Genomic DNA, 56,829 nt, shown 5'->3' on the forward strand with positions numbered 1-56,829 from the left:
CTCCATGGACGCCCTGTTCGCTCGTATCACGCCCGGCCATATCGTCCGATCCGCCCGGATCGGCGCGCTGCTGATCGCCTTTGTGCTGACTGCAGGCTACGTTACCGACCGCCTCTCGATCGAGCTTGCGGGGGTCGGTTCGTTCTCTCTTGCCGTGCTGACACTGCTCGCGCTGCCGAACCAGCGCAGCTCCGAACTGCTCGGTGCGCTGGCGATCTGGCTGACTTATGCGGAGTTCATGGCCGCAATCCAAAGTGGACATTTCAACCTCTGGCGCTGGGCCATCGTGCTGGCGACGCTCAGCCTCGTGATCGTGCCGATCAAGGTGCAGCATTTGCGCCAACTGGCCCGCGGCAATCCCTACCGGCCGCTTGGCGAGCTTGATCGCCGTGTCTGGTATGCGGCCACTCCTGCGACAACGCCCGCGCCCTATGCACCGGCGACGTTCGCCGCGATCAGCTTCGATCCGAACGCAGATCTGGCGTTTGAGGGCGCCTGAAGCGCTTCCAGCCGCGCACCATAGTGCGCAAGCAGGCGGTCGATCCATTCGTCCGGGGACAGCGCGAGGTGGCGCGTGGCGGTGAAGGCCGCGCGGCTCATGGCTTCAACCCGCGCATCGTTTGCCGCGAGCGCGCCAAGCGCAGCCGCGAAGGCCGCCGTATCGCGCGGATCGACCGAGACACCCGCCCCCGCCGTTACCAGATCCGGCGCGAGCAGGGCGCTGGGCGGCAGGATCACGGGCAGGCCCGCCAGCGCGGCTTCCATCGCGACGAGGCCATAGGGCTCCGGATAGCGGCTCGGCATCACCAGCACGCGTGCGGACGCGGCCAACGCACCGATGGCCTCTGGCGGCAGGCGCCCGGCAAAGCGCGCCTCCGGATACTCGGCGGCGAGCCGCGCGCGGTCTGCCCCGTCGCCGATCAGGCGGATCGGCGTGCCCGCCCGTCGCGCCGCTGCCAGCGCAAGGTCTGCGCCCTTGGTCGCCTCGATCCGGCCGACGAACAGCACGTCCCGGTTGCGCTCGGCAGCAATCCGGGTGGCGCTGAAGGGGACGACCGGATTGGGCAGCGGATGGATCGCTGCGGGCGGGATCCCCGCGCGCGCCAGCATCGGGCGCATGGCGGCGTGAATCGCCAGCACCGGCGGTGAGCTCTCCGGCCGGTAGACGAAGCGCTGCACCGCATGGCGCGCCACGCGCCACAGCTTGTGCGCCTGGCCCCGCCGGTCGCAGGGCTCCGCAAGGCAGGCGCGAGACAGCGCCGCGTGCGGGCAGGGTGCCCCGGTCGCGAAGTTCGTGAAGGCGCCGTTGGGGCAGGCGAGGAAGAAATCGTGCGCCGAGATCACCAGCCGGCTGCGCACCGGGGCCAGCGCGGCAAACACCGCAGGCGAAAGGATCTGCGACCAGCCGTGAAGGTGATAGACCGTGCGCGGCGTATCATGTTCGGCGATCCAGCGCCGCACCATCCGCGCCGCCGCGCGGTTCCACAGGCCATCGAGCAGCCCGCCCGCGCGCCCCAGCAGCCGGGCCTGCCCCAGCCCCGTCACCGCGATCCCAGCCTCGACCAGCGCCGGATCGGGCATGTCGCCCGCAAGCATAGCCACGCGGAAGCCCCGCTCGGCAAAGCGGTGCGCGGAGCCCACAGCCAGCGCGCTCGCCCCGCCCATGGCGTGCGAGAGATCGTTTATCACCACGATGCGGTCGATCCCCGCGCTCATGCCGCAGCCTTTGCCGGCTGCATCGCCCGCGCCAGTGCCGCCGCCATGCGCGCGATATCGCTGCGCGTGCCGGCAATGAGGTCTTCCAGTGCGGCGCGGTCCACGCCATCGGCCACCGCCTGCCGCGCAAGCGCGGTCAGCGCCGGGCCATCGAGCGAGGCCGTATCGGCAATATAGCTCCCGCGACCCGCCAGCGCGAAGAAGCTGTCGAGCTTCACGTCCCAACGCAGCCCGATCGTGGGGATGGCAAAGGAATGTGCGGCGATGCAGGCGTGCATGCGGTGCGCCACGATCAGCTGGCAGCCGGCGATGAAGCGGATCATCTCGGCAGGATCGGCGAAAGGATTGGTCATCGTCACCGGTCCCTTGGCGGCAAGGACCCATGCTGGACCCATCGCGGCGAGAAAGTCGCGGTCCTCCGGGCTGCCATTGGTGAATAGCGCGACGCGAAAGCCCGCATCGACGAGCGCGCGCGCTGCCACCCCGTACCAGGCATCGAGCGCGGCGCGTTCATCGGTGCCATGCGCGGCACCCGGCCCGGTGGCATGGTAACGCAGCGCCATCGGCGCGGTCACGCACAGGCCCGCCAGCGGTGCATCGAACGGCAGCGGAGGGCGCGGGAAGTGGCAACTTGCCAGCAGCCCCGGATCGCCGCTCAGCACCGCCGGGCGCACGCCCTGCGGCACCAGCAGATCGCGCCACGCAGACTGGCTGCGCGCATCGCGCACCGCCGCATGAGCGAGTTTCGCTCCGCCAAGCGCGCGGCCGAACAGGCGGCGCCCCGCTTCTGACCATTGCCGGTTGGCACCCACGCCATAGACCGCCACCGGCAGCGGCAGCCGTGCAGCCTGGCCAAGCGCGCCCGCGATTTTCATCGGAAAATTGAGATCGGCGTCGGTCAGCAGGTTGCCGCCGCCGAGCACGACCGCATCGCACCCCGCGAGCCGCACGCGCACGTGCCGGCGCAGCCGCAGTCGCACCAGCGCGGCAAGCGCGATGCGCGTTGCCAGCCGCCGGAAAGCCGCCGGCAACGCCTCCAGCACCGCGATCAGCACGGCGCGGCGGCTGGGGGCGATAGCGGGATAGGCGCGCCGTCCGGCCAGATCGATCGAGAACACTTGCGTCCCGGGAGCAATTGTCTGGAAGGTGCGCGCCAGCTCTGCCTCAAGGCATTCGGACAGCAGCCCATCGCCCAGATTGGGGCTGTATTTCACATTGAGCAGCGCGATCCGGCGCGGCGGTGCGGGGGCATCGGGAGGGGGCGCAGCGAAGCTCATGCCATGTCGGTGTCACGCCGCTGCCCGCCACCGCAAGCCGGGATAGACCCGGAATCGAGCGGATCAGTCCCGCTCCGCCAGAACTTCGCCCAAGACTGCACGCAGCCCGCTTGCCGCAATCAACGCTTCCTGCCCGCCCGCCACGATCAGCCCGATCCGGCGGCGATAGTCGTAGCCATGCAAGGGAACCGCCACCGTCCCCGGCCCGGCGAGCGAGGCCGGCGCAGTCGTCACACCCGCGCCTGCCGCCACCAGCGCAAGGCAGCGATCATCGTTCCCGCCGCGAAAGGCGAAATGCGGCCGTACCCCGCGCGCGGTGAAGAAGCGGCTGGTTTCGGCCAGAATCTCGCACGAACGACGCGCAATCATCGTTTCGCCTGCCAGTTCCTCAGGCTGCAGGATATCCCGCGCGGCAAAGCGGTGGGCAGTGGGCAGAATCATCGCATAACCTTCCTCCAGCAGCACCTCCGCCCCTGCTTCCGTGCCGTGGAGCGTGGTCAGCACGGCATCGAGCCGGTGCTCCGCCAGGCGCCGCCTGAGGTCAGCGTCCGGTGCTTCGGTCAGCGTCAGCCGTCCCGGCGCAAACCGGCCTGCAATCCCCGCCACCATGCGCGTGGAAAGCGAGGCGATCACCCCCAGCCGCAGCGGTGGGGCAGGTGCGGGCGCGGCCAGCACCCCGCGTTCGGCAAGGCCGAACTCGCGCTCGATCGCGCGGGCGTGGACCAGCAGGCGGTTGCCCGCCTCCGTCAGTCGCAGCGCCCGCCGCTCGCGCACGATCACCGGCGTGCCCAGCGCGCGCTCCAGCTCTGCAATTCCCGCCGAAAGCGTGGGCTGCGCAACATGAAGCTGGTTCGCCGCCGCGGTGAACGAGCCGGTATCGACAAGCGCGAGGAACTGGCGAAGATGGCGGCGGTTCAGCATAGGTTTTTTCTATACTGATCCGGGCGAAAATTCAATTTTTCCGAAGCTGGCAAATCCCATAGAGTGACAGCCGGATTGAGGAGTCAGAACCAAAATGCGCGCCACGCCCGAGCTTGATTTCGCCCTGCCCGAAAGCGCCCTGATGATCCGCGAGGCGGCGGGCCGCTTTGCCGACGAGCAGATCGCCCCGCTCGCTGCGAAAGTGGATGCGGATGATTGGTTCCCGCGCGATCTCTGGCCCGCGATGGGCGCGCTGGGCCTGCATGGCATCACGGTGGAGGAGGAGTGGGGCGGCCTCGGTCTCGGCTATCTCGATCACGTCATCGCGGTCGAGGAAGTGAGCCGGGCCTCGGCCTCGGTCGGCCTCAGCTATGGCGCGCATTCCAACCTCTGTGTCAACCAGATCCGCCGCTGGGGCTCTGACGAACAGAAGGCGAAGTACCTGCCCAAGCTGATTTCGGGCGAGCACGTCGGCAGCCTCGCGATGTCTGAAGCGGGAGCGGGGTCAGACGTCGTCTCGATGAAGCTCAAGGCCGATGCTGTGCCGGGCGGGTTCGTGCTCAACGGCACCAAGTTCTGGATCACCAACGCGACGTATGCCGATACGTTGGTGGTCTACGCCAAGACCGCTCCGGAATCGGGCAGCCGGGGCATCACCGCGTTCCTGATTGAAAAGGACATGCCGGGCTTCTCCATCGGCCAGAAGATCGACAAGATGGGCATGCGCGGCTCGCCCACCGCCGAACTCGTGTTCAACGATTGCTTCGTGCCCGAAGAAAACGTGATGGGTCCGCTGCATGGCGGCGTCGGCGTGCTGATGAGCGGCCTCGATTACGAGCGCGTGGTGCTGGCGGGCATCCAGCTTGGCCTGATGCAGGCCTGCCTCGATACCGTCATCCCCTACGTCCGCGAGCGCAAGCAGTTCGGCAAGCCGATCGGTGCGTTCCAGCTGATGCAGGGCAAAGTCGCGGACATGTACGTCGCGCTGCAATCGGCCCGCGCTTACACCTATGCCGTCGCGCGCGCAGCGGATGCCGGGCAGACTACGCGCTTCGATGCGGCGGGCGTGATCCTGCTCGGCAGCGAGGCGGCGTTCCGCGTGGCGGGCGAGGCGGTGCAAGCGCTGGGCGGTGCGGGTTATACCAAGGACTGGCCGGTGGAGCGCTACCTGCGCGATGCCAAGCTGCTCGATATCGGCGCGGGGACGAACGAGATCCGCCGGATGCTGATCGGGCGTGAACTGATCGGGGCGGCGTGATGAGCGGCCCTGTTCTCTCCACCAACCTGGATCCTACCAGCCCCGAGGCTCAGGCCCGCGCCGCGCACAACCGCGTGCTGGCGGCGGAACTGCGCGCGCGTGTGGCGAAGGCAGCACTGGGCGGGGCCGAGAAATCCCGCGCCCGCCATGTCTCGCGCGGGAAGCTGCTGCCGCGCGACCGGGTGGAGCGGCTGCTCGATCCCGGCTCGCCGTTCCTCGAACTCGGCCAACTCGCCGCCAATGGCATGTACGGCGATGAAGTCCCCGGTGCGGGGATCATCACCGGCATCGGCCGCATCTCCGGCCGCCAGTGCATGATCTTCGCCAACGACGCGACAGTGAAGGGCGGCACCTACTTCCCGATGACGGTGAAGAAGCACATCCGCGCGCAGGAAGTCGCCGCCGCAAACCGCCTGCCGTGCATCTACCTCGTCGACAGCGGCGGCGCGAACCTGCCCAACCAGGCCGAAGTCTTCCCGGACCGCGATCACTTTGGCCGCTTCTTCTACAACCAGGCGCAGATGAGCGCGGCTGGCATCCCCCAGATCGCCAGCGTGATGGGTAGCTGCACTGCGGGCGGCGCCTATGTGCCCGCGATGAGCGACGAAAGCGTGATCGTGCGCGAACAGGGCACGATCTTCCTCGCAGGTCCGCCCTTGGTGAAGGCTGCGACGGGCGAGGAAATCAGCGCCGAGGCGCTCGGCGGCGGCGATCTGCATGCGCGCAAATCCGGCGTGGTCGATCATCTGGCAGACAACGACGAACATGCGCTGACGATCGTGCGCGATATCGTATCTCATCTCGGCGAGAAAATAGGGACAGTCCCCAATTTCCAGCCGCTGCGCCCGCCCAAATACGACGCCGAAGACCTCTACTCTATCATCCCCGATGACGTGCGCGCGCCCTATGATGTGCACGAGGTCATCGCCCGCATCGTGGACGGCAGCGAGTTCCACGAATTCAAGGCGCTCTACGGCACCACGCTGGTCTGCGGCTTCGCGCATATCTGGGGCATGCCGGTGGCGATCCTTGCCAACAACGGCGTCCTCTTCAGTGAAAGCGCGGTCAAGGGCGCGCATTTTATCGAACTCGCCTGCCAGCGCCGCATTCCGCTGTTGTTCCTGCAGAACATCTCGGGCTTCATGGTCGGCGGCAAGTATGAGGCGGAAGGCATTGCAAAGCATGGCGCCAAGCTGGTGACGGCGGTCGCCACCGCGCAAGTGCCCAAGCTGACGGTGCTGATCGGCGGCAGCTTCGGCGCGGGCAACTACGGCATGTGCGGCCGCGCCTACGACCCGCGCTTCCTCTTCACCTGGCCCAACGCGCGCATCAGCGTGATGGGCGGCGAACAGGCGGCGAGCGTGCTGGCAACGGTGCACCGCGATGCGGACAAGTGGACGCCGGAGGAAGCCGAAGCCTTCAAGGCCCCGATCCGGCAGAAGTACGAGGACGAAGGCAATCCGTATTACGCTACCGCGCGGCTGTGGGATGATGGCGTGATCGATCCGGTGCAGACGCGCGATGTGCTGGGGCTGGCGCTTGGTGTTTGTCTTGAAAACCCGGTAACGGAGGCGCCCCGGTTCGGGGTGTTCAGGATGTGAGATCGTAACATGGTCAGTGTTTCCAATGAATCGGTCGTCCAGACTGACAGCCGCCTCCGCCGCGTAATCCAGGAAGCGCGCCTCAAGCTATACGACGGCATTTGGACCTTTGAATCATTCCCGATCTCGGAGTTTGCTGCCCGCGCAAACCACAATTCGCTCGCGTTCGTGCGAGATGATGAGGTGTGGAGTCAGCTCGTCGAGTGGACTGGCGTCGGCGAAAGGTTTGCCTTGTTCAGATTCCATTTTCAAGCTGATGCAGACAACAGCGGATTTGTGGGCTGGTTAGCTTCGCTCCTGAAGGCCGAACTCGGCACCGGGGTATTTGTTACGTGTGGGTCCAATGATCGCGACGGCGGAATTTTCGACTATTGGGGTTGCCCCTATGATTTGCGAGACGCCGCTTTTGCAGTGATCAATCGCCTTGTGGCTGCGTTATGATCCATCTCCTCACCGCCCTCGCGCTAGCCGCGCAACCGCTTCCGCAGGTCGAGCGTCTTCCGCCACCCGATTTCGCTGACAAGGAAGTCATTGCCGTCGTCGATGCGCTGTTCGCCACGCTGGAGAAGGGCGATGGCCCCGCGCTGCTTCAGCTGGTCTATCCGCTGGGCCGTGTTACCGCGCGCGGGACTCTACGCAGCGGGTTCACCGGCCTGCGCAGCCAGAGCTTTGCCGAGTATGCGGCGAACATGAAGCTGGGCTCGGGCTTTCACGAGCAGATCAGCGACATGATCGTGGAGCGTGATGGCGATATCGCGATGGTCTGGGCGCCGTTCACCGTCTCGATTGAAGGCAAGTTGGTCAGTTGCGGGATCGATCACTTCGATTTCGTCCGCGAGAACGGCAATTGGAAAGTGATGAACCTCACGTTCTCCTCGCGTACGGAAGGGTGCGGCGCGTGATCAAGTCTCTCCTTATCGCCAATCGCGGCGAGATTGCCTGCCGCATTATCCGCACGGCGCGCAGCATGGGCATTCGCACCGTTGCGGTCTATTCCGATGCCGATGCCAAGGCGCTGCATGTCCGTTCGGCGGACGAGGCGGTGCATATCGGCCCGAGCCCGGCGCGCGAAAGCTATCTGGTGGGCGAGAAGATCATCGCCGCTGCCAAGGCGACGGGCGCGGAGGCGATCCATCCCGGCTATGGCTTCCTCTCCGAGAATGCCGAGTTTGCGCAGGCCGTGATCGACGCAGGGCTGATCTGGGTCGGCCCGAAACCCGCCTCGATCACCGCGATGGGCCTGAAGGACGCGGCCAAGCAGCTGATGGCGGCGGCGGGCGTGCCCGTCACGCCGGGCTATATGGGCGAGAACCAGGACCCGGCCTTCCTTGCCAACCAAGCTGCTGAAATCGGCTACCCGGTCCTCATCAAGGCCGTCGCAGGCGGGGGCGGCAAGGGGATGCGCAAGGTGGAGGCGGCGGCGGACTTTGCCGATGCGCTCGCCTCGTGCCAGCGCGAGGCTGCGGCTTCGTTCGGCAATGCCCATGTGCTGATCGAGAAGTACATCCAGCGCCCGCGCCATATCGAGGTGCAGGTCTTCGGCGATACCCACGGCAATGTCGTCCACTTGTTCGAGCGCGACTGCTCGCTTCAGCGCCGCCACCAGAAAGTGATCGAGGAAGCCCCCGCGCCGGGCATGGACGATGCGACGCGCGAGGCGCTCTGCGCGGCGGCGGTGAAGGCGGCGAAAGCGGTCGATTATGTTGGCGCGGGGACAATCGAGTTCATCGCCGATGCCAGCGAGGGCCTGCGCGCGGACCGCATCTGGTTCATGGAAATGAACACGCGGCTGCAGGTGGAGCATCCGGTGACGGAGGAAATCACCGGCGTCGATCTGGTCGAATGGCAGTTGCGCGTGGCGGGCGGGGAGCCGCTGCCCAAGCGGCAGGACGAGCTTTCGATCAACGGCTGGGCGATGGAAGCGCGGCTCTATGCGGAGGATCCGGCGAAGGGATTTTTGCCGAGCATTGGCGAAGTCTCCACATTCGAGATCGCCGCGCCCGCTCGCATTGATGCTGCGGTGGAGGACGGCGACAGCATATCGCCGTTCTACGATCCGATGATCGCCAAGATCATTGTGCACGGCGACAAACGGGCCGATGCGCTTAGGAAGCTCTTGAAGGCCTGCAGCATGACGCAGGTCTCCTCGGTCAAGACAAACGCGGCTTTTCTGAAGCGTCTGGTCGGCCATCAGCTGTTTGCTAGCGCGGAAATCGATACCGGCTTCATCACCCAGCACGCGGCCGATTTGGAAAAGCCGGAAGCGTTGATCGAAGCCCTGCTCGATGATGCCACTACATTGTTGCTTGGCAAGACGCTGAGTCGGGGGCGCTGGCCCGGTCCTTCCATCGATCACAGCTATTTTGATCGCTTTGAGAGCGAGCCTTGGCGGCAGAACTTCGGGTTCCGGTTGAACGCCGATTGGAACCATGAGATCGCGTTTGTAGCTGATGGCCAGACGGTCCGCCGGGAACTTCCGGACGATTACTTCGAACGTCGCGTTGAGGCACGGGTGCGCAGCGATGGCGGTGTAGTCTTTCGGGAAGGCGCGGCACTGGTGGTCCAGACGCGCTGGGACGGCTCCGGTCGAGGAGCTCACGCCGGAGACGGCGCAATCCTCGCCCCCATGCCCGGCAAGGTCATCGCGGTCGAAGTCACCGCAGGGGACACCGTCACCAAGGGCCAGAAACTCCTCGTCCTCGAAGCGATGAAGATGGAACACGCGCTCACCGCGCCGTTTGATGGCACGGTGGCGGAGCTGACTGTGGCGTTGGGCTCGCAAGTGCAGGTGGAAGCCTTGCTGGTGCGCGTGGAGAAGGCGGACGACTGAAAAACCCCCCTCCCCGGCGGGGAGGGGATGGGGGAGGGGGAGCGCGAAGCGCATGGGCGCCAGCGCCGTAAACCCCTCCCCAACCCTCCCCTTGAGGGGAGGGGGCACGAACAAGGAATTGGGAATATGGCAGGCCGCTACTTCGATGAATGGCAGGTGGGCGACAAGCTCACCCACGAAATCCGCCGCACCGTGACCGAGACGGACAACCTCCTGTTCTCGGTGATGACGCACAACCCGCAGCCGCTGCACATCGATGCCGAAGCCGCGCGCGCCAGCGAGTTCGGCCAGATCCTCGTCAACGGCACTTTCACCTTCGCGCTGATGGTGGGGCTTTCGGTGGGCGACACTACGGTCGGCACGCTCGTCGCCAATCTCGGTTACGACAAGCTGGTGATGCCCAAGCCCGTGTTCCTAGGGGATACCCTACGCGCGACCAGCGAAGTGGTGGAACTGCGCGCTAGCAAATCACGCCCAGATGCAGGGATCGTGACCTTTGCGCACGAGGCACTCAACCAGCGGGACGAAGTTGTCTGCCGGTGCCTGCGGATGGCGCTATTGCACAAGAAGCCAATCTGAAACGCACCCAATCCCGCTCATGCTGAGCTTGTCGAAGCATCATGCGCAAGGGTGGCGCCAGCACCCTTCGACAAGCTCAGGGTGAGCGGGGCTCGGGAGTTAGACTCGCTTAGCTCGCTGCGAAGAGCAGGCGGCCCGGGCCGAGTGTTTCAAGCACTTGCGTGATCTCGCGCGGGTTCACTGCGAAACAGCCCTGGCTGCGGCCAACGCGACCTTGCGCGGCAACGACGGCGGGGGACACATAACTTGCCGCGTGGATAACGATGCCGCGCTCCATCGCCCGGTCATTATCCGGATCGAGCCCCACCAGCCGGCGCGAACGGCCATGCTTGCCGTAGTAGAGCTCGCCCGTCACATAGCTGCCGCGCGAGGACGCCTCTGAGTCCATCAGATTCGAGAAGTGTTCGGCAATGCCGCGATTCGCCGGGTCCGATCCCCGGCCATGGGCGACCAGCAGCGGGGCCGAAACCGTTCCCCCGACGAGATCGACAATATGGAAACGCGCCTCGCGCGAAGGCTGCGAGAAATCGACGATGCCGATGCGGTCGCGCACCGCGATCACCGCGCCGTGCTGGTCAAGCGCGGCGAGCGCCCGGGGAATGAGCGGCAGAATGCCCGACCGCGCAATCGCCACCGGTTCACCCTGCACGACCGGCGTGCTTGCCTCGGCCACAGGCACGGTGCCCCAGAACGTGCCGCCCGGCAGTTCGGCTTCCTGCGCCTGCAACCCATCGCGCGGCAGCACGAGCGAGGCAGCGGTTCCGGCAAGGGCGCCAATGAGCTGGCGCCGGTTGATTGTCATTGTCCCAGCAAATCCCGAACGCGTTGGCGATCCCTCACCAGACTAAGGCAGGCAAAGGGTGATCATCCAACCCCCATGCCCTTGCTGTTGCGACGAAGCGTGGCCTGTGCGCCACTGGCCGTTGGCTGAAGCCGTTTGAGCGAAAGCTCGGCATCCCTGCGGACAGGACGGATTCGCGCGCGGCAAAAAGGAAGTGTTGAAGGGCAGGGTTTCACCACATGCCGGACCGCGCGGTGCGCAATTTTCTTCATGGAGGGTAGAAGATATGTCGAACGATATAGGGATAAGCAATAAAAAGTTACAAATAGCGACTCAGAGAATTCCAGCATTAAATTTGCTGCGTGGACATCGTGTCACACTTGAGCGGAACCCACGGAAAACCGCCACTTTTGCGTTACAGCTCAGTGTCAGAATGTCAGAAAACCGTCACGCAAGCTGCCTAGAGCGCCGTCATCCGGGGCCTAAGACCTGTCTAATTGAGGTTTACCATGACATTCGAAAACACCCTTCGCACCGGCCTGCTGGCCGGAGCGGCGACGCTCGCACTCGCTTCGTTTCCTGCCTTCGCGGCCGCTGCGGCCGAGCCTGCCGCAGCGGAGGCCGCACCAGCGCCTGCCGCCGGTCTGCCTGACGGCGTGCCGATCGAGGAAATCGTCGTCACCGCGACGAAGCGCGAAACCAGCCTGCAGAAGACCCCGATCTCGATCTCGGTGGTGAATGCGGAAACCATCCGCGAGCGCCGCGTGCAGAGCCTGCTCGATCTCGCCGACGGCGGCGTGCCGAGCCTTCGCGTCGCGACCTTCGAAGCGCGCCAGTCGGCACTGACCATCGGCATCCGCGGCATCGTTCCGCTCGATGCGAACCAGCCCGCGCGCGAACAGGGCGTTGGCATCTACATCGACGGTGTCTACCTGGGCCGCCAGCATGGCCTCAACACCGGCCTGTTCGATATCGAACGCGTCGAAGTGCTCAAGGGTCCGCAGGGCACCCTGTTCGGCCGCAACACCGAAGGCGGCGCGCTCTCGCTCATCTCGAAGGCGCCCACCGGCGAATTCGGCGGCAGCATCGATGGCAGCATCGGCAACATCGGCTCGCGCAGCGCGGCGATCCACCTGAACCTGCCCGAAGTGAAGGGCTTTTCGGTCAAGCTCGATGGTGTCTACCAGCACCAGGATCCCGTCACCAAGAACCCGCTGCAGGGCCAGGAAGGCTGGGGCCTGTTCGATCGCAAGGGTTTCCGCGCTGCCGTGCGCTGGAAGCCGGTCGATGGCATTACCAACGATTTCACCTATGACGTTGCGCGCGACGAGAACACGCCGTTCTACAGCCAGCTGCTCAACTACAACCCCAACAACTGCCTCAGCGGCGGTTCGAACGCCTCGCCGCTGGCGATCCCCGCCGGCAGCGCCTGCACCACCCCCGGCACTGCCTTTGTCGGCACGCAGGGCACCGTTCGCCCACTGCTTCCGGGCGTCGTGGTCAACGGCGAAACCCTGATGCGCACGGCCGACATCGGCGTTCCGCAGCGCCGCAGCTTTGATGAGACGCACGGCTTCACCAACGTCCTCAAGTGGAAGATTTCGCCGGAAGTCGAACTGCGCTCGATCACCGCATGGCGCGGCGTGGACGTGCAGCAGTGGGACAACTCGGGCGGCGCGCACCGCGTGCCGGTCGTCAACTACACGCCGGCGTGTACCGCGAATGGCCCGGCGAGCTGCACCTTCAGCCGCTACAGCCTCGCCGACCTGCGCCAGCGCCAGTTCAGCCAGGAACTGCAGGCTGTCGGCACGATCGGTTCGGTCGACTACGTTGCCGGCCTCTACTACTTCACCGAAGCTGTGAGCGACACCGCCGCCACGCCGAACTCGATGCGCGTGATCTACAACACGCCCACCCAGGCAACCTACGTGCCCAACACGTTCTGCACGGCCGATACGCCGGAATTCGTCGGCCAGGCGGTGAACGGTTGCTCGATCGACCGTGCCTCGCAGGTGCGCTCCAAGAGCTATGCGGCCTTTGGCCAGGCCACCTGGAATGCGTCCGAGAAGCTCCACATCACGGTCGGCGGTCGCTACACCTGGGACGAAAAGCAGGGTCAGCTGACCTTCTCGCGCAACGTCGACTACCGCACCAACCCGGTTATCGCGGCGCAGAACGGCTACCAGCCGCTCGACAAGAAGTGGCGGCGCTTCAACCCGCTGGTCACGGTTGCCTATGATTTCGACAGCGATATCCATGGCTATGTGAAGTACGCGACCGGGTATCGCGCTGGCGGCGCTAGCTCGCGCACGTCCGATTATCGGGCGTTCAATCCGGAAGACGTCAAGAGCTACGAAGTCGGTCTTAAGGCTGACCTGTTCAACCGCCATGCCCGCCTCAACCTCGCAGGCTACGTCATGAATCGGACGAACAGCCAGGTCGATCTTTCGACGGTCCAGCCCACGGCGACCGGCAACTTCAACAACCTCGTGACCTTCAACGCCCCGGGCACCACCAAGATCCGCGGCGTGGAAGCCGACCTCACGGTGAAGCCGGTCGATCGCCTGACGCTGAACCTCTCCTATGCCTATACCTACACCGACATTCCTCTCGTGCCGGTGACGTACACGCAGTTCAGCAGCACGGGCGTCGCGCTCAACAGCACGACCGTGTTGCAGAAGTTCTACATCGTCTACACCCCGCGCAACGCGGCAAGCGCCTCGGTTGATTACGACCTGCCTGAAATTCTTGGCGGCGCCCGCCCCAAGCTGCACGTCGATGCCAACTATGCGCAGGCGACGCAGGCTTTCGACCAGTTTGCCACGAAGGCTGACTCGAGCTTCATCGTCAACGCCCGCCTGTCGCTGCTCGACATCGGGCTTGGCGGCGGTGCTGCCAACAAGCTCAACATCGGCCTGTGGAGCCGCAACGTGTTCAACCACCAGTACGTCTACCGCCGCGATCCTTCGAACAGCCTTCCCGCTGTCCAGACGACCGGTCCGGCGAACACGAACGTTGTCGTGATCGGCAACAACGGCAGCGTCCTGGGTGACTACGGCAACTTCAACATGCCGCGCACTTTCGGTTTCGACGCCTCGATCAAGTTCTGATCGCAGCGTAGACCGCGCACAGCAGAACGGCGGCCGGAGCGATCCGACCGCCGTTTTTCTTTGCGCGGAAGGCGCGAAGGGGCTCAGCGCTTGTCGAGGCCGATCCGGCCCGAGCCGAAGGCCGCGACCTGCAGCAGGCCGCCCGCCATGGCGAGGTTCTTCAGGAAGTGGATGAACTGGTTCTGGTCAGCGAAGTGCGCGTGAAAGGCGAGCGCGGCGATCACGCTGAAGCCGGCCAGAACCAGCGCCACGAACCGCGTGCGAAAGCCCGCGATCAGCGCGAGGCCGCCGCCGACCTCGATCAGCGCCGCAGCGATCAGCGCGGCGGGCGCGAAAGGCAGGCCGGCGCTGGCGATATAGCCGATCGTGGCATCGGGGTTGGCGATCTTGCCGATGCCGCTCAAAATGAAGATCGCAGCGATCAGGACGCGGCCGGCGGCGGCGAGGATGTGGCCGGTGACCGGGACGGAGACTTCGGCGGCGGGGACGGTTGCAGTGGTGGTGGTCATGGCATGATCCTTTGCAAGTCAGGCCGGGCGAGGGGCCGTCCGGTCTTGTTGCAATCGGGATAAGCCTGTTCTGGCATCCGGAAAATCCGGATAAGTTCAATCAAATTGTTCGATCATATTGAAAAGCGGGAACGTGCTTACGCCGCGCGGCGTGGCCCGGGCTTGCTGCGGTTATCGCGCACCAGTCGCTCGTAGCTGGCGAACAGCTCGGCGAAATGGTCGTCCATCACGCGCGGGCTCGGGATTTCGGCGCGGGGGCCGTCGAGCCCGGTTTCGCGCGCGATGCAGTATTCCACGATTGTTTCCGCCGCCGCCGCTGCATTGGCGGATTCATAGATCCACCCGCCAGACGCACGCGCCTGGTCAGCCGCGCCGCCTTCATCAGGGGCGATCAGCGGCAGCCCGCTGGCGCGCGCCTCGGCCGCGACCATGCAGAATGTCTCGGCCTCGCAGCCATGGACCAGCGCATCGGCGCTCGCCATCACGCGCGCCAGCTCGGCCCGGTCGGTGATCGGCTCGAGAATGCGGATATGCGGATTGCCGCCAATGCGCTTCTCGATCGCCTTGAGATCGCGCCCCTGTCCCGCCAGCACCATGCCGACCGGACGGCGCGTACCCGCCGCGGTGACGGCATCGACCAGCATCGGCCAGCGCTTTTCAGGCGCGAACCGGCCCACGCCGATCAGCAGCGTCGCGTCCTCGGGCAGTTCGCACAGATCGAGCAGGCCCTTGCGCAGCCGTGCATCGCGGTGGCCGGGTGCAAACACACCGGGATCGACGCCCATCGGATTGGTCACGACGCCCGCGAGGCCGCCTTTGGTGAGCCGGTCCGACAGGCCCTGGCTCGCGCTCACGATCATGTCGAACTGCGTGTCGAGCTTGCGCAAGTGCCGCCAGTAGCGGTCGAACGCCTTGTCGATTACCGGGCGCGGGGCAACGCCATCGAACCAGCGGTAGGCATAGGCCGAAAGCGGATCGGCATGCATGATCAGCGCGCGCGGCGCCGCGCCCGGCCAATCGCCGACAAGGCTGGCGCTGCGCCAGGGCGAGGAAGCCTCCACCATGTCCGGCGCTTCGCGGTTGAGCGCGGCATAGAGCCCGGGCACGTCGCTGAAATAGCGGTAGTTGAAATCGAGCGGGAACACCGTGTTCTTCAGCCAGACGATGCGCGCGTTCGGTCCGCGTTCCTCGACGCGGTTTTCCTCGCCCGGTGCGATGACGACCACTTCGTGGCCCAGCGCCGCACCGGCCTTCAGCTTGCGATCAACATATGTGCGCACACCGCCACCCTTGGGCGCGTAGAAAGCGCATACATCCACGAGCTTCATGCGAATACCTATGATCGTTTGAGCGGCCCGAACGAGAACAGGCCGGTACGGTAATTCATCACGATGCGCAATGTAGTCAGCCCGCCACCCGCATTGACTGAGACAGTGCTGGCCTTTGGCTTCGACCACCCCAGCTTCGGATTGGCCGAAAAACCGATGCCATCGTGGCTGAGGCTGAACTTGCGATCGGCATTGCGGTCATGCAGCACCGTCACCGCGTACGTGCCGGGTCCGGGCAGGCGGATGCATACGCGCGGCGTCGGCTCGGCCGGAACCCCCACTTCCACGCGGCGGAAGGTCTTGCCGGCCATGACCAGAATGTTGTCGTCTGCCAGAAAGTCGCTGTCGTTCGCCGGATAGACCTCGACCTTCACGCGCCCGGCGCGGTCCTTGAGGCCGATCAGATCGACAAGAAAGGCTGGCCCGCTCTCACCGGGGCGGCATTGCCCTTCGGCCTTGCCCAGATCCGGCGTTGAAGGGATTGGCCCTGCGCCGCAAAGCAACGCAAGTGCTGTCCCCAGGAAGATGGCCCGTTTCAAGCATTCTTCTCCTTCTGCACCAGATCAAGCAGCATCAAGCCAATGAACAACACCACATGCGTTGCCACGATCAGAAGCGATATCATGGCAATCATGTCGCTTGTCTGAACCTGACTGCCGACAAGCAGGGTCGAGATTCCGGCAAACGCGATGTCTTTATTGGGAATGAGCGGCAGGCGGGACAAGAGCAGCCGAACAGTTGCGAACAAAAGCCACGAACCCATGCCCACGCCGGGGAGGATAAGGTGCCAGGCAAGCGCGGAGAGGCCGGTATTGGCCACGATACGCAAGGTGTGGACGACGAAGACGAAACCAAGGTCAGCGCGGGGCAGGCTGAGCAGGCCATTGCGGAAGAACATGATGACGAGGCTGGTGACGAGCACCACGCCGATCGAGGTGGTGAGCACGTGCCCGTCGGTCGTGCCCGCGCCGTCGAGCCCAAGCTGGCTGATGATCGGCCACGTGAAGATCAGCAGCAGCACTGTCATGATATTGCCCGCGAGCGCTGAAAGGATCGCCACGTCCTTCACCGCGCCGAAGGGTGAGCCGGCCATCTTCACATGGCGCCGCGCCCAATCGTAGAAATAGACTTCACCGACATAGCCCAGCAGCAATTCGTTGCCGATCAGCTTCTTGAGCAGTGGGAAGATGCCCGAAACCGGAATGCCCCACAGCTTGCGGAAGATCACCCAGTCCGCCACCGGCCCTGCGAAGTAGCTCGCCGCCAGCACCAGCCAGATCCACGGGGATGTCGGCACGATCGACCAGACCTGACCCCAATCGATCTTGCGCAGCTGCCACAGCACGGCAACCAGAATGGCGAGCGAGATCACCGGGCCGACCCAGCCGCTCCACTTGCGCAGGCTGCGTTCGAGCGGCGCGGTGGAAGGCAGCGCGGTAGGCAGCACTGGCGGCAGGGTTTCGGTCAGGGCTTCGGGTGGAACCATGGGGGAAAAATCCTTCGAGGAGCCCGCCTCGCCATCGGGGTTAAGCACGGGCGAGGCCCTCCATCAGCGCGAGATAGCCATGCGAAGCTATCTCTACGGTGAACCGCCGTGATTGATCGCGCGCAACGGCTTCGTCAAATTTCAACTTGGCAATGTCTTCCATCGCCTGTGCCAGCGCTGATGCATCGCCTACCGGCACGAGGAGGCCGAACCGGCCGCCGCCCAGCATGTCCTCCATGCTCACGCTGCACCGGGTCGAAACCACCGGCAGACCGGCTGCCAGCGCCTCTGCTACCACGGCAGGAACGCCTTCATATTCCGAGGAAAGTACCAGCGCATCCGCCGCTGCCAGCTCGGCATCGAGCGGGCTGACGTGGCCTGGCATGCGCACCTTTCCGCTCAGTCCCAGACGGGCGATCTGCGCCTCCAGCGCCCGGCGTGCAGAACCTTCGCCAATGATGGCCAATCGGTCATCCGGCCCCGCCATGCGCGCAAAGGCATCGATCAGCAGGGCGAAATTTTTCTGTGCGGCAAGCCTGCCGATGGCCAGGAAGCGCCGTCCGGGCGCGCGCGGCGCCGCTTTGGCGGCTTCGCGCGCAGCCGCCAGCCGCTGGATGTCTGCTTCGGCGAGCGAGGGGTCGTCGATCACCGCAATCCGCGCATCCTCCGCGCGCATCAGGGTGCCGATCTCCTCGCGCATCGGCGGCGCCATGCCCACCAGCCGGTTCAGCATCCGGCCCTGTATCCGCAGCCATACCCGGTAGAACGGGCGGGCCGGGGCGGGCAGGTCGCTCCGGGTCAGGTCGTTGCTGATCTTGGCGACGATGGGCGGGCAGGCCTTGCCCAGCAGCAGCCGCATTGCCACCGCCACCACGGTATAGGAATTGCCCGCGCAAAACAGCACGTCGGGCCGGATCCGCCGGATCGCGCGGGGCAGCAGGGCGATCATCCACAGCGTTTCCCAGGCCGCGCTCGGGATCGCCTCGGGACCGAGCACATCGTACTCCAGCCCCGGCCACTCGCGCTTCATCGCGCCCGCCGTGCGCCCCAGAACCAGCCGCGCGTCGTGCCCCTGCGCGCGCCATGCCTCATGCAAGCGCAGCGCCACGCGCTCGACGCCGCCCGGCTCGAAGCTGTGGAGGAACGTCAGAATGCGCAGGGGCTGCGCGCCAGCGGGCGTTCCGCGGGTCAGCGCGGCCGACAGCGCGTTCATGCGCCGCCGCCGAGCGCGGCATAGCGCGAAGGCTCATGCGTGCGCACGAAGCGCGCCAGCGTGCGGTCGATGCTGTCCAGCAGCGCGGGCACCGTCGTATCGCCCGGATGGACGGCCACGCGGATCGTGCGGGTGAAGGGGAGGGCCGCCCGGCCCAGCGCTGCGGCCAGCAGCGAACTGGCGATGCGGGCCTTGCTGCGGCTCGCCCAGGTGATCACCGGGCCTTTCGCCAGCACTTCGCCGCTCGCGGGCCGCCACACCTTCATGTGGTCCTCGGCCAGTGCAAAACCCAGCTCGCGCATCGCCGCATGCGCGCCATCGCCATAAAGCCACGCCGGCGCGATGAAGCCTGCCACCGGGCGGCCGATGACGTCTTCCACCAGCGCGCGCCCATCGCGCATGCGGGCGAGCGCCTCGGCCTGCGGCAGGTTCAGGAACTCGCCTTCGCCCGCGGTCATGTGCTTGCCCTTGATCGCGGCAAGGCCCTCGGTCGCCGGCGTCTCGTCCTTGTGGGACCAGCCGTGAAGGAACATCTCGATGCCCTGATCGGCCCAGCCGCGCAGCCTTGCCGCGAACGCGGCGTTGCCCGCAATCGGCGCGCCGCGCCAATGGTCGGGGATCACCAGCATGGCGAACTTCGCCTCGCCCACGTGCCGCGTCAGCCGCTCCGCCAGCGCATCGACCTGAGCCTCGAACCGCGGCGAGACATCGTGGATCGAAACGACCAGCCGGTTTTCTGGCCGCCGCCGCGCGGAAACAGGGGAGGAGGGCGCGGGGGCGTTCATGCGCGCGCCGGTATCACCACATGCTGCACTGCCGCAAGGCGCAGTCGCATCCCGCCATCGTTTGTCGTCATCGGTGTGGCCCCTGCGCGTGAACTGGTTTGGCCCATTTGCCCGCTTAGTGCACGCCAACTGCGGCGAGGACATGGCAATCGTGTGACCAATCCGCAAGACGGCGCAGGTCCCGCCGCAGATCGGCGAAATCCCCGCGCGCTTCGTCGCGGCGCTATTGTCTATCGAAAAAGTTGAGTTAACGTCAGGCCTGTCGGGACGTGCACCGAGTCGACCGGCCATTTCCTCTCCTGGAGACGTTTTATGGCCAATTTCATCACTGTTCAGAACGAAGCGGTCCAGCCGGTGATCCTTACCGTGCCGGGCCTTGGCAACTCCGGCCCCGGCCACTGGCAGACGACATGGGAGGCCCGCTTGCCGCGCTGCCGCCGGGTCGATCTGGGGCTGTGGGAAGATCCCCATCGCAACACCTGGGTGAACAAGCTCAACCTCGCGGTCCAGCGCGCCGAAGGGCCGGTGGCGCTCGCCGCGCACAGCCTCGGCTGCCTCGCGGTTGCCTGGTGGGCGGAGTACGAGCAGCCCGGTGGACCCGTGGATGGCGGAAAGGTCATCGGCGCGCTGCTGGTGGCCCCGCCCGATGTAGAGGAGCGCCCGCTCGACCGGCGGCTCACCCGCTTCGCCCCTGTGCCCGAGCGCGCGCTGCCGTTTCCTTCGGTGCTCGTTGCCAGCCGCAACGACCCTTACCTGACGATGGCGCAGGCACGCGGGCTTGCCCGCCGCTGGGGCGCCCGCCTCGCCGATGCGGGGGAGGTCGGCCACATCAACGCCGCGTCCGAACTGGGCGATTGGGCATTTGGCCGCCTGCTGCTCAACACGCTCCTGCCGCAGCCGCTGCCGGTTGTGCAGGATACACCGCGTGCGCAGCCGGCGGCGCGGGACGAGTTTGATCCGGCGCTAGTCTGGCAGCGCGCCTGAGCGGATTCCGGGTCCGTCCACCCCGGGTCCGGCATAGGAGGCGGCGCGATCGATCCTCAATCCCGTCGATCGCGCCGCCTCGCTTTTTGATTGCCATGTGAAGCCCGCCGCCTGTGGGTCCTCCCAGCGCGCGGCGTCCATCGCCGCCCCATCAAGCGCGCGCCATTCGCCCCCTTGCGGAAACTGCGCAAGGCTGCGCGCCGCCCGCCACGCCGCCAGCGCCGCGACATGGTCTTCCAGCGCGCGGTCGCGGTTTTCCCAGTCGATCCACGTCACCGCGTTGTCTTGCGCATAGGCGTTGTTGTTGCCTTGCTGGCTGCGACCGAACTCGTCGCCTGCCGTCAGCATGATCGTGCCGGTCGAGACGAACAGCGTGCCCAGCATCGCCCGAGCCAGCTCCGCGCGGCGGGCGCGCACCGCGGGATCATCGCTCGGCCCTTCGACGCCGTTGTTCCAGCTGAAGTTCTCGCCATGTCCGTCGCGATTGTCCTCGCCGTTGGCGTGGTTGTGCCGCTCGGCATAGGCGAGCGTATCGGCCAAGGTGAACCCGTCATGCGCGGCAAGGTAGTTCACCCCGCGGCAGTCCTTGCCGAAAATGTCGGACGAGCCTGCAATCCGCGTCGCCAGCAGGCCAACGCCCGCATCGCCCCGCCAGAACCGCCGCACATCATCACGATAGCGGTCGTTCCATTCGAGCCAGTGCGCGGGAAACCGCCCCACCTGATAGCCGCCCGGCCCGATATCCCACGGCTCGGCAATCAGCACCCGGTCCGCGAGCCACGGATCGGCGGCAATCTCGGCAAAGATCGGCGCATCCGCCGCAAAGCCCGGCCCGCGCGCCATCACGGTTGCGAGATCGAAGCGGAACCCGTCCACCCCGCAATGCTGCACGAAATGGCGCAAACTTTCGATCACCAGCGCGCGCACCGCCGGGTTCGCGAAATCGAGCGTGTTGCCGCAGCCGGTATCGTTGATCAGCGAGCCATCGGCGTTGTGGGCATAGGCCGCATTGTCGAGCCCGCGAAACGACAGCACCGGCCCCAGCACATCGCTTTCACCAGTATGGTTGAACACGAGATCGAGGATCACCCCGATCCTGCGCGCGTGGAGCGCCGCCACCGTCTCGCGCAGTTCCGCCACGCCGCCCGGGCACAGCCGCGGATCGAGCGCCATCGGTACGACCGGATTATACCCCCAGGCATTGCTGAGCCCGAGTGGCGGCAGGTGGCGCTCATCGATCCACGCCGTGATCGGCATGAGCTCCACCGCGCTGACATGCAGCTTTTCGAGATGCGCCAGCACCGCCGGATGCGCGAGCGCCGCCACTGTGCCGCGCTTCGCCTCGGGCACATCCGGATGCAGCATGGTGAGGCCGCGCACGTTGACTTCGTAGATCAGCCCGCCGCGCTTGAAGACCGGTGGCCGCAAGGGCACCTCCGGCAACGGGCCGTGCATCACCGCGCGCGGAACCAGCGCGGCGGTATCCACGCCGTACGCCGAAAGCGCGGGGCTGTAGGTGAAGGCACGGTCCAGCTCGAACGCGCGCGGATCGACCAGAAGCTTGGCAGGATCGAACCACAGTCCGCGCTCGGGCGCCCATTCGCCTTCCGCGCGCAGGCCATAGCACGTGCCGGGAGCAGGGGCCTCGAGCACCCAATCATCCCCCCGCCGCGCCATCGGCAGCCGGGTCTCGGCATCCCCGTCAAACAGGCAGAGCGTGAGAGCCTCGGCGCGCGGCGCGCGCACCGAAAGCTGGGTCATGTGATCACGTCAGGCGCCGACCGGCCGGTGCGCGCGGCGATCCCGGCAATCGCTTCGGCTGCTGCGATCAGATCGCCCAGCATGGCGTCGGTATCGGCATCGAGCGTGCCGCCCGCTGGCTCGTAGCGCTCCAGATAGAGCCGCAACGTCGCGCCCTCGGTGCCCGTGCCTGAAAGCCTGAGCACGATGCGCGATCCGCCCACAAACAGCACGCGCAGGCCTTGGTTGGCGCTGTGCGAGCCATCGACCGGATCGTCATAGGCAAAGCTGTCGGCCTTCTCGACCGTCAGCGGCCCGAAGACCTTGCCGGGCAGCGCGGGGAACGAGGCCTCCAGCGCGGCCATCAGCGCCTCCGCCACATCCTTGGGCAGTGCTTCATAATCGTGCCGCGCGTAGTAATTCCGCCCGAACTTCGCCCAGTGCGCCCGCGCAATCGCCTCCACGCTCTCGCCCCGCACGGCAAGGATGTTGAGCCAGAGCAGCACCGCCCAGAGCCCGTCCTTCTCGCGCACATGGTCCGAACCGGTGCCCGCGCTTTCCTCGCCGCAGATCGTCGCCTTGCCCGCATCGAGCAGGGTGCCGAAGAACTTCCAGCCCGTCGGCGTCTCGAATGCCGGAATGCCGAGCGCCTCCGCCACCCGGTCTGCCGCTGCGCTCGTCGGCATCGAGCGCGCGATCCCGGAGAGGCCTTTGGCATAGCCCGGCGCGAGGTGCGCATTGGCCGCCAGCATCGCGAGGCTGTCTGATGGCGTGATGAAGATGCCCTTGCCCACGATCAGGTTGCGGTCTCCGTCCCCGTCCGATGCTGCCCCGAACGCGGGCGCATCGGGCGAGAACATGAGGTCGAACAGCACTTTGGCATGGACGCGGTTGGGATCGGGATGGTGCCCACCAAAGTCTTCCAGCGGCACGCCATTGTGGACGGTGCCGGGGCGGAACCCCAGCCGCTTTTCCAGCACTTCGATGGCGTAGGGGCCGGTCACGGCATGCATCGCATCGAACGCCATGCTGAGGTCATTCGCGACCGCCGCGCGGATCGCGGGGAAATCGAACAGCGTCTCCATCAGATCGGCCCAGTCGGCCACAGAATCGATCACCACGACGGTCATGCCCGCCACCGTCTGCACGCCCAGCGTATCGAGATCGACGTCCGCCGCTTCCACCGTCAGCCAGCGGTCGATCACCTTGGTCCGCGCGAAGATCGCATCGGTAATCGCCTCGGGCGCGGGGCCGCCATTGGCGATGTTGTACTTGATGCCGAAGTCCTCGTCCGGCCCGCCGGGGTTGTGGCTGGCCGAAAGGATGAGCCCGCCGCTCGCACCGTACTTGCGGATCACATGGCTGGCGGCAGGCGTCGAAAGGATGCCGCCACGGCCCACCAGCACCCGGCCGTAGCCATTCGCCGCCGCGATGCGGATCGCCGCCTGGATCACCGTCCGGTTGTGATACCGTCCGTCCCCGCCGATCACGAGCGTCGAACCCGGCTCGGGCGAGACAGCATCGAACACCGACTGGATGAAGTTCTCGGCGTAGTTGGCTTGCGCGAACACGCGGACCTTCTTGCGCAGGCCCGAAGTACCGGGCTTCTGGTCGGCGAACGGCGTCGAGGGAATCGTCTGGATCATGGCGTTACCGTAAGGCTCTTGTAGAGGTCGGCATAGGCCCCGCCGCTGCCGGTCCATGAGAAATCGGCGCTCATCCCCGCGCGCTGCAGGCTGCGCCAGGCGGCGGGATCGCGGAACAGTTGCACCGTCCGGGTCAGCGCATCGGCGAGGGTCTGATACCGCACCCCGTCAAACTGTACGCCCGTCGCCACGCCGGCCTGCCGGGCGGCGAGATTGGCGTCGATCACCGTATCGGCAAGCCCCCCCGTGCGGCTCACCACCGGCACGCAGCCATAGGCGAGGCCATAGAGCTGCGTCAGCCCGCAAGGCTCGAACCGGCTCGGCACTAGGATCGCATCACCCCCGCCCAGCATGTGGTGCGAAAGCGCCTCATCATAGCCGATGCGCACCCCGATCCGCCCCGGATGCCGCGCCGCTGCCGCATGAAACCCGCTTTCGAGCGCCGCATCGCCCGAACCCAAAAGCGCCAACCGCCCGCCGATGCCGACAAGATGGTCTGCCGCTTCGAGCAGCACGTCCATGCCCTTCTGCCAGGTCAGCCGGCTGATGACGATAAAAAGGGGACTGTCCCCATTTTCGAGCCCAAATTCGGCCTCCAGCGCGCGCTTGTTCGCCGCTCGCTTGCCGAGTGCCTTGGCGGTGTAGGGGGCCTTCAGCGCCGGATCGCTCGCCGGGTTCCACACCGCCGGATCGATCCCGTTGACGATCCCGCTCACGTCGCTTTCCCGCGCGCGGATCAGGCCTTCGAGGCCCATGCCGAAGCCGGGCTCGCGGATTTCGCGCGCGTAAGTCGGGCTCACCGTGGTGATCCGGCTGGCGGAAGCGAGACCGGCTTTCAGGAAGCTGATCCCGCCGTGATATTCGATCCCGTCGATCGCCATGGCCTGCGGCGGAAGGCCCAGCGCCGGAAACAGGTCCGCGCCGTAATGCCCCTGAAACGCCATGTTGTGGATCGTGATCACCGAAGGCAGCTGCGGCCCCGCTGGTGCAAAGCGCTCATAGGCCAGCGTCATCCCCGCCTGCCAGTCATGAGCATGGACGAGATCGAACGACAGCCCTTTGACCACGCCCCCCGCCACATCCGCCGCCGCGCGACCGAAGGCGGCAAAGCGTTTCCAGTTGTCCGCCCAGTCGCGCCCGGTGGCATCGCCATATGGCCCGCCCTCACGCGCATAGAGCCCCGGCGCATCGAGCACCAGCAGTGCATGGCCGCCGATCCTGCCCGCCAGCAGCCGTGCGGGTTCGCCCAGCAGGCTCTCCCACTTGTGCACCACCTTGGGCTTCTTGCCGAGCGTGGCGATCACCGCCGGATAGCCCGGCAGCAGGGTCGTCATGGCCACATCGTGCGCCGCCAGCGCCTCGGGCAGCGCGCCCACCACATCGGCGAGGCCGCCGGTCTTGACCAGCGGCACCGCTTCGGAGGCGACGGAGAGGACATTGAGCGTCATGAGAGCACTCCAGCGCTGCTCCCTTCCCCAGTAGGGAGGGGTTGGGGGAGGGGGTTCGGCCTTTCCCGCAAGCGCCACTCACCCCCACCCGGCCTCCCCCAAACGGGGGAGGGGCAGAAACGGCAGTGAAATGTCGCCGGTGTCACGTCAGCCGCTCGATCATCGCCTTGTTGATCAGGCACACCCCGCTTTCGGTGCGGCGGAAGCGCTTGGCATCGAGGATCGGGTCCTCGCCCACCACAAGGCCCTCGGGAATGCGCACGCCGGAATCGAGGATCACGCGGCTGAGCCGTGCGCCGCGCCCGATGTTGCAATAAGGCAGGATCACGCCCTCATCGACGCTGGAGAACGAGCCCATTTTCACGCCGGTAAACAGCAACGACCGCCGCGCGATCGCGCCCGAGACGATGCAGTCCTGCGAGATCAGCGAGGAAATCGCCATGCCGCGCCGCCCCTCGAGATCGTGGACGAACTTGGCCGGCGCGGCCACGACCTGGTCCGTCCAGATCGGCCAGTCGCGATCATACATGTTGAGCTTGGGCACCACGTCGGTCAGATCGAGGTTCGCCTCGAAATAAGCGTCTACCGTGCCGACATCGCGCCAGTATTCGCCGATTTCCTCGGCCGCGCGGATGCAGCTATCGGTGAAGCGGTGGGCGACAGCCTTCCCGTTCTTGACGATATCGGGGATGATATCCTTGCCGAAATCGCGGGTCGAATTGGGATCGGCCGCATCGCGGCGCAGCGCCTCGAACAGGAACTTCGTCTCGAACACGTAGATGCCCATCGAGGCGAGCGAGTGTTCGGGATCGCCGGGGATCGCGGGCGGATCTTCCGGCTTCTCGACGAAATCGGTGATCACCGAAGCGCCATCGACCGCCATCACGCCAAAGCCCTTGGCTTCCTCGCGCTTCACCACGAGGCAGCCGATCGTCACGTCCGCGCCGGTCGCGACATGCTGCTGCAGCATGATCTCGTAGTCCATCTTGTAGATATGATCGCCCGCAAGGATGACCATGTACTTGGGCGCGTGGCTCGCGATGATGTCGAGGTTCTGGTAAACCGCGTCCGCCGTCCCTTCATACCACGCATGCTCGGAAATGCGCTGTGAAGCGGGCAGGATGTCAAAGCTCTCGTTGCGCTCTGGCCGCATGAAGTTCCATGCGCGCTGCATGTGGCGGATCAGCGAATGCGCCTTGTATTGCGTCGCCACGCCGATGCGCCGAATGCCCGAATTGATCGCGTTCGAAAGCGCGAAGTCGATGATCCGGCTGACCCCGCCGAAATAGACCGCGGGCTTGGCGCGGTTGTCGGTCAGCTCCCACAGGCGGCTGCCGCGCCCGCCTGCCAGCACATAGGCCATGGCGTCACGCGCCAGCGGCTGTCCATAAGTATCGCGCATGGTCCTTCTCCCTCCTTGCCCCAATTCTTGTCTCGTGAAGCGCTTATCCCTCGAACACGAACATCACTGTCGACAGTGGCGGCAGCACGACAAGTGCCGCGCCATCTTGCGCCGTCACGCCGCCCAGATTGCCCTGGCCCGATCCGCCATAGTTGCCCGCATCGCTGTTGAGCGCCTCGCGCCACGTGCCGTTCTCGGGGAACGGCAGGCGGTAGTGCCCGTGCAGCGTCGGTGTCATGTTGCTGACGACAACCACCGTCGGCGCGCCCGGTGCCTTCCGCGCCCAGGCGAAGACCGAAGCGGCGGCATCATCGACCACCAGCCATTCAAAGCCCTCACCCTCGCAATCGCGCTGATGGAGCGCGGGCAAGGTGCGATAGGCGTGGTTGAGGTCCTTCACCCAGCGCTGCACCCCGGCATGTTCAGCGAGATCAAGCTGATACCAATCGAGTTCGCGCGCCTCGCTCCATTCGCGCCCCTGCGCAAACTCCTGCCCCATGAACAGCAGCTTCTTGCCCGGATAGCCCCACATCAGCCCGTAATAGGCGCGCAGGTTGGCGAACTTCTGCCAGGCATCCACGCCGCTCATCTTGCCCAGCAGCGATCCCTTGCCGTGGACCACTTCGTCATGGCTCAGCGGCAGCACGAAGTTCTCGCTGAAGGCATACATCAGCCCGAAGGTGATCTCGTCGTGGTGATAGCGCCGGTGCACCGCATCGCGCGCCATGTAGGCCAGCGTGTCGTGCATGAAGCCCATGTTCCACTTGAACCCGAAGCCGAGGCCCCCGCGTGGTGGCCCGCTCGCATCTGTCGGCAGGGTGACGCCCGGCCAGCTCGTCGATTCCTCGGCAATCGTCAGGAACCCGGCATGGCTCGCATAGACCGCACGGTTCATCGCCTGCAGGAATGCCACCGCTTCCCAGTTCTCGCGGCCCCCCTCGGCATTGGGGATCCACTCGCCGTCCTTGCGGCTGTAATCGCGGTAGAGCATCGAGGCGACGGCATCCACGCGCAGGCCATCGACGTGATAGCGCTCAGCCCAATAGAGCGCATTGTTCACCAGGAAGCTCAGGACTTCGCGCCGCCCGAAATTGTAGATCGCGGTCTGCCAATCGGGATGGAAGCCCAGCCGCGGGTCGGCATGCTCATAGAGATACGTGCCGTCGAACTGCGCAAGGCCATGCGCATCGACCGGGAAGTGCGCCGGCACCCAATCGATCAGCACGCCGATCCCCGCCCGGTGCGCCCCATCAACGAACCGTGCAAAGCCCTCGGGCTCGCCGAAGCGGGCGGACGGCGCAAACAGGCCGGTCGTCTGGTAACCCCAGCTCGGATCGAAGGGATGCTCGGAAACGGGCAGGAACTCGATATGGGTGAAGCCCATCTCGACGACATAGGGGATCAGCCGGTCTGCCAGCTCGTCCCACGAATAGAACTCGCGGCCATCGCCGGGCTTCTGCCAAGATCCGGGGTGCACTTCGTAGATCGAGATCGGCACCCGGCGCGGATCGGTCGCGGCCCAGCTTGCGCGGTGGTCGGCATCGCCCCACGCATGCACATCAGGCGCATCGATCACGCTCGCCGTCGCGGGCCGCAGTTCGGAGCGGAAGGCAAACGGATCGGCCTTGAGCGGCTGCACTGCGCCGCCAGGGCCGACCACGCGGTACTTGTACGCGCGCCCCGGCTCGATATCGGGCAGGAACACTTCCCAGACGCCGATATCGGCCCGCCGCCGCATCGGGTGGCGGCGCCCGTCCCAGTCGTTGAATTCGCCGACCACCGAGACCAGCTCGGCATTGGGCGCCCAGACCGCGAAATGCACGCCCCGCGCGCCTTCGTGATCGATCACATGCGCGCCGAGTTTGTCGAACAGGCGAAGATGCGTGCCCTCATTGATCAGGAAATCGTCGAGCGGCCCCAGCACCGGCCCAAACGAATAGGCGTCGGTCTGCCACCACTCGTGCGGGCCTGCGGTGCAGCGATACTTCACCGGCTGGCGCGGCCCTTTGACCACGCCTTCGAACAGCCCGCGCTCGTCGATCCGCGTCAGCGTGCCCAGCGTTTCTCCGCCCAGCGCATGGGCCTCCGCCGTCTCTGCCCCCGGCAGCACCGCGCGGGCAAAGGCACCACCCGGTCCCTCGTGAATCCCCAGAAGCGCGAAGGGATCGGCATGAGTCCCGTTCAGCAGGGCTTCGAGCGCGGCGGGGGAGGGCTTCATGAGGCCAGAATCGTGATCAAGTCAAAGCTCCCCAGATCTCGCGCGCATATTCGCCGATCGTGCGGTCGGACGAGAACCAGCCGACGTTGGCGATGTTGCGGATTGCCTTGGCGCGCCACCCGGTCTGATCTTCCCACATCCGGTCCACCTTGCGCTGCGCCGCGTGGTAGCCGTCGAAATCGGCCGCGACCATGAACCAGTCGTGGTCGTAAATGCCGCCCATCAGGGAGGCATAGCGCGTTGGATCATCGGGCGAGAACACGCCCGTCGCGATGGCCGAGACCGCCTGCTGCAATTCGCGGCTCGCCTCGATCACGGCGCGCGGATTGTAACCGCCGGCACGCTTCTCAGCGACTTCGTCTGCCGTCAGCCCGAAGATCACGATATTCTCGTCACCCACCCGGTCCTTGATCTCGACATTCGCGCCATCAAGCGTGCCGATGGTAAGCGCGCCGTTCAGCGCAAACTTCATGTTGCCGGTGCCCGAGGCTTCCATGCCCGCCGTGCTGATCTGCTCCGAAAGGTCCGCCGCCGGAATGATCCGCTCGGCCTTCGAAACGTTGTAATCCGGCATGAACACGACCTTGAGCAGCCCGCCCACCGAAGGATCGGCGTTCACCCGCCGCGCGATGTCGCTCGCCAGTTTGATGATCAGCTTGGCGTTGTGATAGCTCGATGCCGCCTTGCCGCCAAAGATCTTCACGCGCGGCACCCAGTCGCGCTCCGGGTGGCTGCGGATCTGATCGTACAGCGCCACCGTCTCGATCAAATTGAGCAACTGGCGCTTGTATTCGTGGATGCGCTTGATCTGCACATCGAACAGCGCATCGGGATCGAGCCTGAGGCCCATGGTCTGGCGCACATAGGCCGCGAGCGCGACCTTGTTGGCCCGCTTCACTTCGGCAATCCGCTCGCCCAGTGCGGCGTCATCGGCAAAGGCATTGAGCTCCGCCAACTTCTCGGCATCGTCGAGGAAGCCCGGCCCGATCGCATCGGTGATCACGCTGGTGAGGCCCGGATTGCACTGCTGCAGCCAGCGGCGCGGCGTGACGCCGTTGGTCTTGTTGTTGATGCGCGTGGGATAAAGCCCGTGCAGGTCCGAAAAGACCGTGGACTTCATCAGTTCGGTATGGAGCGCCGCCACCCCGTTCACGCTGTGCGCGCCCACGAACGCAAGGTTCGCCATGCGTACGCGCCGTTCGCCCGCTTCGTCGATCAAGCTGATCGCGGAGATTGCACGGTCATCGGCTCCGCTCTTGCGCGCCTCGCGCAGCACGCGGCTGTTGATCGCGTAGATGATCTGCATGTGGCGCGGCAGCAGCCGTTCGAACAGCGGCAGCGGCCAGCTCTCCAGCGCCTCGGGCAGCAGGGTGTGGTTGGTATAGCCGACCGTGCGCCGCGTCACGTCCCACGCCTCGTTGAAATCGAGCCCGTGGAGATCGACCAATATCCGCATGATCTCGGCCACCGCGACGGCGGGGTGCGTATCGTTCAGCTGGATCGCCGCCTTGTCCGGCAGGCTGGCGATATCGCCGTACGTCTGCACGTGACGGCGCACGATGTCCTGGATCGAGGCGGAGGTGAAGAAATACTCCTGCCGCAGCCGCAGTTCCTGCCCGGCGGGGCTGGAATCCGCCGGATAGAGCACGCGCACCAGCGTTTCGGCACGCACTTCTTCGGCCAGCGCACCGGTATAGTCGCCCGCATTGAAGGCATCCAATCGGATCGGATCGAGCGCGCTCGCGGTCCACAGCCGCAGCGTGTTGACCCGCTTGCCGCGCCAGCCGACCACCGGCGTATCGACCGCGGAGGCTTCGACCTGCTCGGCCGGAATCCACTCCACCCGGTCGCCCTTGTCCACCACTTCGCCGCCGAAGCCGATGCGGTATGCGCTCTCGCGCCGGTCGAATTCCCAGGGATTGCCGTGGCTGAGCCAGGTCTCGGGCAGTTCCACCTGCCAGCCGTCATCCAGCCGCTGGCGGAACATGCCGTTCACATAGCGGATGCCATAGCCGTAAGCAGGGATATCGAGGCTTGCGAGGCTTTCCATGAAGCACGCCGCCAGCCGCCCGAGCCCGCCATTGCCGAGCGCCGCATCGGGCTCCAGATCCTCGATCGCCGAAAGATCGAAGCCATAGGAGCGCAGCGCCTTTTCCATCTCCCGCGTCAGGCCCATGTTCGAAAGCGCATCGCGCAGCAGGCGGCCGATCAGGAATTCGAGGCTGAGGTAATAGACCCGCTTGCCGCCTGCCTCATACGTGCGGTGCGTCGATTCCATCCACTGGTCGATCACCTTGTCGCGCAGCGCGAGGACGGTTGCGGTAAACCAGTCGTGCGGGGTCGCGGAATGGACGTCCTTGCCCACGCGGTGCCGCAGAACGTCGAGAATATGGGCCTGCATATCACCCGCCTCGGCGCGTGAGGCGCTGGCAGCGGGCTTGTCACTCTGGTCGAGGCGCACGGATCGTCACTCCCCCTGATCGGATGCGGCTTGGCACGGGCTTCTGCGGCGGCCCTCGCTCTGGCGTCCCAATGGTGTCCGGCCTCTCCCGGTGCTCGCCTCGCAGACTAGGCGAGGGATGTCACCGGCGGCAAGCCACCACATGCCGCCTAAGAGACCGAAGCGGGGCGGCTGTCCAAAAGAATACGTTTGCAATCGTTCCTTGGCGTTCCCGCTGCCGCCCGCCTCAGCGCTTCTTCGCGGCGACCGCCTCGATCTCGATCAGGAAATAGGGGCCCGCCAGTGCCGCCACCTGAAAGGTCGATCGCGCCACGGTATTGGGGTTTTCGGCCGTCTTGAAGAATTGCTTGAAGCCTTCGTTCGCCCCGGCAAAGTCCATCTTGCCGAGCTTGGGATCGGCCACCACGAACAACGTCAGCTTGATCACGTCCGACATCGCATAACCGCGCGCCTCGAGGATCGACTTGATCTTGGCGAGCGCGCTGATTGTCTGCGCTTTCGTATCGCCGAGGTCCTCGATCGATTTCACGTCGGCAAAGGTCTTGGCCGGATCGATGGGGGAGGCGAGCTGGCCCGACAGGTAGAACAGGTCCGTCCCCGCTTTCACGTCCGCCCCGTCGAGGATCAGCGCCTGCGGATTGCTTTGAACGCGAGTCACCTGCGCCGCGGCAGGATGGGCGAAAGCAAGCGCGGCGAAAGCCAGCGCGGAAAGAAGCGTGAAGCGCATCGGAGGTCCCCTTCAAACAGCGCCGCAGCAAGCGGCGGGTTCGGCGGCGACCATACGCGACAATTCGCAGCCGCAAAAGCGGCTGAATGCCCCAATGGTCAGGGCCGCGCGCGTCAATCCAGCAACAATTTGCATTGACGGCGCTGCAATGCAGCATAGCTTGGCGCAGTACCGACGGTAGCAGGAGTGGGACCACGACCTTGCCGGGATATCGCCACACGTCTCTTCTTGCCGGCGCGCTTGCCCTCGCCGCCGCACTCGCGTTCGCCGATCCCGGCGCGGCGCAAGACCGTGGCGGCGCTTCCACGGTCGAGGTTTCGGACGAGGGCAGGGAGCTTTACGAGCAGATCTGCCAGTCCTGCCACATGGCCGATGCGAAGGGCGGCGGGGTCCCCGGCGCGATGTTCCCCGCGCTAGCCGGCAATCCGCGCCTTGCCGATCACGATTATGCCAGCATCGTCGTGCTCAAGGGACGCGGCGGCATGCCGTGGTTTACCGACATTCTCACCCGCCCCCAGATCGCCGCGGTAATCAACTACGTGCGCGGCCACTTCAATGCCTATCCCGATGCGGTGACGGTCGCCGATCTCGACCGCATCACCACCGCCAATCCGCCGGTGCCCGATTGCAATTGCGGCCACTGATGTCCCGCCAGAGACTCACGTTTTCAAGGTGCCCCGCATGACCGAATCTGTTTTGCCGACAACCCGCCGCGATCTCCTCACCCTGATCGGAAAGGTGGGCGGCGGTGCGGCGCTCTATCAGGCGATGACGGTGATGGGTCACGCGGCGGAATCGCAGTTCACCGGCCCGCCGGGGCTATCCGGTGCAAAGCGCGGCGCTTCGGTCCTCGTACTCGGCGCGGGGCTTGCCGGCATGCTGGCGGCCTATGAACTGACCAAGGCGGGCTACAAGGCCCAGATCCTCGAAACGCAAAACCGCGCGGGCGGGCGCAACATGACCTTGCGCGGCGGCGATGTGGTTACCGAACTCGGCTCGGTCCAGAAAGTCGGCTTCGCGCCCGGAAACTACATCAACCCCGGCCCCTGGCGCATCCCGCACCACCACCGCACCGTGCTGCACTATTGCAAGGAACTGGGCGTCCAGCTCGAACCCTATATCCAGAACAACACCAACGCCTTCGTCCACCGCAAGAGCGCTTTCGGCGGCAAGGCGCAGCGCTACCGCGATGTGGTGACAGACTGGAAGGGCCACGTCTCCGAACTGCTCGGCAAGGCGCTCAATGCAGGCGCGCTCGATCAGGCCGTCACGGGCGAGGACAAGGCCAAGCTGCTCGAGGCGATGCGCAGTTGGGGCGTGCTCGACAAGAACATGGCCTATGTGAAAAGCGAGAAGCTGGGCGAGCAGCGCGGCTGGCAGCGCCCGCCGGGTGGTGGGGTGAACGGCGAGCCGATCCCCAATGATCCCTTCAGCCTCAGCGATACGCTCGACAGCAAGATCTGGGAAACGCTGGGCTTCTTTGCCGAGCACGTGATGCAACCCTCGATGTTCCAGCCCAGGGGCGGCATGGACCATATCGGCAAGGCGTTTCAGGCCCGCGTCGGCAAGCAGATCCGCTATGGCACCCGCGTGACGAAGATCGCGCAGGATGATCGCGGCGTCACCGCCTCGTGGACCGATGCCAAGACCGGCGCGGTGGGCGAGACCAAGGCCGACTGGATGGTCTGCACGATCCCCGCCACCGTGCTCGGCCAGATCGAAATTCAGGTCTCGGGCGCCAAGAAGGCTGCAATCAAGGCGCTGCCCTATGGCAATTCGGTCAAGATCGGGCTCGAAATGAACCGCCGCTTCTGGGAGACGGAGGACGCGATCTATGGCGGCAGCTCGTTCACCGATCAGGCGATCGGTCTCATCAGCTATCCCAGCCACGGTGCTTTCAGCGATGGCCCCGCCGTGCTGCTCGGGGCCTATCCGTTCGGCGTCGGCGCCTATATCCTTGCGGGAATGACACCGGAGAAGCGCATTCAGGCCGCGCTCGATCAGGGCTCGGTATTCCATCCCAAGCACTACAAATCCGAATTCCGCAGCGGCGTTTCGCTTGCGTGGAGCCGCATGCCCTGGATTCTGGGCTGCTGCGCCACCTGGACCGAGGAAAGCCGCGCCGCGCACTACCAGAACCTTGTCTCGCTGGATGGCCGCATCGTGCTCGCGGGGGAGCATTGCTCCTACTACGGCTGCTGGCAGGAAGGCGCGCTGCTCTCCTCGCTCGATGCGATCACCCGACTGCACCAGCGGGCATCGGCGGCCCAGGGCTGAACGGGTCTGGACGGCGCGGCGCGGCTGAGGCATCGCGGGCGGCGGGAGAACAACCGCCGATGACCATGCTGCCCCTCGTAATGCGCGTCCTCGAAGTGTCCGCGCTGGCCCCCGATCTCGCCGGCGTAGGCCTTGCCGAGCGGCCCGTGCCGCAGCCGGGGGCGGGGCAGGCGCTGGTCCGCATCGAAGCCGCCTCTCTCGGCTTTCCCGATCTGCTGATGACCGAGGGGCTCTATCAGGCCAAGCCTGCGCTGCCCTTCGTGCCCGGCATGGAAGCTGCCGGTGAAGTCGTCGCGGCGGGCGAGGGCAGCCGCTGGGAGGTGGGCGACAAGGTGATCGTCGCGACCCTGACGGGCGCCGTGGTGCAATACGGCGTCTTCGCCGATGCCGCGCTGCTGCCGCTGCCCGCTGGCCTGTCCTTTGCCGAAGGCGCATCGCTGCGCGCCGCCTATATCACCGCCTACACCGCCATCGCGCGCATCGGCCGCGCCGAGCCGGGCGAGACGCTGGTGGTCCACGGCGCGGCAGGCGGGGTGGGCCTTGCTGCGGTCGATCTCGGCAAGGCGCTCGGCCTCACCGTTATCGCGGTGGCTTCCACCGCTGAGAAGCGCGAGGCGATCCAGCGCCTCTATGCGCCCGATCATGTGCTTGCTGGCCCCACTGGCCTGCGCGAGCAGATCCTTGAACTGACCGGCGGGCGCGGCGCGGATCTCGTTTACGATCCCGTTGGCGGCGATGTGTTCGATGAGGCGTGCCGCTACACCGCATTCGGCGGCCGCCTGCTCGTCGTGGGCTTTGCCGGCGGACGCATTGCCGAAGTGCGCACCAACATTCCGCTGATCAAGGGCTTCTCGGTCGTCGGCGTGCGCGCGGGCGAATATGGCCGCCGATTCCCCTCGCGCGGCGCGGAAGACATGGCCGCGATCCTGGGGCTGGCAGGCGATGGCCGCATCCGCCCGCATGTCCACTCAGCCGTGCCGCTGGCCGATTGGCGCGAGGCCTACCTCGCCATGCGCGAACGCCGCGTGATCGGGCGGACGGCAATCCTGCCCAACGCTTGAGCTCTCCCCACCTCGTCATTCCCGCGCAGGCGGGAATCCAGATAGGCTGGCGCGGCGTTTACGGCTCTGGGTTCCCGCCTGCGCGGGAATGACGAAATCTGGAGGGGGGGGGGAGCCAGATGGATGTAGCAGGCGGCCCGCACCCATTCTGAACCGGACCAAAAAAAGGGGCCACCCGTTGCCAGGTGGCCCTTGAAAGTTTGGGAGAGGATGCCTGAAAGGCGTGTTCTTAGTGCGCCCCACCCCGAGTCTTCGCAAGTGCGAAACGTGGGGCAGCAGTTGCAATAATTGCAATTCAGACCCCGAAAAGCGGCGTTTCAAGCGATTTCAGAGGGAGGATTTTGCATTATTATCAATTGCTGCATTCGTATGCAGTGATCGTTCACATGGCTTAGTGCATCCATCCTGTCCTTTGGTGCAGGTTTTGTATCCGTTGCGGTTGTAACCACCTCGCAGGCCCGAATTCATGCTTCCCCACCTCTCGACAGGCTCACATTGCACCGACTCGCGAAGTGTTATAGAGTATAACCCACAAGCCCATATTCACTTGACCTGCTACACTCGAGAGGACCCGCCGTGACCGACCAGACCCCGATTGCCCCCAAGCCGGACCGCGCCGAGGAAGACACCGTTGCCTTCTGCGTCGACGACGGCATCGCATGGGTGGCCTTCAATCGGCCGGAGAAGCGCAATTGCATGAGCCCCAAGCTCAACCGCCGCATGAAGGCGGTGCTCGAAGAGCTCGAATTCCGCGACGACGTGCGCGTGCTCGTGCTCACCGGCGAGGGCGAGGCCTGGACCGCCGGCATGGACCTCAAGGAATACTTCCGCGAGACCGAGGCGCTCGGCCTCGGCGCGATCCGCAAGTCGCAGCGCGAAAGCTACGGCTGGTTCGAACGGCTGCGCTGGTATGAGAAGCCCACGATCGCAATGATCAACGGCTGGTGCTTCGGCGGCGGCTATGGCCCGCTGTTCGGCTGTGACATCGCAATTGCCAGCGAAGACGCGCAGTTCGGCCTCTCCGAAATCAACTGGGGCATCCTCCCCGGCGGCGGCGCATCCAAGGTCGCGCAGGAACTCATGCCCTTCCGCAAGGCGATGTACCACGCGATGATGGGCGAAAACCTCACCGGCAAGCAGGCCGAGGAGCAGGGGCTCGTCACCGAGGCCGTTCCCGCTGAAAAGCTACGCGAGCGGGTGCTCGAAATCGCCAACGTGCTGAAAAAGAAAGATAGCCACGCCCTGCGCGCCACCAAGTGGACGATGCGCCGCATGGTCGACATGACCTACGACAACGGCCTCGAATACCAGATCCGCGCGCAGGAAGCCCTCCACAGCTTCGGCGGCGCCGCCGCGCGCAAGGAAGCCACCCGACAGTTCCTCGACGAGAAGAGCTTCAAGCCGGGGCTGGAAACTTTCGACGTGACCAAGGTCAAGGGCTGAATAGGCCCACCCCAAACCCCTCCCGCTTGCGGGAGGGGTTTGGGGTGGGCTGGCGGCAGCACGCCACGTGGCGCAACTCTCAAGAATACATCTTGCGCGCCGCAGCATAGCCCGCCAGCGTCAGGGGACATCAGGAGTCCCGTACCGCCATGTCGTTTTCCCGCCTCGCCATCGCTTCCATCCTCGCGCTCACCCCGCTGCCGGTGCTGGCCGCCGCCCCCGCCGGCTATCCCGCTGCCGAAGCGCAAGTGCTCGATCTGGCAACGAAATCCATCGCCATCCGCTCGGTGCGCGGGGAGAACAACCGCACGATCGACGTCGCCAATCTCTACAAGCAGGCGCTGCTGGCGGGCGGCTGGAAAGACGGTGATATCGAGATCACGCCGTCTGACGACACGGCCTATATCATCGCCACGTGGCCGGGCAGCGATCCCAAGCTGAAGCCGCTCGTCATCTCCGGCCACATGGACGTGGTCGAAGCCAAGCCTTCGGACTGGCAGCGCGATCCCTTCACCCCGGTGGTCGAAGATGGCGTGCTCTATGGCCGCGGCGCGACCGACATGAAGTTCAATGGCGCCGTCGCGCTGTCTTCGCTGATCGAGCTGCGCCGCTCCGGCTTCAAGCCGCGCCGCACCATCGTCGTCGAATTCTCGGGCGACGAGGAAACGGTGATGAAGACCACCGGCCTGCTCTCCGAAAAGCTCAAGAACGCCGAACTGGTGATCAATGCCGATGCCGGCGGCGGCAAGCTGGATGAGGCGACCGGCAAGCCGATCTACTGGTCGTGGGACGGCGCGGAGAAGACCTACGGCGATTTCAAGCTCGAGGTCACCAACCCCGGCGGCCATAGCTCAGCGCCGCGCCCGGAAAATGCCATCGTCCAGCTCGCGCAGGCGCTGGTCAAGGTGGGGGCCTACAAGTTCCCCGCCGAACAGAACGCCTTGACCAAGGGCTATTTCGCGCAAGCTGCCGCGTTCGAACCCGATCCGAAGATCGCCGCCGCAATGCGCGCCTTCGCCGCGAACATCGCCGACGAGAACGCCATCGCCGTGCTGCGCGCCAATCCGGCCACTGTCGGCAAGGTCGGCACCACTTGCGTGCCCACGATGGCCGATGCCGGCCACGCGCTCAACGCGCTGCCGCAGCGTGCGGCGGCCTTCATCAACTGCCGCATCTTCCCCGGCCACACCCTCGTCGAGATCCAGAACGAGCTCGCGCGCGTGATCGCCATGCCCGAAGTGAAGATCATCGACGTGACCGAAGGCTCGTTCGAAACCGATGCTTCGCCCATGCGCGCGGATTTTGTCGCCGCTTCGACCAAGGCGATCCGCAAGGCCTGGGGCAAGGACATCGCCGTGGTCCCGTCGCAAAGCTCGGGCGCGAGCGACAGCATGTATTTCCGCCGGCTGGGCATTCCCGCTTATGGTGCCAGCCCGCTGTTCACCAAGGACAGCGAGGAATTCTCCCACGGCCTCAACGAGCGCGTGCGGCTGGAAAACATCCGCCCGGGCGTGACCTACTACCTCAGCCTGCTCACCGATCTGGCGAAATAAGGGTATCGAGGAAGCGGCGCGCAATGTCGCCCGCTTCCTCGCCGCTGAAGCAGCCGGGCGAAAGGCACAGCTCCAGCCATAGCCCGTCGAGCAGCGCGCTCACCGCAATGGCCGCGCGCCGCCGCTCGGCTGCGGGCACGCCGCAAGCGCCCAGCAAGGCCTCCAGCCGCGCGCGCGATCCGGCATATTGTTCATCGTGCTGCGCCGCGATGGCCGGCCGCGCGGTGACGAGGCTCCAGAACGCGATCCAGGTGGCCAGCAGCTGCGGATCGGCAATTGCCGGTGCGAAAGTGGTCGTCACGAACGCATCGAGCCGCGCGCGCGGATCGGGCCCTGCCGCCTCCACCGCATGGTCCAGCGTCTCGCCCACAGTCCCTTCGACATGGGCATAAGTCACCGCAACAAGCGCTTCTATTCCTGAAAAATAATGGCTGACGAGGCCGGGTGAGACGCCCGCCTCCACCGCGATCGCGCGCACGCTCACCCCCGCCGCGCCGGCGCGCGCCATCACCCGCGCGCAGGCTTCGATCAGCGCGAGCCGCCGCGCATCCGGGCGGGTCCGGCGGAAGGCGGGCTGATGCGGGGAGGGCGCTTTCATCTTGCGTATCCTAATCGTTGTTGTACGATCGTCCAACAAGCATTTTTTCGACCTCCTTGGAGATTCGGTATGGGCCACCAGTCTGCGTTTCCGGCGCTTTCCGCCAGCGAGCACGATCCCGATGCGGACTGGAGCCTGCCCGGCTGGCTCTACACCGATCCCGAATACTACGCGCTCGAGATGGAGCGGGTGATCCGCCCATCATGGCAGATCGTGTGCCATGTGAACGAGATCCCCAATGCGGGCGATTGGCGCACCATCGACTACATCGGTGAGAGCGTGATCGTGCTGCGCGGCGATGATGGCGAAGTGCGCGCCTTTACCAACGTGTGTCGTCACCGCGCGATGCGGCTGGTCGAAGGCACTGCAGGCTGCGCCAAGAAGCTCGTCTGCCCCTATCACGCCTGGGTCTACGAGACGGACGGGCGCCTCACCGGCGTTCCCATGAAGTCCGATTATCCCGCTCTGAAGCTGGAGGAAAACGGCCTTGCGCCGGTCGCGCTCGAAGTCTGGCGCGGGTTCGTCTGGGTCTGCCTCAAGCCCGGCGTGTTCCCCACGCCCAGCGCAATGATGGCCCCGCATGAGGCTGAGATCGCGCCCTACCGGTTCGAGGACATGCAGCCGATGGGCGCCATGCGCCTGCGCCCGCGCGAGGTGAACTGGAAGAACGTCGGCGACAACTATTCCGACAACCTCCACATCCCTGTGGCGCACGACGGCCTCACGCGCATCTTCGGCAAGTCCTACCAGATCGAGGCGGATGATTGGGTGGACCGCTTGAAGGGCGATCTGGTCGACAAGCCCTCCAGCCTGTTCTGGGAACGCTTCTACCAGGCCCACCTGCCGCGCGCGGAGCACTTGCCCGAGGAAAGCCAGCGCCGCTGGCTCTACTTCAAACTCTGGCCGAACATCGCCTTCGATATCTACGCCGATCAGATCGATTTCATGCAGTGGCTGCCGATCAGCCCCACCACCTGCCTGCTGCGCGAAATGGCCTACGCGCTGCCGGACCCCAATCTCTCTCCTCAAGAAAGCCGCACGATGAAGCTGGTGCGCTATGCCAACTGGCGCATCAACCGCGTGGTCAACAAGGAAGACACCTGGCTGATCGAGCGCGTCCAGCAGGGCATGCATTCGCAAACCTACGGCGCGGGCCCCATCGGCAAGAGCGAGGTCTGCCTGCGCAGCTTCGCCCGCAAGATCCGCGCGCTGACCCCTGAGGCAAGGCTGCACAAGGCTCCGCCTGCCGGGTGGTCGAAGGCCTGAATAGCCCGCTCCCCTTCAGGGGAGAGGGTTGGGAGAGGGGAACAAACGCCCCGCTCCCCGCTCAACTCCGGCTAGCAAGCAAGCTCGCAAGCCTTCGTATCTCTCCCCTCAAGGGGAGAGAGCATAACATTGAATAACGGGAGTAATCGCATGTCCAACCGCTACGACGCGATCATCATCGGCGGCGGCCACAACGGCCTCACCTGCGCCTTCTATCTCGCCCGCGCCGGCATGAAGGTCCGCGTGCTGGAGCGGCGCGACATCGTCGGCGGCGCCTGCGTGACCGAGGAGTTCCACCCCGGCTTCCGCAACTCGACCGCGAGCTACACCGTCAGCCTGCTGCGCCCCAAGGTGATCGCGGACATGAAGCTGCACGAGCGCGGCTTCCGCATCATCGAGCGCACGATCAGCAACTTCTTCCCATTCGAGAACGACTACCTCAAGCTCGGCGGCGGCGCTGGCCGCACCGAGGCGGAGTTCGCGCGCTTCAGCAAGAAGGACGCCGAGGCCTACCAGCACTATGACGCGGCGCTCGAAAAGGTTGCTGGGGTGCTGCGCGATATCGCGCTGAAAACCCCACCCAATGTCGGCGGCGGCGTGCGCTCCATGATCTCGGCGGCGCAGCAGGGCTGGCCCATCGCGGGCCTCGGCCTCGATGTGCAGCGCGATCTGCTCGATATCTTCACCAAGTCCGCGCGCGATTTCCTCGATGGCTGGTTCGAGGACGACTACGTGAAAACCGCGTTCGGCTTCGATGCCGTCGTCGGTAACTACGCGGGCGTTTCCACCCCCGGCTCGGCCTATGTGTTGCTCCATCACGTCTTCGGCGAAGTGAACGGCAAGTTCGGCGCGTGGGGGCATTCAGTCGGCGGTATGGGCGCGATCACGCAGGCCATGGCCCGCGCCTGCGCCGAATATGGCGTGGAAATCAGTCTCGAATCTCCGGTTTCGAAGGTCCTCGTCAACAACGGCAAGGCGGAGGGCGTGAAGCTCGAAAGCGGCGAGGAGCTTTATGCGCCGACCATCGCCGCCAACGTCGGCCCGGCGCTGCTCTATCGCCAACTCGTCGACAGCAGCGATCTCGATGCCGATTTCAACCGCCGCATCAAGAACTACAAGACCGGCTCGGGCACGTTCCGCATGAACGTCGCGCTGTCCGAACTCCCCGATTTCACCGTGCTTCCGGGCAAGGAGAAGGCCGAGCATCACACCGCCGGCATCATCATCGCGCCGGGCATGGATTATATGGACCAGGCCTTCATCGATGCGCAGCAGTTCGGCTGGTCGAAGAAGCCGATCATCGAAATCAAGCTGCCCACCACCATCGACGACAGCCTCGCCCCCCCGGGCCAGCACATCGCCAGCCTGTTCTGCCAGCAGTTCTCGCCCGAACTGAAGGACGGCCAGAGCTGGGACGACGTGCGCGAGAAGGTGGCGGACCTCATCATCGACACGGTCAACGACCACGCGCCCAACTTCAAGAACGCGGTCATCGCGCGGCAGATCCACTCGCCGCTCGATCTGGAGCGCAAGTTCGGCCTCATCGGCGGCGATATCTTCCACGGCAACATGGGGCTCGATCAGCTCTGGGCCGCGCGCCCCGTGCTCGGCCACGGTGATTATCGCTCGCCGATCAAGGGCCTCTACATGTGCGGCAGCGGCACCCACCCCGGCGGCGGCGTCACCGGCGCGCCGGGCCACAACGCCGCGGCAGAAATCATCCGCGATCGCGGCACGCTCTGGAAAGTGCTGCACCGCGCCAAATGATACCAAGCCATTGCAGCGTCGCCACTTTCGTCTAGCCTCGCGCCTTTGGGGCACGGGGAAGACAATATGCTGGCGGCGCTGCTGATCTTGCTCGGGCTGACTGCTGCCTTCTATCTCGCTGTGCTCCTGCGTGCCGCGATTGCCCAGCGCATCGTGCCCGGCGCCGAAGCCGCGCTGCTCGGTGCTGTCACCAATTTCTTCGATACGCTCGGCATCGGCTCGTTCGCGCCCTCCACCGCCTGGGTGAAGTTCCGCCATCTCCTGCCCGACAAGCTGATCCCCAGCACTCTGCTCGTCGGGCATACCGGGCCCTCGATCATGCAGGGGATCATTTTCCTCCTCCTGCTCGGCGCAGACGTCGATCCGGTGCTGCTTGTCGGCTGCATCCTGTCCTTGCTCGCGGGTGCCCTGATCGGAGCGCAGCTGGTCACCCGCGCTGCGGTCTGGCTGGTGCAGCTCACCGTGGCGCTTGGCCTTGTCATTGCAGCGACGATCTTCCTCGCCATCAACCTCCATCTCATGCCGGGCGGCGGCAGCGCCTCCACCTTGCCGCTGCCGCTCATGCTGCTCGCCTTCGCGGTCAATTTCACGCTCGGCGTGCTCGTCAATTTCGGCATCGGCAATTATGCGCCCACGCTGATCATGTTCAGCCTGATGGGCATGGACCCGCGCTATGCCTTCCCGGTCATGGCGGGCAGCGCGGCCATCGCCGGGGCGGGGGCGAGCATCAGCCACATCCGCATCGGCGAGATCGATTTGCGCGTTGTGACCGGCATCATCCTCGGCGGTATACCGGCGGTCCTTGTCGCGGCCTTCGTGGTCAAGAACATGGACGTTGCCATGCTGCGCTGGTTGGTAATCGGCGTGGTGTACTACGCCGCCGCCGTCATGGCGCGCTCGGCGTGGACCGGCCACCACGCGCGCCCGTCAGCCGCCTAGACCGCCGCGATCAACGACATCACGAACTCAAGCAGGAACTCCAGCACCACCGGCAGCAACTGGATGCCCAGTTGCACGATGAGCCAAAGGGCCCACAGCGTGATCGTGCCTGCAATGATCCAGTGCTGCTTGAAGTAGTAGAGATAGCGCAGCCACAACCGCTTCCACCACCGCGCTTTCATGCCGCCGCCAGCTCCTGCCCCCGCCGCACCGCGAGGTACACCGGCACGCCCGCCAGCACGAGCCCCAGCCCATAGCCCACCGCGCTCGCGCCAAGGCCCCAGGTCGCCCAGCCGATGAACGCCGCGCCGCCCAGCGCCATCACGATCAGCCCGCGCTCCTGCGGCAGCAGGCGGATCGCTGCCAGCATGCTCATGAAATAGGCAAGCATCCCCGCCGCCAGGCTCACCGAGGCGATGAACTGGAAGAGGTCGCCAAGGCCCCGCCCATAGTTGAGCAAGGTCACCGCGCTCAGCAGAGCCGAGGAGACCACGTGCGCGCGCACCGGCGTCCCACGCTTTCCATCAGCCGCGAACCACTGCGGAAACACCCCGCCGCGCGCCATCGCCTGCGGCATTTCGCCCTGCAGCAGGATAAACCCGTTGAGCGTGCCGAACGCGCTGATCGCAGCAAATACCGCCACCACCGAGGCCATGTTCCCGCCAAACGTCCGGCCAAGAAAATCCGCGACTGGGGCAGGGGAGGCCGCCGCCTCGGCTGCCGGCATATAGGCCCAGAACGCAAGGCTGATCCCGAAATAGACCGCCCCCGTCAGCAGCACGCCGATGATCGTGGCGAGCGGCACCACACGCGCTGCATTCTCCACTTTGCCCGCAGGCACGGTCGCCGATTCCAGGCCAAGGAAGCCCCAGAACGTCAGCCCCGCTGCCGTGGCGATCGCACCCGGCGCGATGGAGACGGGCGGCTGCACCACGCGCGGCGTCCCGCTTGCGGCAAACCACAGCGCAAGGCCGATCAGCAGCACCAGCGGCAGCAGCTTGAGCGCTGTCGTCACCACCGAAAACGCGCCTGCCGCGCGCACGCCGCGGATGTTGATCGCGGTCATTCCCCACACACAGGCCACGGCAAGCAGGGCAGGCACGCCGGGAGTCTTGCCGATCCACGGCACGACAAGGCTGAGATTGCTGACGACCGCCACGGCAATCGCGCCGTTGCCGCTCCACAGCAGGACCCAATAGCTCCACGCCGCGATGAACCCCGCAAAAGGCCCAAACGCCGCCTGCACATAGGCGTAAGGCCCGCCGGAACCGGGCAGCCGCGCGCCCATCCGTGCAAAAGCGGCGGCAAGGCAGGTCGCTCCGGCAATCGTCACCATCCAGCCGAGCAACTGGTTCGTGCCCAAGGGTGCCAGAGTGGAAGGCAGCAGATAGATGCCAGAGCCGACCATGTTGCCCACGCACAGCGCCAGCACCATCCAGAAATTGAGGCCGCGGGGCTTGTTCAAGAAAATCCCTTCCGTCTTTACCGCCACTTCGTTCAACAGGAGCGGTGCATGGCAGCGCCAGTGTCGAACATGCAGACTAACGCTTGATCGCGCCGCGTCACCCGTGTTTGTTGCGCGCGCAATGGCCAGCCTCTCAGATCACGTCCGCAGTTACGATCCCCGCCTCGTTCGCGCCGCCATGGCGATGAACGCGAATGTGCTGCACGAGGCCGAGCCCTTGCTGCGCGCGCTGCTCAAGGAAAACCCGTTCGACGTGCGCGCGATCCGGCTGTTTGCGGAGCTTGCGGGCCGGATCGGGCGCTATCAGGATGCAGAGAACTTGCTGCGCCGCGCGATCGAGCTTGCGCCCGATTTCACCCCGGCGCGCGCCAATCTGGCGCTCGTGCTCTACCGCACCGAGCGCGTCACCGAAGCGCTTGAGGAGCTGGCGCAAGTCACCGCCGAAGATCCCGACAACCCCGGCGTCGCCAATCTTCAGGCTGCCGCCTATGGCCGCGTCGGCGAATTCGACGAGGCGCTGGCGCTCTATGCCCGGGTGCTCAAGGATGCGCCGAACCAGCCCAAGGTCTGGATGAGCTACGGCCACTTGCTCAAGACCGTCGGGCGGCTGGAGGAAGGTCTCGCCGCCTATCGCCGCGCGCTGGAAATCCAGCCGGGCCTTGGCGAGGTCTGGTGGAGCCTCGCCAACCTCAAGACCGTGCGCTTCAGCGATGACGATATCGCCGCCATGCGCGCGGCGCTGGCGAGTGAGACCGTCTCGCCCGAAGACCGCTGGCACCTCGATTTCGCGCTCGGCAAGGCGCACGAGGATCGCGCGGAGGCAGAAGCCGCCTTCACGCACTATGCTGCAGGCAATGCGCTGAGGAAAAAGCGCTTGTCCTACAAGGCCGAGGACACCACCGCCGCCGTCGATGCCGCCATCGCGGTCGCCACACCCGATCTCTTCGCGCGCCATGCCGGCGCTGGTTGCCCCGCGACCGATCCGATCTTCGTTCTCGGCATGCCGCGCGCGGGCTCCACGCTGGTCGAGCAGATTCTCTCGAGCCACAGCCAGGTCGAAGGGACCAGCGAACTGCCGGATATCGGCATCCTCGCCCGCACGCTCGAGGATTACCCGCACGACCTTGCCGCGATCGATCCCGCACAGCTCAGAGACCTCGGCGAACAATACCTCGAACGCACCCGCGTCCAGCGCCACACCGCGCGCCCGCTGTTCATCGACAAGCTGCCCAACAACTGGCTCCATGCCGCCTTCATCCGCCTGATCCTGCCGGGCGCGAAGATCATCGACGCGCGCCGCCACCCGCTTTCGTGCTGCTTCTCCAACTTCAAGCAGCACTTTGCGCGGGGCCAGGGCTTTTCCTATTCGCTGGAGGACATGGGCGCCTACTACCGCGACTACGTCCGCCTGATGGCGCATCTCGATCGCGTCATGCCGGGCGCGGTCCATCGCGTGATCTACGAACGCATGGTCGACGATACCGAAGCCGAGGTGCGCGCGCTGCTGGATGCCTGCGGCTTGCCCTTCGAACCCGCCTGCCTCGCCTTCTACGAAACAGAGCGCGCCGTGCGCACGCCCAGCTCCGAACAGGTCCGCCGCCCGATCTTCCGCGAAGGCACCGAAGCATGGAAGCCGTTCGAACCGTTCCTCGATCCGCTCAAGTCCGCGCTGGGTGACGTGCTGGCCGCCTATCCCGCTGCCCCGCAGGGCTGGTGAGGGGGCGTACCGGGCGCGGCAATATTACGTTGCAAATCGGTCACGCATGCCGGGGCATGGCGCAACATCACTGAAACACTGTTGAAATTATCGCCAAGTCAGACCACGGTCTTTGCCGTCCTGGGGGACCAAAGAGGTGGGAAAATAATATGAAGACGGCTTACTCGCGCGTTTCGCGCAGCATTCTCATGGCGACCGCAGCGTTCGCGGCACCCGTGGCCCTTGCACAGACCGCCCCTCAGGCCGCCCCTCAGGCCGCCGGCGAAGCCACCGCTGCATCCGATGGCACCGAAATCATCGTGACCGCGCAGAAGCGCAGCGAGAACCTGCAGAACGTGCCGATCTCGATTCAGGCGCTCGGCACGCAGAAGCTCGACCAGCTCAACATCGCCAGCTTTGACGACTACGCGAAGGTGCTCCCCAGCGTCAGCTTCCAGTCGTTCGGCCCCGGCCAGACGCAGCTTTCCTTCCGCGGCATCACCAGCGGCGGCGACGGCCTCCACGGCGGTTCGCAGCCCACCGCCGCGCTCTATGTCGACGAAGTTCCCGTCACCACGATCGCCGGCGCGGTCGACCTCCACGTCTACGATATTGCCCGGGTCGAGGCGCTTTCGGGTCCGCAGGGCACGCTGTTCGGCTCGAGCTCGCTTGCCGGCACGCTGCGCATCATTCCCAACAAGCCTGACACCAAGGGCTTCTCCGGCCGCATCGACGTTTCGGGCAACAAGGTCGGCAAGGGCACCGGCGGCGGCAGCGTCGAAGGCTTCGTCAACATCCCGCTGAGCGACCGCGCGGCGCTGCGCGTCATGGCGTTCTACCAGCACGATGGCGGCTATATCGACAGCATTCCGGGCAGCCGCACCTTCACGCTGGGTGACGACAATCCGGACACCAACGTCACCGTCAACAACGCGCAGTTCGTCAAGGACAACGTCAACAAGACCGATACCGCCGGCGGCCGCGCCGCGCTCAAGGTCGATCTTGACGACAACTGGACCATCCAGCCCTCGGTGCTCTACCAGCACCAGACGACGCGCGGCTCGTTCCTGTTCGATCCGCGCTACGGCGATCTCAAGGTCACCGACTTCGGGCCGAGCTACAACCGCGATGCCTGGGCGCTCGCGACGATGACGATCAACGGCAAGATCGGCAACTGGGACCTTACCTACGCGGGCGGCTACTTCGATCGCCGGGTCGAGAACAAGGCCGACTATTCGGAATACTCGGTCGCCTACGACCAGTTCCAGGGCGGCTTCTACACCTATTTCGCGACTGCGGACGGCGGCTTCCTCGATCCGACGCAGCAGGTCCACAACCACGACGAGTACACCAAGCAGAGCCACGAACTGCGCATCAGCTCACCCGCCGGGGAGCGCTACAAGCTCGTCGCGGGCGTGTTCTACCAGCGCCAGACCGACCGCATCGTGGCGGACTATTACATCAATGGCCTCGCCAGCATTCCGTTCTCGCCGGCAGTGCCCAAGGCGGGTGACGACCTCTTCGCCACCCGCGCCTACCGCGTCGACCGCGACTACGCCGCGTTTGCCGATGGTTCGTTCGATATCACCCCGCAGCTCACGCTGGCGGGGGGTATCCGCGTGTTCAAGGTCAACAACACCTTCATCGGCTTCTCGGGCTTCAAGTCGGGCATCACCGCCGGCAACTGCGTGCCCGTCGTCGCTGACGACCGCGTCTGCAACAACTTCGACCGTCAGGCCAAGCAGAGCGGTGAGACGCACCGCGTCAACCTCACCTACAAGTTCGATCCGGACCACCTCGTCTACGCGACCTACTCGACCGGCTATCGCCCCGGCGGCAACAACCGCCGCCCGAACGTGAACCCGTATGTTGCCGATACGCTGGCCAACTACGAACTCGGCTTCAAGACCTCGTGGTTCGATCGCAAGTTCAAGCTCAACGCCGCGCTGTTCTACGAAAAGTGGAAGAACCTGCAGTACGGCCTCAGCCCGGTGGGCTCGTTTGGCGTGACCAACATCTACAACGCGGGTGATGCGCGCGTGTACGGTGCGGAGATGGACTTCAACCTGCGCCTCGGCGGGTTCAACCTGTCGGGTTCGGGGGCGCTGATCGATGGTAAGCTCACCACCGATTTCTGCTCGTTCGATGCCAACGGCAACCCGGACTGCACCCTCGGTGTGGTCGCCGCGCCCAAGGGTACGCCGCTGCCGATCCAGCCCAAGTTCAAGGGCAACATGACCGCGCGCTACGAATTCGATCTGGGCTCGGCCAAGGCTTTCGTCCAGGGCACGCTCAACCACCAGTCGGGCACGCGCTCCTATCTCACCACGAACGAGGCAAACCTGCTCGGCCGGACCACCGGGTTCGAGACGTTCGACTTCTCGCTGGGTGCCAAGGTCTCGGGCTTCGATGTCTCGGCCTTCATCGAGAACGCGTTCGACAAGCGCGGCATCCTCAGCATCAACACGGTCTGCACGCCGTCGATCTGCGGTGCCGGACGGCGGTTCTACCCGATCAAGCCGCAAGTGTTCGGCATCAAGGTCGGCCACGATCTTTAAGGCAGCACTGCTGCCTGGAAAGCCCTCTCCCCTTCAGGGGGGAGGGTTGGGAGAGGGAAACTCCCCTCTCAACTTCGACTAGCGATCGAGCTCGCAAGTCTGCGTATCTCTCCCCTGGAGGGGAGAGAGCAAAAGCACGCAAAAGGCCCCTTACGGCCGGTCCAGCACGTATCCCAGTGAACGTACCGTGCGCAGCGGATAGCCAGCGCCCGCCTCGCGCAGCGCGCGGCGCAGGCGGCTGACCCAGGCATCGACAGTGCGTTCGTCGATCGGCTGGTCCTTCTTGCCCAGCGCCGCGATCAGCTGCGCGCGGCTGAACACGTGGCCGGGCTGTTCCATCATATAGCGCAGCAGGCGCAGTTCGTTGGGCATCAGCGGCACCGGCTTTTCGCGCCAGCGCGCCTGCAGCGCGGTCAGGTCCAGCGAGAGATCGCCCAGCCGCAGCGCGCGGGCAGGGGCCTCGCGCTCGGGCAGTTGCACCGAAAGCACCCGGTCGAGCACCGCAGCGCGGTCGATCGGGCCGAGAATGTAGTCGTCCGCCCCGGCACGCAGCGCGCGGCGCTTGGCATCGGCATCGTCTTCTTCCAGCACGAGCGTGATATGCGCCGCCTCGGTCTGCGAATCGCAGCGCAGGCGGCGGCACAATTCCAGCCCGGACAGTTCGGGCAGCAGCCAGCCGATGAACGCCCAGGGGCTGCCATCCAGCAGCGGCAGCGGCGCCATCCAGTTCCAGCGATGAAACACGACGCGCAGATCACCATGGACAAAGCTGTCATGGCCGCCGGGGAGCAACTCGGTGAGGAGAATGTCAATCTGCCGCATCGGAACCGGTTTCCACATGTTCGGGCAATTGGCCCGGTCCGGTTCTTTGTCGCCTTAGTGTGACGGCTCCATGACGATATGACAGTGTCCGCTCAGCCCGTGAGGGTCAGACCGGCAGTCCCACATAGTTTTCCGCAATGCTCGCCTGCGCGGCATCGCTCGAAGCGATGTAGTCGAGCTCGGCCACTTGCATCGCGCGTTCGAACGGGCCGTCCTCGGGAAAGCGGTGCATCAGCTTGGTCAGCGACCAGCTGAACCGCTCGCACTTCCACACCCGCGCCAGCGCGCGCGCCGAATAGGCCGCCACTGCATCGTTGTCCGCGCGCTTGAAATATCCGCACAGGGCCTCTGCGGCATAATGGACGTCGCTTGCCGCCAGGTTCAGCCCTTTTGCGCCGGTCGGCGGCACGATATGCGCTGCATCCCCGCAGAGCAGCAGGCTGCCGTGGCGCATCGGCTCGAACACATAGGAGCGCAAGGGGGCGATGGACTTCTCGATCGCAGGTCCCCGCGCCATATTCGCCGCTGCCTCAGGCCCCAGCCGCACCGCGAGCTCATCCCACAGGCGGTCATCGCTCCAGTCCTCGATCCGCTCGGTCAGCGGCACATCGATGTAGTAGCGACTGCGTGTCATGCTGCGCATCGAGGCAAGCGCAAAGCCGCGTTCGTGGTTGGCGTAGATCAGCTCGTGATTGCACGGCGGCACATCGGCCAGGATGCCCAGCCAGCCGAACGGATAGACCCGCTCGTACTCGCGCCCGACAGCAGCCGGGATTGCCTTGCGCGAGGGGCCGTGGAACCCGTCGCACCCGGCAATGAAGCGCGCGGTCAGCCGCTCCTCGCGGCCATCGCGGCGAAAGGTGACAGAAGGCGCATCGCTTTCGATATCGTGCAGCGCCACGTCCTCGGCGCCGTAGACTATCTCAAGCCCGCGAGCGGGCGCTGCCTCCATCAGGTCGCGCGTGATCTCGGTTTGGCCGTAGACGGTCACGGTCTTGCCAGTGAACTTTGCCACGTCGATGCGGATCAGGCGCTCGCCATCTGCCAGATTGAAGCCTTCCTCCACCAGCCCCTCAGCCTTCAGCCGCGCATCGAGCCCCAGCCGCTCCATCAACCCCACGGTCACCTGCTCGAGAACCCCGGCGCGGATGCGCGAGAGGACATAGTCCGGCGTCTGGCGTTCGATCACCACGCAATCGATGCCCTCGGCCTTCAGCAGATGGCCCAGCAGAAGGCCTGCGGGTCCCGCGCCGATGATGGCGACCTGAGTGTGCATGATCATGTCTCCCGAACCGCCCGCTCCCATGGCGGATCACATTTCGTCATTTGACAGGCGGGGCGAAAGGACGAAAGACAGGGCAAGGACAAACACGTGGTACTTTCGGGACATGTCTGAGGCGATCCCCCGCTATGCGCTCTATGGTGAAGGACATGCCGCAGCTGCCGGCGGCTTCGCCCATATCGAGACGATTGCAGAGCGCAGTGCGCTCCACGATTGGGAAATAGGCATTCATCGCCACGATCACTTCGTGCAGGTCCTTTTGGTAGAGGAAGGACACGCCAGCGTCACGCTCGAAGGCGATACCACCGATCTGGATGCGCCGGGCCGTGTCATCGTCCCCGCCGCTGCGGTCCACGGCTTCCGCTTCCGTCAGGGCACGCGCGGGTTTGTCCTCACCTTGTCCACCGACTTTTCCACACGCGCAGCCGGGGCAGGAGACCCGCTGCTCGCCATATTAGCGCGCGGCGGGATCGCGCCGCTCTCGGCGGAAGCGGCTGCCCGCGCGCTGTGGCTCGCGCGCGAGATGCTGGCGCTCCAGCAGGAATGGCAGCAGCAGGACCCCCTGTTTCTCGCGCTCGCCGAAAGCCTGATCCGCATGTTGGGCCGCGATCAGGGCGGGGCAGGGGAGGCTCTGCGCGACGACCAGCGCCTCACCCGCTTCCGCCAGCTCATCGAATTGCACTACCGCCAGCACCGCGATCTGGATTTCTACGCCGCGTCGCTCGGCCTCACCCGCCGCACGCTCTCGCGCCTCACCGCGGCGCAGCTCGGCTGCTCGCCGATGGACCTCATCCACCGCCGCCTCGCGCTGGAAGCCCAGCGCCTGCTGCGCTACACCAACGCCACCGCCACGCAGGTTGCGGGCGAGCTCGGCTTCGACGATCCGTCCTACTTCTCGCGCTTCTACTTGCGCATGAACGGCCGCCGCCCCGGCGAGGAGCGCGGCTGATCGTTTTGCCAAGACGGTGCCAAAACATCTTGAGCGAGCGCAGGCCGGTGATACCCTGCCAGCCGACGACACGATGGGGGGGGATACCTAATGGCAATTCGTTCGCGCCTGCCGCTCCGGCATTGGGCGAAGTTCATGGCCGTGGCGGCACTGGCCTGCCTGCTTGGCGCGCTGCCGCAGGCCGCGCAGGCGATGAAGTTCTACGTGGCGAACGCGCTGGGTGAGGTGAAGCCCGAAGAGAAAGTCACGCCCGCTGCGCCGCAGCCCGTGCAGGTGATTTTCGAATTTCAGCGCGATGGCAAACCCAACGCCAGGGCGACGAAGGTCATCACGCCCTGGGCGATGGAAGACCTCAAGGGAACCGGGGCGTTCAGCGAGGTGACCAACGCGCCGACCGCCAATGGTGCGATCATCAGCATCAAGTTCAACAACCTCGTGATCAAGGAAGAGCTCGACAAGGCCAAGAAGCAGGCCTTCGGGGCCGGCCTCGGCTTTGGCCTGTTCGGCGGCGTGCTGGCCGTGGATCACTACGTCGTCAGCATCGATTATGTGCCGGCAACCGGTGCCGCACCGATCCACACCGAAGTGAAGCACGAGCTCTATGCCAAGTACGGCAAGAAGGATGTGGAGGTGCCCGGCACCGAGTACAAGAACGCCGACGAGGCGGTAAAAGTGCTGGTCCGTCAGGCCCTTGCGCGCGGCGTGAACAACATTGTCGCCGATCCCGCCTTCCCGCGCTGAACGGATGTGCGGGGCCGGCCTGCGCCGGCTGGCGCTGATCGCGGCTGCCACGGCCTGCCTTGGCGGCTGCTCCGCGCCCGTGGTCGAGCTTCCACCCTCGCTCGAAACCATCCGCATTCTGCGCAACCAGAACGTGCCACCGATGGCCTTGGGCCCGTTCACGCCGGCCTCGAAGGACGTTGGCCATAGCATATCGATCCGGCTCGGCATCCTCCACCCGCCAAAGGGCCGCAACTTTGCCGAATTTCTCGGCGCCACGTTCGAGACGGAGCTGAAAGCGGCGGGCAAGCTCGATCCAGCCGCTCCGCTCCAGCTCGGCGGCGTACTCACCGAAAGCCGCGCGAGCGAGGATATCAAGAACGGCGGCGGCTCACTCGGCGCAAGGATCACGCTCTCGCGCGGCGGCCAGCCCATCTTCGCCAAGGACTACCGGGCCGAGACGAAGTGGCATTCGAGCATCATCGGCGCGCTCGCCATCGACGAGGCTTTTGTCCAGTACAATGCGCTCTATGCCGCGCTGGTCCGGCAGGCCTTGTCCGATCCCGAACTTGTCGCCGCCGCCAAGCGCTGATTGCCCGCGCAAAAGCCGCTTTTCCGGCGCAGCTCAGGCTTGCCACGCCCGCTCCATTCACTATGAAAAGTTCATGGATATGAATTGGAGAGCGGTGTGATGGCCAAGATCAAGACAACTCACGTCGGCAGCCTGCCGCGCGGCGATGAACTCACCCCGCTGCTCCTCGCGCGTGACAAGGGCGAGGCCTATGATGCTCAGGCCTTCGATACCGCAGTTGCCGCTGCCGTGGATGCCGCGGTCAAGGCGCAGGTGGAGGCCGGCGTTTCGGTCGTTTCCGATGGCGAACTCGGCAAGGTCGGCTACTCGACCTACATGATCGAGCGGCTTTCCGGCTTCGGCGGGCATATCGACCGCAAGCCGGCGGCAGACCTTGCCGAAGTGCCCAACCTTGCAAAGAAGCTCTCGGCCATCATGGGCAGCCAGGAATTCGTCCGCGCCTCGTGCATCGGCGATGTCCGGCTCGTCTCGCTCCAGCCGCTGCACGACGATATCCGCCGCTTCCGCGCCGCGCTCGACAAGCATGCGGGGCCGGACACCGAGGCCTTCATGAACGCCGCTTCGCCCGGCCTCATCACCGCGTTCCAGGTCAACCGCCACTACCCCAGCCACGAGGCCTATCTCGCCGATCTGGCGGACGCGATGCGCGAGGAATACGAGACCATCGTGAACGCGGGCTTCTACCTCCAGCTCGATTGCCCCGATCTCGCGATGAGCCGCCACACCGGCTATCAGGACATGAGCGAGGAAGACTTCCTCAAGATCGCCGCCGCCAACGTCGAGGCGCTCAATGCCGCCACCGCCAACATTCCGCCCGAGCGGATGCGCATGCATGTGTGCTGGGGCAACTACGAAGGCCCGCACGATCACGACATTCCCTTGGAGCGCGTGATCGATATCGTGCTGAAGGCGCGCCCCTCGACCGTGCTGTTTGAAGCCGCCAACCCGCGCCACGAGCACGAATGGAAGGTGTGGAAGGACGCCAAGCTGCCCTCCGACAAGATCCTCGCCCCCGGTGTGATCGACACCTGCTCGAACTACATCGAACATCCCGAACTGATCGCCCAGCGCATCGAACGCTTCGCCGCGATCGTCGGGCCGGACCGCGTCGTCGGCAGCACCGATTGCGGCTTCGGCACTTTCGCGGGCTATGGCAAGATCGATCCCATCGTCACCTGGCGCAAGCTGCGCAACTTGCGCGAGGGTGCGGATATCGCAGCGGCGCGGGTATGACGGACGAGGAGCGCCGCGCGGCGGAACATGACTGCGCCCGCCTTATCGCGCTCTACGCCAACCTCAACGACGAGGCGCGCTGGGACGAGGTGGCGGCGCTCTATGCCGAAGACGGCGTGATGGTCCGCCCCACCGCGCCCGATGCGCCGATCCACGGGCGCGAGGCGATCCTTGCGGCCTTCAAGTCGCGCCCGGCGCGCACAACGCGCCATGTGTGCAGCAATGTGGTCATCACCGTCGAAAGCACGGACAGGGCCAGCGGCGTCAGCGCGATGCTGCTGTTCACGGGCGCTGCTGCTCCGCTCGTGGGTTCGTTCCACGACAGGTTTGTGCGCACAGCCGAGGGCTGGCGCTTTGCCGAGCGGCGCGGATCGCTTACCTTCGCCCCCTGATGGCCACATCCCCCGCCGCTCCTCCGGTCAAGTCCGCGCTGCGCACGCTCGATGTGATCGAGTTCGTCGTCGCGCACCGGCAGGGCGTAGTGGCGCAGGAAATCGCCGGCGCGCTCGGCATCCCGGTCAGCAGCCTGTCCTACCTGCTCACCACGCTCGCGGATCGCGGCTATCTGGTGCGCGCCGGACGCCGCTACTTGCCCGGCCCCGGCCTCGACCGGCTGCGCGCCGCCCCCGATGCGCTCCCGCTGGCAGACCGCGTCGCCCCGCTCGTCCGCGCCTTGAAGGGAGAGCTCAACGAGACCGCCTCGTTCATGGTCCAGCGCGGCTGGGAGGTTGAGGCGCTCGTCACCGAGGCGAGCGATCAGGCGCTGCGCTATGCCGTCGATCCGGGCACGCAGCGGCCGCTCCATGCGCTGGCGGCGGGCAAGGTGATCCTCGCCGCGCTGCCCGAAGCCGAACGCGCCCGCTACTTCGCCGAAACCACCCGCGCCGCGTTCACCCCGGCCACCCGCACCAGCGAGGCGGACCTCACCGCTGATATCGCCGGGATCGCCACCGAAGGCATGGCCATAGCGCGTGAGGAAGCGACCGTTGGCATCGTCGGCACTGCCGTTCCGGCGCAGATCGACGGCGCCTTCGTCGGCGCTTTCAGCGTCGCCATCCCCGCCGTCCGCTTCGATGCCGCGCTGGAGGCCCGTGTGCGGCAAGCGCTCTTCCGGGCTGCATCAGCTTTGGCCTAGATCCTCCCCATTTTCCCCGCAGGGAAAAATGGGGAAGGTGGCCCGCCGCCAGCGGGTCGGAGGGGCCCCTACTTCTTCATCCCCGCCGTAATCCGCTGCGTTTCCGCACTCGTTGAAGCAGGCCCGGTGTTGCGCTTGTAGATCCCGCCTTGCCCCGCCGCGCGGTTGAACAAGTCCGGCCCGTCCTCCGGCTGCGCAAGACCGAACAGCGGAAACAGCCCCGGATGCCGCCCAAGACCGCCATAGAGATCGAGGCACCGCTCGATCCAGCCCCGCAGCGGATCATCCTCGGCCAGCACCGGAATCTTGCACACAGAAGCGGTGAATAGAATGCCGCCCATGATGCGGTAGTCGGCATAGTTGGGTGTATCGCCGCCCAGCCACTGGCTCTGCCCCAGCGCGGCGCGCAGCGGTTCCAGCGCGGCGGAAATCTTCGGCAGCCGCTCCTCGCGCCCCGCCTGCACCTCTTCCAGCTTGCGCCCCAGCATCTTCTCGCGGCTGTGGGTCACATATTCGTGGTCCTGCGGCACCGAAAGATCGCGGTAGTCCGCGCAGAAGCAGAACATCCACGGGCCGACAGCCGCATTCCAGAACCAGTGGTCGAGCGCCTTCAGCGTCGCGGCGACCGAAGGGTGCGGGATCAGGGCTGGGCGGTCCGGGTATTTCGCGTCGAGGTATTCCACGATCCCCCAGCTATCGAGCACCCACTCGCCATCGTCGACGATCGCGGGCAGCCGCTCGGTCTTGCCGCCCGTCCGCTCCAGAATGCCGGTGAACCCGCCGGGGACCACATCCAGATCGAAGCCCTTGTGCTTCAAGGCATATTTCGTCGCCCACACGAACGGACTGATCGTCGCCCCCGTGCTCAGCGCAAGGTCATAAAAGGTGATCGTATTGTTCGCGGCCATGGCAATCCTCTGGGTTTTGGTTGCGGCCAGTGTGCCTGAAATCGTTAGTGATACAAACTAAATTTCGCGCAGAGGCCGCAGAGACCGCAGAGGTAGAAAGAATGCCTGCGGCGCAGCCGCCATCCTCATTCTTCTCTGCGATCTCTGCGGGCTCTGCGCGAACCAACCATCTTACTTCCGCGTGCGCCACCCTTCGGCATAGTTGTCGCGCGCCGCCGCCACGTAGGGAACGGGCGCCACCACCGCCTTGATCTCGGTCTGCACGTGCGGCTCCACGGTCGGCTTCGAAGTGCCGCCATCGGGCTCACCCCACAGCAGCGTCACTTCGGTGCCCGGCTCCGTAAAGCCCGGCTCCATCATCGCGAGCGTCAGGAACTTGCCCTCGTTCGCGGTGTAGCCGATCCAGGTCGAAAGCCCGACCTGCTTGCCGCCGCTCAGCACCTGATCAAACGGGTGCATCGAATAGACCGAGCTCGGATACTCCATGAACTTCGCCCGCTCGCCGTTCGAAAGCGCGGAGGACTGCACGCGCATCACGTCCTCGT

Annotated in this window: 49 protein-coding genes (1 of these 49 only partly in view); 25 read left to right on the forward strand and 24 right to left on the reverse strand. The window is 65.6% G+C overall.

From position 1 onward, the window contains the following. Positions 1–4 precede the first annotated feature (4 nt). Positions 5–499, forward strand: coding sequence for a hypothetical protein (locus tag ACO06X_RS19130; protein ID WP_421837716.1), 495 nt, complete (start codon positions 5–7; stop codon positions 497–499). Here ACO06X_RS19130 and ACO06X_RS19135 read toward each other — a convergent pair. From ACO06X_RS19135 to ACO06X_RS19145, 3 genes are all read right to left on the reverse strand, one after another. After that, positions 430–1,716 carry a glycosyltransferase family 4 protein gene (locus tag ACO06X_RS19135; RefSeq protein WP_421837717.1) on the reverse strand — a complete coding sequence of 429 codons (1,287 nt, stop codon included), beginning with the start codon at positions 1,714–1,716 and terminating at the stop codon, positions 430–432. The two genes, ACO06X_RS19130 and ACO06X_RS19135, sit on opposite strands and share 70 nt — an antisense overlap. Continuing rightward, the gene (locus tag ACO06X_RS19140) at positions 1,713–2,993 is read right to left on the reverse strand and encodes a polysaccharide pyruvyl transferase family protein (RefSeq protein WP_421837718.1); all 1,281 of its coding nucleotides are present in this window, start codon (positions 2,991–2,993) and stop codon (positions 1,713–1,715) included. The genes ACO06X_RS19135 and ACO06X_RS19140 overlap by 4 nt, the downstream gene beginning before the upstream one ends. A gap of 63 nt (positions 2,994–3,056) precedes the next feature. Further along, positions 3,057–3,914, reverse strand: coding sequence for a LysR family transcriptional regulator (locus tag ACO06X_RS19145; RefSeq protein WP_421837719.1), 858 nt, complete (start codon positions 3,912–3,914; stop codon positions 3,057–3,059). Positions 3,915–4,008: 94 nt separating this feature from the next. On the opposite strand from ACO06X_RS19145, the gene ACO06X_RS19150 reads away from it, so the two are divergent. The 6 genes from ACO06X_RS19150 (at position 4,009) to ACO06X_RS19175 (ending at position 10,182) form a co-directional block, all read left to right on the forward strand. Beyond that, entirely contained in the window at positions 4,009–5,172 is a 1,164-nt protein-coding gene (locus ACO06X_RS19150; protein WP_421837720.1) for an isovaleryl-CoA dehydrogenase, read from the forward strand. Continuing rightward, positions 5,172–6,773 (forward strand): carboxyl transferase domain-containing protein, encoded by a 1,602-nt coding sequence (locus tag ACO06X_RS19155; RefSeq protein ID WP_421837721.1) that lies wholly within the window; start codon positions 5,172–5,174, stop codon positions 6,771–6,773. The genes ACO06X_RS19150 and ACO06X_RS19155 overlap by 1 nt, the downstream gene beginning before the upstream one ends. Before the next feature lie 9 nt (positions 6,774–6,782). Continuing rightward, positions 6,783–7,214, forward strand: a complete 432-nt coding sequence (locus tag ACO06X_RS19160; RefSeq protein ID WP_421837722.1) for a DUF6196 family protein — start codon at positions 6,783–6,785, stop codon at positions 7,212–7,214. Further along, positions 7,211–7,675: a hypothetical protein gene (locus ACO06X_RS19165; protein ID WP_421837723.1), complete on the forward strand. Its 465-nt coding sequence runs from the start codon at positions 7,211–7,213 to the stop codon at positions 7,673–7,675. The genes ACO06X_RS19160 and ACO06X_RS19165 overlap by 4 nt, the downstream gene beginning before the upstream one ends. After that, positions 7,672–9,603, forward strand: coding sequence for an acetyl/propionyl/methylcrotonyl-CoA carboxylase subunit alpha (locus ACO06X_RS19170; protein WP_421837724.1), 1,932 nt, complete (start codon positions 7,672–7,674; stop codon positions 9,601–9,603). Before ACO06X_RS19165 ends, ACO06X_RS19170 begins: the two co-directional genes overlap by 4 nt. 126 nt (positions 9,604–9,729) lie before the next feature. After that, positions 9,730–10,182, forward strand: coding sequence for a MaoC family dehydratase (locus ACO06X_RS19175; protein WP_421837725.1), 453 nt, complete (start codon positions 9,730–9,732; stop codon positions 10,180–10,182). A 109-nt stretch (positions 10,183–10,291) separates the two neighbouring features. On the opposite strand, the gene ACO06X_RS19180 is transcribed toward ACO06X_RS19175, so the two are convergent. After that, entirely contained in the window at positions 10,292–10,984 is a 693-nt protein-coding gene (locus ACO06X_RS19180; RefSeq protein ID WP_421837726.1) for a murein L,D-transpeptidase catalytic domain family protein, read from the reverse strand. A gap of 488 nt (positions 10,985–11,472) precedes the next feature. On the opposite strand from ACO06X_RS19180, the gene ACO06X_RS19185 reads away from it, so the two are divergent. Then, positions 11,473–14,073: a TonB-dependent receptor gene (locus tag ACO06X_RS19185; protein WP_421837727.1), complete on the forward strand. Its 2,601-nt coding sequence runs from the start codon at positions 11,473–11,475 to the stop codon at positions 14,071–14,073. An 83-nt stretch (positions 14,074–14,156) separates the two neighbouring features. On the opposite strand, the gene ACO06X_RS19190 is transcribed toward ACO06X_RS19185, so the two are convergent. The 6 genes from ACO06X_RS19190 to ACO06X_RS19215 all read right to left on the reverse strand — a co-directional run bounded on the left by ACO06X_RS19190 (position 14,157) and on the right by ACO06X_RS19215 (position 19,394). Then, entirely contained in the window at positions 14,157–14,582 is a 426-nt protein-coding gene (locus ACO06X_RS19190; protein WP_421837728.1) for a DoxX family protein, read from the reverse strand. 137 nt (positions 14,583–14,719) lie between these two features. Then, a complete protein-coding gene (locus ACO06X_RS19195; RefSeq protein ID WP_421837729.1) occupies positions 14,720–15,910 on the reverse strand; it encodes a glycosyltransferase in 1,191 nt (396 codons plus the stop codon). An 8-nt stretch (positions 15,911–15,918) separates the two neighbouring features. Continuing rightward, complete coding sequence (locus ACO06X_RS19200) at positions 15,919–16,449, reverse strand: DUF2141 domain-containing protein (RefSeq protein WP_421837730.1); 531 nt, start codon at positions 16,447–16,449, stop codon at positions 15,919–15,921. Further along, positions 16,446–17,396: a hypothetical protein gene (locus ACO06X_RS19205; RefSeq protein ID WP_421837731.1), complete on the reverse strand. Its 951-nt coding sequence runs from the start codon at positions 17,394–17,396 to the stop codon at positions 16,446–16,448. Before ACO06X_RS19205 ends, ACO06X_RS19200 begins: the two co-directional genes overlap by 4 nt. A gap of 40 nt (positions 17,397–17,436) precedes the next feature. After that, complete coding sequence (locus tag ACO06X_RS19210; RefSeq protein ID WP_421837732.1) at positions 17,437–18,609, reverse strand: glycosyltransferase; 1,173 nt, start codon at positions 18,607–18,609, stop codon at positions 17,437–17,439. Then, on the reverse strand, positions 18,606–19,394 hold the full coding sequence (locus tag ACO06X_RS19215; protein WP_421837733.1) for a DUF2334 domain-containing protein: 789 nt from the start codon (positions 19,392–19,394) through the stop codon (positions 18,606–18,608). The genes ACO06X_RS19210 and ACO06X_RS19215 overlap by 4 nt, the downstream gene beginning before the upstream one ends. Positions 19,395–19,706: 312 nt before the next feature. Between ACO06X_RS19215 and ACO06X_RS19220 the strand changes: the two genes are divergently transcribed. Then, the gene (locus tag ACO06X_RS19220; RefSeq protein ID WP_421837734.1) at positions 19,707–20,378 is read left to right on the forward strand and encodes an RBBP9/YdeN family alpha/beta hydrolase; all 672 of its coding nucleotides are present in this window, start codon (positions 19,707–19,709) and stop codon (positions 20,376–20,378) included. Here the strand turns inward: ACO06X_RS19220 and glgX are convergent. The 7 genes from glgX to ACO06X_RS19255 form a co-directional block, all read right to left on the reverse strand. After that, the gene (gene glgX, locus ACO06X_RS19225; RefSeq protein WP_421837735.1) at positions 20,358–22,139 is read right to left on the reverse strand and encodes a glycogen debranching protein GlgX; all 1,782 of its coding nucleotides are present in this window, start codon (positions 22,137–22,139) and stop codon (positions 20,358–20,360) included. The two genes, ACO06X_RS19220 and glgX, sit on opposite strands and share 21 nt — an antisense overlap. Next, entirely contained in the window at positions 22,136–23,764 is a 1,629-nt protein-coding gene (locus ACO06X_RS19230; RefSeq protein ID WP_421837736.1) for an alpha-D-glucose phosphate-specific phosphoglucomutase, read from the reverse strand. Before ACO06X_RS19230 ends, glgX begins: the two co-directional genes overlap by 4 nt. Beyond that, positions 23,761–25,212, reverse strand: coding sequence for a glycogen synthase GlgA (gene glgA, locus ACO06X_RS19235; protein WP_421837737.1), 1,452 nt, complete (start codon positions 25,210–25,212; stop codon positions 23,761–23,763). Before glgA ends, ACO06X_RS19230 begins: the two co-directional genes overlap by 4 nt. 142 nt (positions 25,213–25,354) lie before the next feature. Beyond that, a complete protein-coding gene (glgC, locus tag ACO06X_RS19240; protein WP_421837738.1) occupies positions 25,355–26,614 on the reverse strand; it encodes a glucose-1-phosphate adenylyltransferase in 1,260 nt (419 codons plus the stop codon). Positions 26,615–26,657: 43 nt separating this feature from the next. After that, on the reverse strand, positions 26,658–28,832 hold the full coding sequence (gene glgB, locus ACO06X_RS19245) for a 1,4-alpha-glucan branching protein GlgB (protein ID WP_421837739.1): 2,175 nt from the start codon (positions 28,830–28,832) through the stop codon (positions 26,658–26,660). Between the two features lie 16 nt (positions 28,833–28,848). After that, the gene (locus ACO06X_RS19250; protein WP_421839954.1) at positions 28,849–31,233 is read right to left on the reverse strand and encodes a glycogen/starch/alpha-glucan phosphorylase; all 2,385 of its coding nucleotides are present in this window, start codon (positions 31,231–31,233) and stop codon (positions 28,849–28,851) included. A 286-nt stretch (positions 31,234–31,519) separates the two neighbouring features. Next, a complete protein-coding gene (locus ACO06X_RS19255) occupies positions 31,520–32,020 on the reverse strand; it encodes a Rid family hydrolase (RefSeq protein ID WP_421837740.1) in 501 nt (166 codons plus the stop codon). A gap of 200 nt (positions 32,021–32,220) precedes the next feature. Here ACO06X_RS19255 and ACO06X_RS19260 point away from each other — a divergent pair, with 200 nt between their 5' ends. The 5 genes from ACO06X_RS19260 to ACO06X_RS19280 all read left to right on the forward strand — a co-directional run bounded on the left by ACO06X_RS19260 (position 32,221) and on the right by ACO06X_RS19280 (position 38,354). Next, complete coding sequence (locus ACO06X_RS19260) at positions 32,221–32,664, forward strand: c-type cytochrome (RefSeq protein ID WP_421837741.1); 444 nt, start codon at positions 32,221–32,223, stop codon at positions 32,662–32,664. A 37-nt stretch (positions 32,665–32,701) separates the two neighbouring features. Beyond that, positions 32,702–34,297, forward strand: coding sequence for a flavin monoamine oxidase family protein (locus ACO06X_RS19265; RefSeq protein ID WP_421837742.1), 1,596 nt, complete (start codon positions 32,702–32,704; stop codon positions 34,295–34,297). Positions 34,298–34,356: 59 nt separating this feature from the next. Beyond that, positions 34,357–35,358, forward strand: coding sequence for an NADPH:quinone oxidoreductase family protein (locus ACO06X_RS19270; protein WP_421837743.1), 1,002 nt, complete (start codon positions 34,357–34,359; stop codon positions 35,356–35,358). A gap of 576 nt (positions 35,359–35,934) precedes the next feature. Continuing rightward, positions 35,935–36,801, forward strand: coding sequence for a p-hydroxycinnamoyl CoA hydratase/lyase (locus tag ACO06X_RS19275; protein ID WP_298166515.1), 867 nt, complete (start codon positions 35,935–35,937; stop codon positions 36,799–36,801). A 149-nt stretch (positions 36,802–36,950) separates the two neighbouring features. Further along, entirely contained in the window at positions 36,951–38,354 is a 1,404-nt protein-coding gene (locus ACO06X_RS19280) for a M20/M25/M40 family metallo-hydrolase (RefSeq protein ID WP_421837744.1), read from the forward strand. On the opposite strand, the gene ACO06X_RS19285 is transcribed toward ACO06X_RS19280, so the two are convergent. Beyond that, positions 38,335–38,952 (reverse strand): TetR family transcriptional regulator C-terminal domain-containing protein, encoded by a 618-nt coding sequence (locus tag ACO06X_RS19285; RefSeq protein WP_421837745.1) that lies wholly within the window; start codon positions 38,950–38,952, stop codon positions 38,335–38,337. The two genes, ACO06X_RS19280 and ACO06X_RS19285, sit on opposite strands and share 20 nt — an antisense overlap. 69 nt (positions 38,953–39,021) lie before the next feature. On the opposite strand from ACO06X_RS19285, the gene ACO06X_RS19290 reads away from it, so the two are divergent. The 3 genes from ACO06X_RS19290 (at position 39,022) to ACO06X_RS19300 (ending at position 42,924) form a co-directional block, all read left to right on the forward strand. Further along, positions 39,022–40,218: an aromatic ring-hydroxylating oxygenase subunit alpha gene (locus tag ACO06X_RS19290; protein WP_421837746.1), complete on the forward strand. Its 1,197-nt coding sequence runs from the start codon at positions 39,022–39,024 to the stop codon at positions 40,216–40,218. A gap of 150 nt (positions 40,219–40,368) precedes the next feature. Then, the gene (locus ACO06X_RS19295) at positions 40,369–41,985 is read left to right on the forward strand and encodes a phytoene desaturase family protein (protein WP_421837747.1); all 1,617 of its coding nucleotides are present in this window, start codon (positions 40,369–40,371) and stop codon (positions 41,983–41,985) included. A gap of 66 nt (positions 41,986–42,051) precedes the next feature. Beyond that, on the forward strand, positions 42,052–42,924 hold the full coding sequence (locus ACO06X_RS19300) for a TSUP family transporter (protein WP_421837748.1): 873 nt from the start codon (positions 42,052–42,054) through the stop codon (positions 42,922–42,924). Here the strand turns inward: ACO06X_RS19300 and ACO06X_RS19305 are convergent. Together ACO06X_RS19305 and ACO06X_RS19310 are read right to left on the reverse strand one after the other, a co-directional pair. Then, positions 42,921–43,106 carry a hypothetical protein gene (locus ACO06X_RS19305; protein ID WP_421837749.1) on the reverse strand — a complete coding sequence of 62 codons (186 nt, stop codon included), beginning with the start codon at positions 43,104–43,106 and terminating at the stop codon, positions 42,921–42,923. The two genes, ACO06X_RS19300 and ACO06X_RS19305, sit on opposite strands and share 4 nt — an antisense overlap. Next, the gene (locus ACO06X_RS19310; protein WP_421837750.1) at positions 43,103–44,389 is read right to left on the reverse strand and encodes an APC family permease; all 1,287 of its coding nucleotides are present in this window, start codon (positions 44,387–44,389) and stop codon (positions 43,103–43,105) included. The genes ACO06X_RS19305 and ACO06X_RS19310 overlap by 4 nt, the downstream gene beginning before the upstream one ends. A 121-nt stretch (positions 44,390–44,510) precedes the next feature. On the opposite strand from ACO06X_RS19310, the gene ACO06X_RS19315 reads away from it, so the two are divergent. Together ACO06X_RS19315 and ACO06X_RS19320 are read left to right on the forward strand one after the other, a co-directional pair. Further along, a complete protein-coding gene (locus ACO06X_RS19315) occupies positions 44,511–46,106 on the forward strand; it encodes a sulfotransferase (protein ID WP_421837751.1) in 1,596 nt (531 codons plus the stop codon). 149 nt (positions 46,107–46,255) lie between these two features. Beyond that, the gene (locus ACO06X_RS19320) at positions 46,256–48,643 is read left to right on the forward strand and encodes a TonB-dependent receptor (protein ID WP_421837752.1); all 2,388 of its coding nucleotides are present in this window, start codon (positions 46,256–46,258) and stop codon (positions 48,641–48,643) included. A gap of 150 nt (positions 48,644–48,793) precedes the next feature. Here ACO06X_RS19320 and ACO06X_RS19325 read toward each other — a convergent pair whose 3' ends face one another. Further along, positions 48,794–49,465, reverse strand: coding sequence for a response regulator transcription factor (locus ACO06X_RS19325; RefSeq protein WP_421837753.1), 672 nt, complete (start codon positions 49,463–49,465; stop codon positions 48,794–48,796). A 106-nt stretch (positions 49,466–49,571) separates the two neighbouring features. Then, a complete protein-coding gene (gene pobA / locus ACO06X_RS19330; protein WP_421837754.1) occupies positions 49,572–50,741 on the reverse strand; it encodes a 4-hydroxybenzoate 3-monooxygenase in 1,170 nt (389 codons plus the stop codon). A gap of 112 nt (positions 50,742–50,853) precedes the next feature. Here pobA and ACO06X_RS19335 point away from each other — a divergent pair, with 112 nt between their 5' ends. The 6 genes from ACO06X_RS19335 (at position 50,854) to ACO06X_RS19360 (ending at position 55,376) form a co-directional block, all read left to right on the forward strand. Next, positions 50,854–51,696, forward strand: coding sequence for a helix-turn-helix domain-containing protein (locus tag ACO06X_RS19335; RefSeq protein WP_421837755.1), 843 nt, complete (start codon positions 50,854–50,856; stop codon positions 51,694–51,696). A gap of 90 nt (positions 51,697–51,786) precedes the next feature. Beyond that, entirely contained in the window at positions 51,787–52,437 is a 651-nt protein-coding gene (locus ACO06X_RS19340; RefSeq protein WP_421837756.1) for a hypothetical protein, read from the forward strand. 4 nt (positions 52,438–52,441) lie between these two features. Next, positions 52,442–53,008, forward strand: a complete 567-nt coding sequence (locus ACO06X_RS19345; protein WP_421837757.1) for a hypothetical protein — start codon at positions 52,442–52,444, stop codon at positions 53,006–53,008. Between the two features lie 99 nt (positions 53,009–53,107). Then, positions 53,108–54,241, forward strand: a complete 1,134-nt coding sequence (locus ACO06X_RS19350; RefSeq protein ID WP_421837758.1) for a cobalamin-independent methionine synthase II family protein — start codon at positions 53,108–53,110, stop codon at positions 54,239–54,241. Further along, positions 54,238–54,633, forward strand: coding sequence for a nuclear transport factor 2 family protein (locus ACO06X_RS19355; protein WP_421837759.1), 396 nt, complete (start codon positions 54,238–54,240; stop codon positions 54,631–54,633). Before ACO06X_RS19350 ends, ACO06X_RS19355 begins: the two co-directional genes overlap by 4 nt. Continuing rightward, positions 54,633–55,376 (forward strand): IclR family transcriptional regulator, encoded by a 744-nt coding sequence (locus ACO06X_RS19360; protein ID WP_421837760.1) that lies wholly within the window; start codon positions 54,633–54,635, stop codon positions 55,374–55,376. Before ACO06X_RS19355 ends, ACO06X_RS19360 begins: the two co-directional genes overlap by 1 nt. A 68-nt stretch (positions 55,377–55,444) precedes the next feature. Here ACO06X_RS19360 and ACO06X_RS19365 read toward each other — a convergent pair whose 3' ends face one another. Then, positions 55,445–56,284, reverse strand: coding sequence for a beta-etherase (locus ACO06X_RS19365; RefSeq protein WP_421837761.1), 840 nt, complete (start codon positions 56,282–56,284; stop codon positions 55,445–55,447). A 171-nt stretch (positions 56,285–56,455) separates the two neighbouring features. Then, a protein-coding gene (gene desA, locus ACO06X_RS19370; protein WP_421837762.1) for a syringate O-demethylase crosses the window boundary here: on the reverse strand, positions 56,456–56,829 show its 3' portion. 1,015 nt of this gene lie beyond the right edge of the window; 374 of the gene's 1,389 nt are visible here — the last part of the coding sequence; its start codon lies beyond the right edge, outside the window; the stop codon is at positions 56,456–56,458.

This window comes from Novosphingobium sp. (genome assembly GCF_965229225.1).
Taxonomy (GTDB): domain Bacteria; phylum Pseudomonadota; class Alphaproteobacteria; order Sphingomonadales; family Sphingomonadaceae; genus Novosphingobium.

What these genes read in the sequence shown, in the direction of transcription:
- ACO06X_RS19355 (WP_421837759.1), top strand. Translation starts at nt 54,238, where the DNA reads ATGACGGACGAGGAGCGCCGCGCGGCGGAACATGACTGCGCCCGCCTT.
- ACO06X_RS19250 (WP_421839954.1), bottom strand. Translation starts at nt 31,233, where the DNA reads ATGCAGGCCCATATTCTCGACGTTCTGCGGCACCGCGTGGGCAAGGAC.
- ACO06X_RS19145 (WP_421837719.1), bottom strand. Translation starts at nt 3,914, where the DNA reads ATGCTGAACCGCCGCCATCTTCGCCAGTTCCTCGCGCTTGTCGATACC.
- pobA (WP_421837754.1), bottom strand. Translation starts at nt 50,741, where the DNA reads ATGCACACTCAGGTCGCCATCATCGGCGCGGGACCCGCAGGCCTTCTG.
- ACO06X_RS19315 (WP_421837751.1), top strand. Translation starts at nt 44,511, where the DNA reads ATGGCCAGCCTCTCAGATCACGTCCGCAGTTACGATCCCCGCCTCGTT.
- ACO06X_RS19130 (WP_421837716.1), top strand. Translation starts at nt 5, where the DNA reads ATGGACGCCCTGTTCGCTCGTATCACGCCCGGCCATATCGTCCGATCC.
- ACO06X_RS19150 (WP_421837720.1), top strand. Translation starts at nt 4,009, where the DNA reads ATGCGCGCCACGCCCGAGCTTGATTTCGCCCTGCCCGAAAGCGCCCTG.
- ACO06X_RS19230 (WP_421837736.1), bottom strand. Translation starts at nt 23,764, where the DNA reads ATGATCCAGACGATTCCCTCGACGCCGTTCGCCGACCAGAAGCCCGGT.
- ACO06X_RS19215 (WP_421837733.1), bottom strand. Translation starts at nt 19,394, where the DNA reads ATGAACGCCCCCGCGCCCTCCTCCCCTGTTTCCGCGCGGCGGCGGCCA.
- ACO06X_RS19255 (WP_421837740.1), bottom strand. Translation starts at nt 32,020, where the DNA reads ATGCGCTTCACGCTTCTTTCCGCGCTGGCTTTCGCCGCGCTTGCTTTC.
- ACO06X_RS19165 (WP_421837723.1), top strand. Translation starts at nt 7,211, where the DNA reads ATGATCCATCTCCTCACCGCCCTCGCGCTAGCCGCGCAACCGCTTCCG.
- ACO06X_RS19160 (WP_421837722.1), top strand. Translation starts at nt 6,783, where the DNA reads ATGGTCAGTGTTTCCAATGAATCGGTCGTCCAGACTGACAGCCGCCTC.
- ACO06X_RS19180 (WP_421837726.1), bottom strand. Translation starts at nt 10,984, where the DNA reads ATGACAATCAACCGGCGCCAGCTCATTGGCGCCCTTGCCGGAACCGCT.
- ACO06X_RS19220 (WP_421837734.1), top strand. Translation starts at nt 19,707, where the DNA reads ATGGCCAATTTCATCACTGTTCAGAACGAAGCGGTCCAGCCGGTGATC.
- ACO06X_RS19345 (WP_421837757.1), top strand. Translation starts at nt 52,442, where the DNA reads ATGTGCGGGGCCGGCCTGCGCCGGCTGGCGCTGATCGCGGCTGCCACG.
- ACO06X_RS19365 (WP_421837761.1), bottom strand. Translation starts at nt 56,284, where the DNA reads ATGGCCGCGAACAATACGATCACCTTTTATGACCTTGCGCTGAGCACG.
- ACO06X_RS19320 (WP_421837752.1), top strand. Translation starts at nt 46,256, where the DNA reads ATGAAGACGGCTTACTCGCGCGTTTCGCGCAGCATTCTCATGGCGACC.
- ACO06X_RS19140 (WP_421837718.1), bottom strand. Translation starts at nt 2,993, where the DNA reads ATGAGCTTCGCTGCGCCCCCTCCCGATGCCCCCGCACCGCCGCGCCGG.
- ACO06X_RS19290 (WP_421837746.1), top strand. Translation starts at nt 39,022, where the DNA reads ATGGGCCACCAGTCTGCGTTTCCGGCGCTTTCCGCCAGCGAGCACGAT.
- ACO06X_RS19175 (WP_421837725.1), top strand. Translation starts at nt 9,730, where the DNA reads ATGGCAGGCCGCTACTTCGATGAATGGCAGGTGGGCGACAAGCTCACC.
- glgA (WP_421837737.1), bottom strand. Translation starts at nt 25,212, where the DNA reads ATGACGCTCAATGTCCTCTCCGTCGCCTCCGAAGCGGTGCCGCTGGTC.
- ACO06X_RS19135 (WP_421837717.1), bottom strand. Translation starts at nt 1,716, where the DNA reads ATGAGCGCGGGGATCGACCGCATCGTGGTGATAAACGATCTCTCGCAC.
- glgC (WP_421837738.1), bottom strand. Translation starts at nt 26,614, where the DNA reads ATGCGCGATACTTATGGACAGCCGCTGGCGCGTGACGCCATGGCCTAT.
- ACO06X_RS19265 (WP_421837742.1), top strand. Translation starts at nt 32,702, where the DNA reads ATGACCGAATCTGTTTTGCCGACAACCCGCCGCGATCTCCTCACCCTG.
- ACO06X_RS19305 (WP_421837749.1), bottom strand. Translation starts at nt 43,106, where the DNA reads ATGAAAGCGCGGTGGTGGAAGCGGTTGTGGCTGCGCTATCTCTACTAC.
- ACO06X_RS19270 (WP_421837743.1), top strand. Translation starts at nt 34,357, where the DNA reads ATGACCATGCTGCCCCTCGTAATGCGCGTCCTCGAAGTGTCCGCGCTG.
- ACO06X_RS19300 (WP_421837748.1), top strand. Translation starts at nt 42,052, where the DNA reads ATGCTGGCGGCGCTGCTGATCTTGCTCGGGCTGACTGCTGCCTTCTAT.
- ACO06X_RS19195 (WP_421837729.1), bottom strand. Translation starts at nt 15,910, where the DNA reads ATGAAGCTCGTGGATGTATGCGCTTTCTACGCGCCCAAGGGTGGCGGT.
- ACO06X_RS19350 (WP_421837758.1), top strand. Translation starts at nt 53,108, where the DNA reads ATGGCCAAGATCAAGACAACTCACGTCGGCAGCCTGCCGCGCGGCGAT.
- ACO06X_RS19205 (WP_421837731.1), bottom strand. Translation starts at nt 17,396, where the DNA reads ATGGTTCCACCCGAAGCCCTGACCGAAACCCTGCCGCCAGTGCTGCCT.
- ACO06X_RS19210 (WP_421837732.1), bottom strand. Translation starts at nt 18,609, where the DNA reads ATGAACGCGCTGTCGGCCGCGCTGACCCGCGGAACGCCCGCTGGCGCG.
- ACO06X_RS19280 (WP_421837744.1), top strand. Translation starts at nt 36,951, where the DNA reads ATGTCGTTTTCCCGCCTCGCCATCGCTTCCATCCTCGCGCTCACCCCG.
- ACO06X_RS19285 (WP_421837745.1), bottom strand. Translation starts at nt 38,952, where the DNA reads ATGAAAGCGCCCTCCCCGCATCAGCCCGCCTTCCGCCGGACCCGCCCG.
- ACO06X_RS19340 (WP_421837756.1), top strand. Translation starts at nt 51,787, where the DNA reads ATGGCAATTCGTTCGCGCCTGCCGCTCCGGCATTGGGCGAAGTTCATG.
- ACO06X_RS19335 (WP_421837755.1), top strand. Translation starts at nt 50,854, where the DNA reads ATGTCTGAGGCGATCCCCCGCTATGCGCTCTATGGTGAAGGACATGCC.
- ACO06X_RS19325 (WP_421837753.1), bottom strand. Translation starts at nt 49,465, where the DNA reads ATGCGGCAGATTGACATTCTCCTCACCGAGTTGCTCCCCGGCGGCCAT.
- glgB (WP_421837739.1), bottom strand. Translation starts at nt 28,832, where the DNA reads ATGAAGCCCTCCCCCGCCGCGCTCGAAGCCCTGCTGAACGGGACTCAT.
- ACO06X_RS19360 (WP_421837760.1), top strand. Translation starts at nt 54,633, where the DNA reads ATGGCCACATCCCCCGCCGCTCCTCCGGTCAAGTCCGCGCTGCGCACG.
- ACO06X_RS19155 (WP_421837721.1), top strand. Translation starts at nt 5,172, where the DNA reads ATGAGCGGCCCTGTTCTCTCCACCAACCTGGATCCTACCAGCCCCGAG.
- ACO06X_RS19185 (WP_421837727.1), top strand. Translation starts at nt 11,473, where the DNA reads ATGACATTCGAAAACACCCTTCGCACCGGCCTGCTGGCCGGAGCGGCG.
- ACO06X_RS19190 (WP_421837728.1), bottom strand. Translation starts at nt 14,582, where the DNA reads ATGACCACCACCACTGCAACCGTCCCCGCCGCCGAAGTCTCCGTCCCG.
- glgX (WP_421837735.1), bottom strand. Translation starts at nt 22,139, where the DNA reads ATGACCCAGCTTTCGGTGCGCGCGCCGCGCGCCGAGGCTCTCACGCTC.
- ACO06X_RS19295 (WP_421837747.1), top strand. Translation starts at nt 40,369, where the DNA reads ATGTCCAACCGCTACGACGCGATCATCATCGGCGGCGGCCACAACGGC.